This window comes from Streptomyces sp. NPDC057474 (assembly GCF_042802555.1).
GTDB lineage: Bacteria > Actinomycetota > Actinomycetes > Streptomycetales > Streptomycetaceae > Streptomyces.
On the sequence record NZ_JBHVDX010000038.1, the window covers coordinates 8552 to 56141 of the forward strand.

At 71.0% G+C, this 47590-nt stretch carries 54 protein-coding genes and 2 pseudogenes; 25 read left to right on the forward strand and 31 right to left on the reverse strand.

Translation table 11 applies throughout. From position 1 onward, the window contains the following. Positions 1–114: 114 nt before the first annotated feature. The gene (locus ACFU53_RS13900; RefSeq protein ID WP_383990561.1) at positions 115–717 is read right to left on the reverse strand and encodes a ClpP family protease; all 603 of its coding nucleotides are present in this window, start codon (positions 715–717) and stop codon (positions 115–117) included. Then, on the reverse strand, positions 717–1373 hold the full coding sequence (locus ACFU53_RS13905; protein ID WP_383990564.1) for an ATP-dependent Clp protease proteolytic subunit: 657 nt from the start codon (positions 1371–1373) through the stop codon (positions 717–719). Before ACFU53_RS13905 ends, ACFU53_RS13900 begins: the two co-directional genes overlap by 1 nt. A 220-nt stretch (positions 1374–1593) precedes the next feature. On the opposite strand from ACFU53_RS13905, the gene ACFU53_RS13910 reads away from it, so the two are divergent. Beyond that, positions 1594–2073, forward strand: coding sequence for a VOC family protein (locus ACFU53_RS13910; RefSeq protein ID WP_383990567.1), 480 nt, complete (start codon positions 1594–1596; stop codon positions 2071–2073). Between the two features lie 168 nt (positions 2074–2241). Next, positions 2242–3237, forward strand: coding sequence for a TerC family protein (locus ACFU53_RS13915; protein ID WP_383990570.1), 996 nt, complete (start codon positions 2242–2244; stop codon positions 3235–3237). Here the strand turns inward: ACFU53_RS13915 and ACFU53_RS13920 are convergent. The 3 genes from ACFU53_RS13920 to ACFU53_RS13930 form a co-directional block, all read right to left on the reverse strand. Continuing rightward, complete coding sequence (locus tag ACFU53_RS13920) at positions 3234–4166, reverse strand: SGNH/GDSL hydrolase family protein (protein ID WP_383990573.1); 933 nt, start codon at positions 4164–4166, stop codon at positions 3234–3236. The genes ACFU53_RS13915 and ACFU53_RS13920 overlap by 4 nt on opposite strands. 134 nt (positions 4167–4300) lie before the next feature. Next, positions 4301–4978 carry a DUF3105 domain-containing protein gene (locus ACFU53_RS13925; protein WP_383990576.1) on the reverse strand — a complete coding sequence of 226 codons (678 nt, stop codon included), beginning with the start codon at positions 4976–4978 and terminating at the stop codon, positions 4301–4303. An 86-nt stretch (positions 4979–5064) separates the two neighbouring features. Continuing rightward, positions 5065–5484: a DUF6153 family protein gene (locus ACFU53_RS13930; protein WP_383990579.1), complete on the reverse strand. Its 420-nt coding sequence runs from the start codon at positions 5482–5484 to the stop codon at positions 5065–5067. Positions 5485–5680: 196 nt separating this feature from the next. Between ACFU53_RS13930 and ACFU53_RS13935 the strand changes: the two genes are divergently transcribed. Next, positions 5681–6490, forward strand: coding sequence for a VOC family protein (locus ACFU53_RS13935; RefSeq protein ID WP_383990582.1), 810 nt, complete (start codon positions 5681–5683; stop codon positions 6488–6490). Between the two features lie 62 nt (positions 6491–6552). Next, a complete protein-coding gene (locus tag ACFU53_RS13940; protein ID WP_383990585.1) occupies positions 6553–7281 on the forward strand; it encodes a ribonuclease H in 729 nt (242 codons plus the stop codon). A gap of 34 nt (positions 7282–7315) precedes the next feature. Here ACFU53_RS13940 and ACFU53_RS13945 read toward each other — a convergent pair whose 3' ends face one another. The 3 genes from ACFU53_RS13945 to ACFU53_RS13955 all read right to left on the reverse strand — a co-directional run bounded on the left by ACFU53_RS13945 (position 7316) and on the right by ACFU53_RS13955 (position 9113). Beyond that, positions 7316–7768 carry an SRPBCC family protein gene (locus tag ACFU53_RS13945; RefSeq protein ID WP_383990588.1) on the reverse strand — a complete coding sequence of 151 codons (453 nt, stop codon included), beginning with the start codon at positions 7766–7768 and terminating at the stop codon, positions 7316–7318. Positions 7769–7863: 95 nt separating this feature from the next. Continuing rightward, entirely contained in the window at positions 7864–8694 is an 831-nt protein-coding gene (locus tag ACFU53_RS13950) for a tyrosinase family protein (protein ID WP_383990591.1), read from the reverse strand. A 44-nt stretch (positions 8695–8738) separates the two neighbouring features. Further along, complete coding sequence (locus tag ACFU53_RS13955; protein WP_383990594.1) at positions 8739–9113, reverse strand: tyrosinase cofactor; 375 nt, start codon at positions 9111–9113, stop codon at positions 8739–8741. Between the two features lie 336 nt (positions 9114–9449). Here ACFU53_RS13955 and ACFU53_RS13960 point away from each other — a divergent pair, with 336 nt between their 5' ends. Continuing rightward, positions 9450–10661, forward strand: coding sequence for an FAD-dependent monooxygenase (locus ACFU53_RS13960; protein ID WP_383990597.1), 1212 nt, complete (start codon positions 9450–9452; stop codon positions 10659–10661). Positions 10662–10689: 28 nt separating this feature from the next. On the opposite strand, the gene ACFU53_RS13965 is transcribed toward ACFU53_RS13960, so the two are convergent. Together ACFU53_RS13965 and ACFU53_RS13970 are read right to left on the reverse strand one after the other, a co-directional pair. Beyond that, positions 10690–11316, reverse strand: coding sequence for an alpha-ketoglutarate-dependent dioxygenase AlkB (locus ACFU53_RS13965; protein ID WP_383990600.1), 627 nt, complete (start codon positions 11314–11316; stop codon positions 10690–10692). Positions 11317–11406: 90 nt separating this feature from the next. Beyond that, the gene (locus tag ACFU53_RS13970) at positions 11407–12084 is read right to left on the reverse strand and encodes an AIM24 family protein (protein ID WP_383990603.1); all 678 of its coding nucleotides are present in this window, start codon (positions 12082–12084) and stop codon (positions 11407–11409) included. Between the two features lie 103 nt (positions 12085–12187). Between ACFU53_RS13970 and ACFU53_RS13975 the strand changes: the two genes are divergently transcribed. After that, positions 12188–12859: an NUDIX domain-containing protein gene (locus ACFU53_RS13975; protein ID WP_383990605.1), complete on the forward strand. Its 672-nt coding sequence runs from the start codon at positions 12188–12190 to the stop codon at positions 12857–12859. 18 nt (positions 12860–12877) lie between these two features. Here the strand turns inward: ACFU53_RS13975 and ACFU53_RS13980 are convergent, their stop codons facing one another. After that, the gene (locus ACFU53_RS13980; RefSeq protein WP_383990608.1) at positions 12878–13789 is read right to left on the reverse strand and encodes a LysR family transcriptional regulator ArgP; all 912 of its coding nucleotides are present in this window, start codon (positions 13787–13789) and stop codon (positions 12878–12880) included. Between the two features lie 78 nt (positions 13790–13867). On the opposite strand from ACFU53_RS13980, the gene ACFU53_RS13985 reads away from it, so the two are divergent. The 3 genes from ACFU53_RS13985 (at position 13868) to ACFU53_RS13995 (ending at position 16974) form a co-directional block, all read left to right on the forward strand. Further along, positions 13868–14473: a LysE/ArgO family amino acid transporter gene (locus tag ACFU53_RS13985; RefSeq protein ID WP_383990707.1), complete on the forward strand. Its 606-nt coding sequence runs from the start codon at positions 13868–13870 to the stop codon at positions 14471–14473. Between the two features lie 165 nt (positions 14474–14638). Beyond that, positions 14639–15940: an MFS transporter gene (locus ACFU53_RS13990; RefSeq protein WP_383990611.1), complete on the forward strand. Its 1302-nt coding sequence runs from the start codon at positions 14639–14641 to the stop codon at positions 15938–15940. Positions 15941–16005: 65 nt separating this feature from the next. Then, a complete protein-coding gene (locus ACFU53_RS13995; RefSeq protein WP_383990614.1) occupies positions 16006–16974 on the forward strand; it encodes an aldo/keto reductase in 969 nt (322 codons plus the stop codon). A gap of 103 nt (positions 16975–17077) precedes the next feature. Here the strand turns inward: ACFU53_RS13995 and ACFU53_RS14000 are convergent, their stop codons facing one another. After that, on the reverse strand, positions 17078–17578 hold the full coding sequence (locus ACFU53_RS14000; RefSeq protein WP_383990618.1) for a hypothetical protein: 501 nt from the start codon (positions 17576–17578) through the stop codon (positions 17078–17080). A gap of 105 nt (positions 17579–17683) precedes the next feature. Beyond that, positions 17684–18211 carry a MarR family winged helix-turn-helix transcriptional regulator gene (locus ACFU53_RS14005; protein ID WP_383990620.1) on the reverse strand — a complete coding sequence of 176 codons (528 nt, stop codon included), beginning with the start codon at positions 18209–18211 and terminating at the stop codon, positions 17684–17686. Between the two features lie 40 nt (positions 18212–18251). Between ACFU53_RS14005 and ACFU53_RS14010 the strand changes: the two genes are divergently transcribed. Beyond that, entirely contained in the window at positions 18252–19190 is a 939-nt protein-coding gene (locus ACFU53_RS14010; protein ID WP_383990623.1) for an EamA family transporter, read from the forward strand. Here the strand turns inward: ACFU53_RS14010 and ACFU53_RS14015 are convergent. Next, positions 19175–19627, reverse strand: coding sequence for a DUF6193 family natural product biosynthesis protein (locus ACFU53_RS14015; RefSeq protein WP_383990628.1), 453 nt, complete (start codon positions 19625–19627; stop codon positions 19175–19177). The two genes, ACFU53_RS14010 and ACFU53_RS14015, sit on opposite strands and share 16 nt — an antisense overlap. Positions 19628–20155: 528 nt before the next feature. On the opposite strand from ACFU53_RS14015, the gene mraY reads away from it, so the two are divergent. Beyond that, positions 20156–21223, forward strand: coding sequence for a phospho-N-acetylmuramoyl-pentapeptide-transferase (gene mraY, locus ACFU53_RS14020; RefSeq protein WP_383990631.1), 1068 nt, complete (start codon positions 20156–20158; stop codon positions 21221–21223). 18 nt (positions 21224–21241) lie between these two features. On the opposite strand, the pseudogene ACFU53_RS14025 reads toward mraY, so the two are convergent. The 4 genes and pseudogenes from ACFU53_RS14025 to ACFU53_RS14040 all read right to left on the reverse strand — a co-directional run. Further along, a pseudogene (locus ACFU53_RS14025) lies at positions 21242–21460 on the reverse strand (Rid family hydrolase); the annotation flags it as partial. A 52-nt stretch (positions 21461–21512) separates the two neighbouring features. Beyond that, a complete protein-coding gene (locus tag ACFU53_RS14030; protein ID WP_383990634.1) occupies positions 21513–22049 on the reverse strand; it encodes a GNAT family N-acetyltransferase in 537 nt (178 codons plus the stop codon). 218 nt (positions 22050–22267) lie between these two features. After that, positions 22268–22807: a DUF6624 domain-containing protein gene (locus ACFU53_RS14035; RefSeq protein ID WP_383990637.1), complete on the reverse strand. Its 540-nt coding sequence runs from the start codon at positions 22805–22807 to the stop codon at positions 22268–22270. A gap of 14 nt (positions 22808–22821) precedes the next feature. Continuing rightward, positions 22822–23115 (reverse strand): ATP-binding protein, encoded by a 294-nt coding sequence (locus ACFU53_RS14040; RefSeq protein WP_383990640.1) that lies wholly within the window; start codon positions 23113–23115, stop codon positions 22822–22824. Between the two features lie 358 nt (positions 23116–23473). Here ACFU53_RS14040 and ACFU53_RS14045 point away from each other — a divergent pair, with 358 nt between their 5' ends. Continuing rightward, entirely contained in the window at positions 23474–23881 is a 408-nt protein-coding gene (locus tag ACFU53_RS14045; protein WP_383990643.1) for an SDR family oxidoreductase, read from the forward strand. A gap of 13 nt (positions 23882–23894) precedes the next feature. On the opposite strand, the gene ACFU53_RS14050 is transcribed toward ACFU53_RS14045, so the two are convergent. Beyond that, entirely contained in the window at positions 23895–25307 is a 1413-nt protein-coding gene (locus ACFU53_RS14050) for a hypothetical protein (protein ID WP_383990646.1), read from the reverse strand. Positions 25308–25610: 303 nt separating this feature from the next. Here ACFU53_RS14050 and ACFU53_RS14055 point away from each other — a divergent pair, with 303 nt between their 5' ends. From ACFU53_RS14055 to ACFU53_RS14075, 5 genes are all read left to right on the forward strand, one after another. Further along, a complete protein-coding gene (locus tag ACFU53_RS14055) occupies positions 25611–26432 on the forward strand; it encodes a helix-turn-helix domain-containing protein (protein WP_383990710.1) in 822 nt (273 codons plus the stop codon). 3 nt (positions 26433–26435) lie between these two features. Continuing rightward, positions 26436–26687, forward strand: coding sequence for a DUF397 domain-containing protein (locus tag ACFU53_RS14060; RefSeq protein ID WP_383990649.1), 252 nt, complete (start codon positions 26436–26438; stop codon positions 26685–26687). A 309-nt stretch (positions 26688–26996) separates the two neighbouring features. Further along, positions 26997–27491 (forward strand): hypothetical protein, encoded by a 495-nt coding sequence (locus ACFU53_RS14065; RefSeq protein ID WP_383990652.1) that lies wholly within the window; start codon positions 26997–26999, stop codon positions 27489–27491. A gap of 34 nt (positions 27492–27525) precedes the next feature. Next, positions 27526–28335: an SAM-dependent methyltransferase gene (locus tag ACFU53_RS14070; RefSeq protein WP_383990655.1), complete on the forward strand. Its 810-nt coding sequence runs from the start codon at positions 27526–27528 to the stop codon at positions 28333–28335. 89 nt (positions 28336–28424) lie between these two features. After that, the gene (locus ACFU53_RS14075) at positions 28425–28850 is read left to right on the forward strand and encodes a MarR family winged helix-turn-helix transcriptional regulator (RefSeq protein ID WP_383990658.1); all 426 of its coding nucleotides are present in this window, start codon (positions 28425–28427) and stop codon (positions 28848–28850) included. Here the strand turns inward: ACFU53_RS14075 and ACFU53_RS14080 are convergent. From ACFU53_RS14080 to ACFU53_RS14105, 6 genes are all read right to left on the reverse strand, one after another. Further along, positions 28843–30588, reverse strand: a complete 1746-nt coding sequence (locus ACFU53_RS14080; protein ID WP_383990661.1) for a PP2C family protein-serine/threonine phosphatase — start codon at positions 30586–30588, stop codon at positions 28843–28845. The genes ACFU53_RS14075 and ACFU53_RS14080 overlap by 8 nt on opposite strands. Beyond that, complete coding sequence (locus ACFU53_RS14085; protein ID WP_383990663.1) at positions 30585–31655, reverse strand: SpoIIE family protein phosphatase; 1071 nt, start codon at positions 31653–31655, stop codon at positions 30585–30587. The genes ACFU53_RS14080 and ACFU53_RS14085 overlap by 4 nt, the downstream gene beginning before the upstream one ends. Beyond that, complete coding sequence (locus tag ACFU53_RS14090) at positions 31655–32095, reverse strand: anti-sigma regulatory factor (RefSeq protein ID WP_383990713.1); 441 nt, start codon at positions 32093–32095, stop codon at positions 31655–31657. Before ACFU53_RS14090 ends, ACFU53_RS14085 begins: the two co-directional genes overlap by 1 nt. Beyond that, positions 32095–32535, reverse strand: coding sequence for an STAS domain-containing protein (locus ACFU53_RS14095; RefSeq protein WP_383990666.1), 441 nt, complete (start codon positions 32533–32535; stop codon positions 32095–32097). The genes ACFU53_RS14090 and ACFU53_RS14095 overlap by 1 nt, the downstream gene beginning before the upstream one ends. Further along, positions 32532–33431 carry an STAS domain-containing protein gene (locus ACFU53_RS14100; RefSeq protein ID WP_383990669.1) on the reverse strand — a complete coding sequence of 300 codons (900 nt, stop codon included), beginning with the start codon at positions 33429–33431 and terminating at the stop codon, positions 32532–32534. Before ACFU53_RS14100 ends, ACFU53_RS14095 begins: the two co-directional genes overlap by 4 nt. Before the next feature lie 80 nt (positions 33432–33511). Next, a complete protein-coding gene (locus ACFU53_RS14105) occupies positions 33512–34696 on the reverse strand; it encodes a PP2C family protein-serine/threonine phosphatase (protein WP_383990672.1) in 1185 nt (394 codons plus the stop codon). Positions 34697–34852: 156 nt separating this feature from the next. Here ACFU53_RS14105 and ACFU53_RS14110 point away from each other — a divergent pair, with 156 nt between their 5' ends. Then, positions 34853–35329, forward strand: coding sequence for a MarR family winged helix-turn-helix transcriptional regulator (locus ACFU53_RS14110; protein WP_383990675.1), 477 nt, complete (start codon positions 34853–34855; stop codon positions 35327–35329). A gap of 178 nt (positions 35330–35507) precedes the next feature. On the opposite strand, the gene ACFU53_RS14115 is transcribed toward ACFU53_RS14110, so the two are convergent. Together ACFU53_RS14115 and ACFU53_RS14120 are read right to left on the reverse strand one after the other, a co-directional pair. Next, entirely contained in the window at positions 35508–35912 is a 405-nt protein-coding gene (locus ACFU53_RS14115; protein ID WP_383990678.1) for an STAS domain-containing protein, read from the reverse strand. Positions 35913–36028: 116 nt separating this feature from the next. Beyond that, the gene (locus ACFU53_RS14120) at positions 36029–36856 is read right to left on the reverse strand and encodes an RNA polymerase sigma factor SigF (protein WP_383990680.1); all 828 of its coding nucleotides are present in this window, start codon (positions 36854–36856) and stop codon (positions 36029–36031) included. Between the two features lie 385 nt (positions 36857–37241). Between ACFU53_RS14120 and ACFU53_RS14125 the strand changes: the two genes are divergently transcribed. The 3 genes from ACFU53_RS14125 to ACFU53_RS14135 are packed head-to-tail and all read left to right on the forward strand — an operon-like array spanning position 37242 to position 38951. Further along, positions 37242–38081 carry a SigB/SigF/SigG family RNA polymerase sigma factor gene (locus tag ACFU53_RS14125; RefSeq protein ID WP_383990683.1) on the forward strand — a complete coding sequence of 280 codons (840 nt, stop codon included), beginning with the start codon at positions 37242–37244 and terminating at the stop codon, positions 38079–38081. A gap of 60 nt (positions 38082–38141) precedes the next feature. After that, positions 38142–38444: a DUF5133 domain-containing protein gene (locus ACFU53_RS14130; protein ID WP_383990686.1), complete on the forward strand. Its 303-nt coding sequence runs from the start codon at positions 38142–38144 to the stop codon at positions 38442–38444. Positions 38445–38492: 48 nt separating this feature from the next. Further along, positions 38493–38951 (forward strand): ATP-binding protein, encoded by a 459-nt coding sequence (locus tag ACFU53_RS14135; protein WP_383990689.1) that lies wholly within the window; start codon positions 38493–38495, stop codon positions 38949–38951. 4 nt (positions 38952–38955) lie between these two features. Here ACFU53_RS14135 and ACFU53_RS14140 read toward each other — a convergent pair whose 3' ends face one another. The 3 genes from ACFU53_RS14140 to ACFU53_RS14150 all read right to left on the reverse strand — a co-directional run bounded on the left by ACFU53_RS14140 (position 38956) and on the right by ACFU53_RS14150 (position 42736). Next, a complete protein-coding gene (locus tag ACFU53_RS14140; RefSeq protein ID WP_383990692.1) occupies positions 38956–39390 on the reverse strand; it encodes an ATP-binding protein in 435 nt (144 codons plus the stop codon). 164 nt (positions 39391–39554) lie between these two features. Beyond that, positions 39555–41282: a SpoIIE family protein phosphatase gene (locus tag ACFU53_RS14145; protein ID WP_383990693.1), complete on the reverse strand. Its 1728-nt coding sequence runs from the start codon at positions 41280–41282 to the stop codon at positions 39555–39557. Between the two features lie 365 nt (positions 41283–41647). Beyond that, positions 41648–42736, reverse strand: coding sequence for a glutamate--cysteine ligase (locus tag ACFU53_RS14150; protein WP_383990696.1), 1089 nt, complete (start codon positions 42734–42736; stop codon positions 41648–41650). Positions 42737–42918: 182 nt separating this feature from the next. Between ACFU53_RS14150 and ACFU53_RS14155 the strand changes: the two genes are divergently transcribed. The 3 genes and pseudogenes from ACFU53_RS14155 to ACFU53_RS14165 all read left to right on the forward strand — a co-directional run. Then, positions 42919–43152, forward strand: a complete 234-nt coding sequence (locus ACFU53_RS14155; protein WP_383990699.1) for a hypothetical protein — start codon at positions 42919–42921, stop codon at positions 43150–43152. A gap of 303 nt (positions 43153–43455) precedes the next feature. Further along, positions 43456–44886, forward strand: coding sequence for a rifampin monooxygenase (rox, locus tag ACFU53_RS14160; protein ID WP_383990716.1), 1431 nt, complete (start codon positions 43456–43458; stop codon positions 44884–44886). 146 nt (positions 44887–45032) lie between these two features. Further along, a pseudogene (locus ACFU53_RS14165) lies at positions 45033–45401 on the forward strand (aquaporin family protein); the annotation flags it as partial. 166 nt (positions 45402–45567) lie between these two features. Here the strand turns inward: ACFU53_RS14165 and ACFU53_RS14170 are convergent. Next, positions 45568–46353 carry a sulfite exporter TauE/SafE family protein gene (locus ACFU53_RS14170; RefSeq protein ID WP_383990701.1) on the reverse strand — a complete coding sequence of 262 codons (786 nt, stop codon included), beginning with the start codon at positions 46351–46353 and terminating at the stop codon, positions 45568–45570. 449 nt (positions 46354–46802) lie between these two features. Between ACFU53_RS14170 and ACFU53_RS14175 the strand changes: the two genes are divergently transcribed. Beyond that, positions 46803–47549: an SAM-dependent methyltransferase gene (locus ACFU53_RS14175; RefSeq protein ID WP_383990704.1), complete on the forward strand. Its 747-nt coding sequence runs from the start codon at positions 46803–46805 to the stop codon at positions 47547–47549. Positions 47550–47590 lie beyond the last annotated feature (41 nt).

Here is a 47590-nt window from a genome sequence, read left to right on the forward strand (position 1 = left end):
GCCGGCCCCCCCCCCCCCCACAACCGGTTGGGGCCTCGCCCCGTTGCCGGGGGGCCCCCCGCGCCCCCGGCGGGGGCCCGGGGCTGTGTCGATATGCGGCTCCCCAGGCGAGCCTCAGACCCCCACCAAACGCCGATTCAACACCTCGTCCGCCAGCCCGTACGCCACCGCCTCCTCCGCCGTGAACACCTTGTCCCGATCCATGTCGGCCCGCAGATCCACCACATCGCGCCGTGTATGCCGCGCGAGAACCTTCTCGACCTGCGCCCGGATCCGCACCATCTCCTTGGCCTGAAGGGCGAGATCGGAGACCGTGCCCTGACGGCCACCACTCGCCGGCTGCCCCAGCAGCACCCGCGCATGCTCCAGCACGAACCGCCGCCCGGGATCGCCACCCGCCAGCAGCACCGCAGCCGTCGAGGCCGCCTGCCCCACACAGAACGTCGAGATCGGCGCCCGCACGTACGACATCGTGTCGTAGATCGCCATCAGCGAAGTGAACGATCCCCCGGGTGAGTTGAGGTAGATCGCGATCTCGCTCTCCGGCGCCGACGCCTCCAGATGGAGGAGCTGCGCGATGACGACGTTGGCCACCCCGTCGTCGATCTCCGTGCCGAGGAAGATGATCCGCTCGGACAGCAGCCGGCTGAACACGTCGTACGACCGCTCGCCCTGCGGGGTCCGCTCGACCACGTTCGGAATGGTGTAGGTCCCCATCACTGCAGCCCCATCCGTCGCCGCGAAGAGGCCGGCCGTACGTCGTCGAGCGACTCGACGACCCGGTCGACCATCCCGTACTCCTTGGCCTGCTCGGCCGTGAACCAGCGGTCGCGGTCGCCGTCCCGGGAGATCGCCTCCTCGGTCTGGCCGGTGTGCTCCGCGGTGATCCGCTCGATGGCCTTCTTGGTGAACTCCAGGTTCTCCGCCTGGATCTCGATGTCGGCGGTGGTGCCGCCGATGCCCGCCGACGGCTGGTGCATCATGATCCGCGCGTTGGGCAGTGCGAACCGCTTGCCGTGCGTGCCCACGCTCAGCAGGAACTGGCCCATGCTCGCCGCGAAGCCCATCGCCAGCGTCGACACGTCGTTCGGGATCAGTCGCATCGTGTCGTAGATGGCGAGGCCCGCGGTCACCGAGCCGCCCGGGCTGTTGATGTACAGACTGATGTCGGTGCGCGGGTCCTCCGCCGACAGCACCAGTAACTGGGCGCAGACCCGGTTCGCGGAGACCTCGTCGACCTGGGTGCCGAGGAAGACGATCCGCTGCGCGAGGAGTTGCGCGGCGAGATGGTCGTCGAAGCGTGACGGCGGCGTGTCACCCTCCTCGGCGCGCGGGGCGAGCGTCGGGGCCCGGCCGGTGATCAGTGGAGCCACGGTTCCTCCCTGTGGATGGACGCGGCCGCGGTGACCGCTGCCTCCACTCTCCCCAGCAACCGCCCCCCACCTGGCCTTTCTCTGCCCACGGCAGATTCGCCGACAGCAGAGCGCCCACTCCCCGCCCCGTTCGCCGCAACACATGCCCGCGCCACCGATGAGTTTCCGGACCAGGATCGGTCGACACAGATGACGACACACCCTGCCGGAGGAGGCGCACATGTCCAGCGACGGATTCACCACCTGCCTGTGGTTCGACGGCCAGGCCGAGGAGGCGGCCGCCCACTACGTCTCGATCTTCAAGAACTCCCGGCTCGGCCGGGTCACCCACTACGGCGAGGGCGCGCCGCAGCCGGCCGGCTCCGTGCTCACCGTGGACTTCGTGGCCAACGGCCAGCAGTTCGTCGCGCTGAACGGCGGCCCGCAGTTCAAGTTCACCGAGGCCATCTCCTTCCAGATCCTCTGCGCCGACCAGGCCGAGATCGACTACTACTGGAACAGCCTCACCGAGGGCGGCGAGCCCGGCCCCTGCGGCTGGCTCAAAGACCGGTTCGGACTGTCCTGGCAGGTCGTCCCCAGCGAACTCATCGAGATGATCAACGACTCCGACCCGCAGAAGGCGTCCCGCGCGACCGCGGCGATGATGGCGATGGGGAAACTGGACCTCGCCGCTCTGCAGAAGGCGTACGCGGGCGAGTAGGCGAGCAGTCGACTTCCGAAATCCCCTCATCCTGGTGGGCGGTCCCGACCACAGGCCCGCCCACCAGGGAACATGCCGGGATTTCGGCAATTCTTTACCTGCTCCGGGTAGCGGTCGCAAAGGACGCCGGTGAGGCTTTCCTGTGCACCGCCTGTACCCGGAGGAACCTTGAACGTCTCCCTGACCGCCTGGCTGCTCACGATCGTCGCCCTGTGCGTACTGGTCGCCGTCGACTTCTTCATCGGCCGCAAACCCCACGATGTGTCGATCAAGGAGGCCGGCATCTGGTCGGCCGTCTGGGTCACCCTGGCGATCGCGTTCGGCCTGGCTGTGCTGGCCGTCGGCGGGGGCAGGCCCGGGGGAGAGTTCTTCGCGGGTTTCATCACCGAGAAGTCCCTGAGCGTCGACAACCTCTTCGTCTTCGTCCTGATCATGGCGAAGTTCGCCGTGCCCTCGCAGTACCAGCAGCGCGTCCTGATGGTCGGCGTCCTCATGGCGCTGGTGCTCCGCGCGATCTTCATCGCGGCCGGCGCGGCGATCATCTCCAGCTTCTCCTGGGTCTTCTACATCTTCGGCGCGTTCCTGATCTACACCGCCTGGAAGCTGGTCGAGGACGCCCGCAAGGGGAGCCACGAGGAGGAGTACGAGGAGAACAAGCTCCTCCAAGCCGTGGAGAAACGATTCGGCGTGGCGGATCGGTACCACGGCACCAAGCTGTGGATCGAGGAGAACGGCAAGCGCGTCATGACGCCGATGCTCGTCGTGATGCTCGCGATCGGCTCCACCGACGTCCTCTTCGCCCTCGACTCCATCCCCGCGATCTACGGCCTCACCCAGGACCCGTACATCGTCTTCACCGCCAACGCCTTCGCCCTGATGGGCCTGCGTCAGCTGTACTTCCTCATCGGCGGCCTCCTGAAGAAGCTCGTCCACCTCTCCTACGGCCTGTCGATCATCCTCGGGTTCATCGGCGTCAAGCTGGTGCTGCACGCCCTGCACGAGTCCGGCGTCCACGTACCGGAGATCTCCATCCCCTTCTCCCTCGGCTTCATCGTCCTGGTCCTGGCCGTGACGACCGCGACGAGCCTGTGGGCGTCGAAGAAGCAGCGGGAGGAGGAAGCGACGGGTGCGGGAGACGACGAGCACACGGCGCAGCGGGTCTAGGAAGTCTCGTCGGCGATCGCCCGGGTGATCTCCCGGGCGATCCGCGTGATGCCCGGCGAGAGCACCGGGCACGGCTTCGGCTTGGACGTCGTGGGGGCCAGGCAGAAGTGCAGGTAGTCCTTGTCGTGGTGGAGGGCGGTGCGGGCTTGGCCGGGCTGGGTGCAGTAGCCGTCGTGCTCGCGTTCGTACGCGGTGCACGGTAGGTACTGGGCCCAGGTGTAGCGGTCGGAGGCCGGACTCACGGCCTTGCCGGCGTCGGCGACGAGGTCGCCGGAGGCCTTGGCCTGTTTCTCGTACAGGGCGTTCACCCGGCGGACCCGGTCCGGGGTCATCGGGTCCGGGCCCTGCAGCACCCAGACGATCGTCGGCCGGTGTTCGCCACCCGCGTTCGCGATCTGGTCGGTGAGCTGCTCGGCGGCGGCCGTGTACCGCTGGAAGTACTGCGTGCGGGCCTTGCCGTAGGTGACGCCGTCCATGCAGGGCGTGTAGTCCCAGGCGTTCCCCCAGAACTGCAGGACGACGTAGTCCGGGCTCAGCCGCCGCACCAGCGCGGCCGCCTTGTCCTGCGGCGGGACGAGCGACCGGTCGGCCGTGCCCTCCAGGTAGTCGCACAGGGTGGTGCCCGAGTACGGGGCGCTCGTGTAGCCGGCGTCGAGGTCGTCCTCCAAGAACTTGCCGAGGACCTTCTGGTTCTCCATGGCGAGCGAGTCCCCGAGATAGAGCACCTTGGGCGCAGGCTTCGCCGTGTCGGTGTCGGTGTCGGTGTCGGGAGCGGCCGTGGCGGCCCGCTGACGCGTGGTCGGTGACGCGTCCGGCGCCGCGGCCGACGGCGGTGCCTCGTCCGGCGCGGACTCCGGATCCCCGCACGCGCCGAGCAGCAGCGCGGCGAGCACCGCCCCCGCCACTCCCACGATCCACGGCTTGCGCATACGGCGACTCCCGCCCCGGGCATCGAAACGGCTCCCCAGGCAAGCACAGCCCGGGGCAGGGCGGAAGACCCGTGTCGGCCACGAGGGCGCCCGGTCCGGCCGGACGCCCCACGCGGTCAGGCCACGCGGTCAGGTCACGGGGTCATGCCGCCGGTGCACGCGGCACCCGGCTCGGGCGTCTGCTCGCCCTGCACATACTTGTCGAGGAACTTCTGCACGCGCGGGTCGGACGCCTTGTCCACCTTCAGCTGGTGCTCCCAGGCGCTCAGCACGATGGGTGAGGACTGGTCCTCGTAGGGGCTCATGAAGGTGTACGTCGTCTTGTTCACGAGATCGGTCAGCGACTCGACGTCCGCCTTGGCCGCCTTGTCGTTGTAAGTGACCCAGACGGCGCCGTGCTCCAGCGCGTGCACCGCGTTCTCGTTCGGCACGGCCTTGGTGTACACCTGCTTGTCGCAGTTGACCCAGACCTGGTTGTGGTCGCCGCCCACCGGCGGGCTCATCTTGTAGTCGACGGGCTCGGCGACGTGGTTCTGGGTGAGCTTCGACCAGCTCTGCACGCCGTCGACCGGCGCGGCCTTCGCCTCCTCCTTCTGCTGGGCGGAGTCGATCAGGTACCAGCCGCCGCCGCCGAGCCCGGCGAGGATCACGGTGGTGACGCCGAGCGTGAGCATGCGCATGCGCCGCTCACGGGTCTGCTCCGCCTTGCGTATCTCCTCGACGCGGGCGCGCCGCGCCGCCTCCCTGGCCTTGGGGCTGTTGTTCTTGCCCTTCGGGCCGTTGTTGTTGGCCTTCGCCTTGGATGAAGCCATGGGATGTCCTTCTCCCCACCGTGCCCCGCACGGGCATGGCGGTTCTGCGAGTCGTCTGGGATCTGTCGCGCGGGTCGGTGGCCGGCCTAGACGCGGAGCAACTGCAGTTCGTGGAGATCGGGAGGGCGGGCCCGCCCCGGCTCCCGGGAGCCGTCGAGCGCGACCAGGGCCGGAGCCGGCGCGGGCTGCCAGGGCGCGGCCGTGTGATCGGCGCCGGGCAACGGCACATGGCCCAACACGGCGGCCGGGTCGGGGGCGTGGCAGTCGTGCTCGCCGGGACTGTGCTCACAGGGGTCGCGCTCCACATGACCCGCCTGGGCGGCCGAGCGCTCCTCCACCGGCCCCGCCGACACCGAATGCGGACGCTGCGCCGGAGCCTCACCGGGAGGCGAGCCCGCGCAGAACAACAGGAACGTGGTCAGGGCCAAGGAGACCACGAGCGTCAGGCGCGCCGACCGGGCCCGGGCGCACGGCAGCGCCGTGCGTCTGAAGGGTCGGCCGGACATGGAGGCACCTCACGAGTCGAGGCGAACGGAAGTGCGAGCGCCGCTGAAATTATCAGACGACGCACAGCCGTGGTCCCGTCCCAAGGATCTCATGCCTGTTTCACGCGGTCCGTCCCGTTCGGCGCGCGTCCCGGACCGGTCCTGGCTAGCGTGAGAGCCGGGGAAACGACCTGTCGAACCGAGGAGAGTGGCACTCATGGCCGCGCATCCCGAGGGAACGCCCTGTTGGGCCGACGCGATGTTCAGCGACGTCGAGGGGGCGAAGAGTTTCTACGGCGACGTCCTGGGCTGGACGTTCGGCGAGTCGTCCTCCGAGTACGGCAACTACACACAGGCGTACGCGGACGGCAAGGCGGTGGCCGCGGTCGTCCCGCCGATGCCCGGGCAGGAGGGCCAGTCCGCCTGGTGTCTGTACTTCGCCTCGTCGGACGTGAACGCCACCGCCACGAAGATCCGTGACAATGGCGGCGACGTGCTGATGGAACCGATGCAGGTCGGCGAGTTCGGCTCCATGCTGCTGGCCCGCTCCCCGGACGGCGTCGTCTTCGGCGTCTGGCAGGCCGGCGTCCACGAGGGCTTCGAGGCCATGGGTGTGCCCGGCGCGTACGTGTGGGCCGAGATCTTCACCCGCGAGCCCGAGAAGTCCGACACGTTCTTCCCGGCCGTCTTCTCGTTCCGGGCCAAGCAGATGGACGACCCCGAGAACCCCCAGATGGACTTCCGGGTCTTCGACCTGGGGCAGAACCCGCTCCTCGGCCGGATGCGGATGACCGCGGAAGACTTCCCGCCCGAGGTGCCCTCGTACATCAACGTGTACTTCACCGTCCCCGACTGCGACGACGCGGTCGCCAGGGCCACCAAGCTGGGCGGCGTCCTGCGCTTCGGCCCGATGGACACGCCCTTCGGTCGCTTCGCCGCGCTCAGCGACCCGCAGGGCGCTTCGTTCTCGGTCATCGACGTCACCAACACGCAGGGCGAGATGCCCGCGCTCTCGGACGTCGACTGAGCGCACATGGCGATGTGCGCGGGGCGTGGGACCTGTGGACGGTCCACGCCCCCGCGCATGGCATGATCGAGCGCATGCCGGAACGTGTAGTGGGCGCCTGTGACGGAGCGTCCAAGGGAAACCCGGGACCAGCGGGCTGGGCCTGGGTGGTCGCCGAGGACGATGAGATCCCTTCGCGTTGGGAGGCCGGCCCGCTGGGCAGGGCCACCAACAACATCGCCGAACTCACCGCGCTGGAGCGGCTGTTGGCGGCCACCGACCCGGCTGTCCCGATCGAGATCCGGATGGACTCCCAGTACGCGATGAAGGCGGTCACCACCTGGCTGCCCGGCTGGAAGCGCAACGGCTGGCGCACGGCCGCCGGCAAGCCGGTCGCCAACCAGGAACTCGTGGTCCGTATCGACGAGTTGCTCGCCGGCCGTTCCGTGGAGTTCCGCTACGTCCCCGCCCACCAGGTCGACGGCGACCGCCTCAACGACTTCGCCGACCGCGCGGCGAGCCAGGCGGCCATCGTTCAGGAACCCGCCGGCACCGAGCTGGGCTCCCCGGAACCGCCGGCCGCGCCCGACACGGTCCCGGCCCGCCGCAGTACGGCGAAGAAGTCCGCGAAGTCGGGCCGGCCCGGCGGCCGAACCGGCTCGTCCTCCTCCTCGGCCCGCACCATCAAGGCGAAGTTCCCCGGCCGCTGCCTGTGCGGCCGCCCGTACGCCGCCGGTGAGCCCATCGCCAAGAACGACCAGGGCTGGGGCCACCCGGAGTGCCGTACGGCGGCGACGGCCGGAGCCGAGTAGCCGGCGGGCGGGACGGTAGGGGAGGGCGCGGGCGTCACAGGACGGCGCCGCGCCACTCCCCGGTCTCCCGGCCGCGCTCCTCGATGAACTTCTTGAAGCGCTCCAGGTCACCCTTGGTCTGCCGCTTCACGACCCCCAGCTTGTCGGCCACCTTGTCGGCGGTGCCCTCGGGCTGGAACTCCATCTGGAGCATCACCTTCGTGCGCTCCTCGGAGAGGTGGTGAAAGGTGACGACGCCGGCCTGCCGGGCCCCACCGGCGACGGTCGTCCACGCGACCCGCTCGTCCGGGATCTGCTCGGTGATCTCCGCGTCGAACTCCCTGTGTACGCCGTCCACCTTGGTCACCCAGTGCGTGAGCGTGTCCGAACGCTGCTCGATCCGCTCGACCCCGCTCATGAACTCGGGGAACGTCTCGAACTGCGTCCACTGGTTGTAGGCGGTCCGCACGGGGACCTGGACCTCGATGGACTCCTCGATCTGGGTCATCGGTCGCCTCCTCACATAGCTTGCGTCTCGGTCGCGGCCGAGTCGCCTCGGCCGCGTCCGACGCGGGTACCCAGGTCTCCCGCGGATCAACGTGGTCAGGCCGCGTCGAACGTGTAGTGCGCCGTGTGGTCCAGCAGCGCCGCCGGGCTCGTGTCGTTCCACGGCTTCATGGTCTCGTTCAGATCGACCACGTTCGGCGTCCCGGCGGCCGGCACGTACGCCGAGCCCGGGTGCAGGCGCTGCCAGTCGGCCCACAGCTTGTCGACGAACGCGTGGTGCAGCCAGAAGACCGGGTCGTTGGGGGAGACCCCGGTGCCCATCTGGCCGCCCACCCAGACGTGCACCCGGTTGTGGAGGTTCACGCCCCGCCAGCCCTCCAGGTGATTGCGGAAACCGTCCGAGGCGCTGTTCCAGGGCGCCATGTCGTACGTGGACATCGCGAGCACGGAGTTCACCTCGGCCCGGGTCGGCAACTGCCGCACCGCGCCACCGAGGGACCGCCGCAGATAGGTGCGGCCGTCGATGCGCACGTTGATCGGCCAGTTCCCGGTGGACGCCGCGAACGGTCCGTCCGTCACCCGCCCGTCGCGGTTGCGCCCGGTGCCGCCGAGGAAGTCCGGTGCCCACAGCGACGAGCGTGCCGTGCGGTCGGCAGTCCAGTCCCAGTAGGGCAGCGCGACGGTCGGGTCCACGGACTGCAGGGCCCGCTCGAACTCCAGCAGGAATCTGCGGTGCCACGGCAGGAAGGACGGCGAACGGTGGCCCGTACGTTCGCCGTTGTCGGTGTCGGTGTCGCCGAGGATGAACGCGTTGTGCGTCGTGACGAACTCGTCGTAGCGACCGGAGCGCTTCAGCGCGATCAGCGCGTCGACGAAGCGCCGCTTCTCGTCGGCGGTCAGGATCGCCTGGTCCTTGCGTATGGTCATGGCTCTGCGGCTCCTTGCGGTGGTTCCGGTGGTACGGGTGCGGGTCAGTTGAAGGGGACGAGACGGGCGCCCTGCAGTTCGTCGACCGCGGCGCGGGCGGCGGCGCGCGGGGTCGGCACGGGGGAGTAGTGGCTGACGACGCTGATCCAGCTGCCGTCGGCGTTGCGCATCACATGCAGCTCGGCCCCGTCGACGAACACGGCGTACCCGGCGCCGTGATGGTGACCGCCGCCGTCGGTCGCGTGCCCCTGTATCCGGCGACCCCGGTAGACCTCGTCGAAGGCGTCGGGCCCGCCGTGCCCGTCGTGTCCACCGGGGTCGTCGTGGTCCTCCGCGACCGCGGTGGTGAGCGGGGCGCCGAAGGTCACGGCGAGGGCGGCCGCGGCGCCGAGGGCGTGGCGACGGGTGATGTCGGGCATGCGGAACTCTCCTGGGGAGGGGGATTGATGGCTTGTCATGCCTATCGACCCGGTGGGGAACCGGAGAAATCCCAGGAAGTCGGTTGGCTGCGATCCGGACAATTAACCAAATGTCGTGCAAGGTTGAACAAAGATGATCTTGCTGTGGCGAGCCTTCGGGCGGGGGTGGAGGGGGATATTCCGTTCGACCGTCCGGGTGTCGCCGGTGATCTTGTGGTGTCGACGCGAATCGAGTGGCCGGGGTCACGCGGGCAAAGTGACGCGAACCCGGGCCACTCCCGCGCTGCTACTCTTTGTGGTCAATTGATCACTTTACGCAGCGAAATAGGAGTGTGCGTGAAGATCGCGTGCGTCGGCGGCGGACCCGCAAGCCTGTACTTCTCGATCCTGATGAAGCGGCAGGACCCGTCCCACGACATCACCGTCCATGAACGGAACCCGGCCGGATCGACGTACGGCTGGGGCGTGACCTACTGGTCCGAACTACTGGACAAGCTCCGCGAGAAGGACCCCGAGACGGCCCTCGCCATCAGCGAGAACTCCGTCAACTGGAACAGCGGAGTGGCCCACGTCCGCGACCGTACGACGGTCCAGCCCGGCGACGAGGGCTTCGGTATCGGCCGGCGCCGCTTGCTCGAACTGCTCGCCGAACGGGCGCGGTCCCTCGGTGTCCGGGTGGAGTACGAGCACGAGATCATGGCCGACGACCTGCCGGACGCCGATCTCGTCGTCGCGGGCGACGGAGTCAACAGCGCGGTGCGCGGGCGGTACGCCGACCACTTCGGCAGCGACATCGCGTTCGGTCGCAACGCCTACATCTGGCTCGGCACCAGCAAGGTCTTCGACTCCTTCACCTTCTCCTTCCAGGAGACCGACCACGGCTGGATCTGGGCCTACGCCTACGCGTTCAGCGACGAGCAGAGCACGTGTGTCATCGAGTGCTCCCCGCGGACGCTGAGCGGCCTGGGCCTGGGCCGGCTGGGCGAGGCGGACGGGCTGGCCCTGCTGGAGAAGCTCTTCGCCGACATCCTGGACGGCCACCCGCTCCTGGGCCGGGCCCAGGACGACGGCACCGCCCAGTGGCTCAACTTCCGCACCCTGACCAACCGCGCCTGGCACCACGGCAACCTCGTCCTGCTCGGCGACGCCGCCCACACCACGCACTACTCCATCGGCGCCGGCACCACCCTCGCCCTGGAGGACGCCATCTGTCTGGCCGAAGCCCTCGGCGCCCACCCGGACACGGAGGCCGCGCTCGCCGCGTACGAGCGGCGCCGCAAGGCCGAACTCCTCCGGCTGCAGAGCGCGGCGCGCCACAGCGCCCAGTGGTACGAGAACATCCAGCGGTACATCGACCTGCCCCCGGAGCAGATGTTCGCGCTCCTCGGCCAGCGGCACTCCCCGCTGCTGCCGTATGTGCCGCCGCAGCTCTACTACCGCCTCGACCGCGCGGCCGGCCGCCTGGAGGCGCTGCGCCGCTTCAAGCGGTGGCTGGGCCCGAAGCTGGCCCGGTCGTCGCAGTCGCGTGCCCTCGCCGGCCGGAAGTAGCCGGGAAGCAGCGGGCCTCTGGGAGCCGCTATCGCACGCCCTGTGGCCGGAACTGGATGCTGATGCGCGGCCCCACCGCCCGCGTCGACTTGGGAATCGCGTGGTCCCAGGTGCGCTGGCAGGAGCCGCCCATCACGATCAGATCGCCGTGGCCGAGCGGGAAGCGCAGCGTCTCCCCGTCGCCGTGCGGGCGCAGGGCCAGATCGCGCGGGTCGCCCACGGACAGGATGGCCACCATCGTGTCCTCCCGGGCGCCCCGCCCGATCCGGTCGCCGTGCCAGGCCACGCTGTCCCGGCCGTCGCGGTAGTAGCAGAGCCCCGCCGTGGCGAACGGTTCACCCAGCTCGGAACCGTACTGCGCGGAGAGCGCCGCCCGGGCCTCGTCCAGTACGGGGTGCGGGAGGGCGTCCTCGCCGCCGTAGAAGGCGAGCAGCCGGGGTACGTCCACGACCTGCTCGTACATCTGCCGTCGCTCCGCCTTCCAGGGCACCTCCTCGGCGAGCCGCGTGAACAGCGCGTCGGCACCGCCGAGCCATCCGGGCAGCAGATCGACCCAGGCCCCGGCGCCCAGCTCCCGTCGGCGCAGCCCGTCGAGGGGGCCGAGGCGAAGGTCGTCGGACTGGTCGAAGAGGGAGCCTTGGAAGTGCGTGGCCATGCATCCAGCGTACCGCCGGATTCGAAAGTCTGTTCGTTCCGGCGGTTCCGGCGGCTGCTGGTGGCGCGGGCTCCCTCGTCGCCCGTCGTCTCAGTGCTGCTGAGCCTTCTGCGGCGTCAGCTCGCTCGGCCGTACGACCACGAAGCCCTCGCCCTCCAGCTTCAGCTGCACGGCCTCCCCGGAGCCGCCGCGCATCATCGAGCCGAAGGACTGGGAGCGGTGCAGCGAGGTGTTCAGGTGGGCCGTCCAGCCCACGACCGCGTCCGTGTCGACGAACACGGGCAGCTGCGGCGAGACCGGGATGACCAGCGGATTCCCGTCGCAGACGAGACCGAGCCTCCCCTGCCCCGTGAAGACGCTGTTGAACAGCCCGCCGCCGGTCATGCCGGCGCCCTTCACGGTCTTGATCTCGTACGACAGCGAGGCGTCGAAGCAGAGCACGTTGCGGCCGTTGACGGTGAACACGTCGCCCGGCTCGATGTCGACGATGAAACAGTTCTGCGCCTCGTGCGCGAACCAGGCCTCGCCCTGACCGCGCACCGCCATCAGCGGCAGCCCCTCCCCGGTGACCGCGCGCTTGAGCATGCCGCCCATGCCCTGGCCCTTGCGTTCGAACTGCAGGTTCCCGCGGTAGGCGATCATCGCGCCCTGCCGCGCGAGCATCTCGCCGTTGACGGCGTACTTGATGGACTTGGCGTTCTGCACGCTCATCCCCGGCGCGTACGCCGGCTGGACCATGTTCTCGTTCGAGAAAAGATCGCTCTTCATACGGGCATGCTGTCCCGGACTGCCCGGTTCCGCCAAGCGACGCGCGCGGTACGCGAATTGAGGCGCCTGGCAACGTCTCGATCGGAATGGTAAAAGCGGACACATGACCAACAAGACCGTCGGCGTCGACCTCCCGGACCGCCGGGGCCGCACCGGGCTCGACCGCACCGGCCGGGATCTCACCGGCAACCCGCGCGTCAGGGTGCGGGACGTGAAACTGCTGTCCAGCCACTGGTACGTGGAACGCACCACGACCTTCGACTTCCAACACGCCGACGGCACATGGAGCACCCAGGAGCGCGAGACACACGACCGGGGCAACGGCGCCACCGTCCTCCTCTACGACGCCGAACGCGAAACCGTCCTGCTCACCCGGCAGTTCCGCTACCCGGTGTACGTCAACGGCCACCCCGACGGGATGCTCGTCGAGACACCGGGCGGCCTCCTCGACGAGGAGGACGAGCACCCCGAGGTCGCCGTGCGGCGCGAGGTCATCGAGGAGACCGGCCACACCATCGGCGAGATCCAGCACGTCTTCGACATCTACATGAGCCCCGGCTCGGTCACCGAACGCGTCAGCTTCTACGCCGCCTCGTACGGCCCGTCGACCCGCACCCACGAGGGCGGCGGACTCGACGAGGAGGGCGAGGACATCGAGCTCGTCGAGCTGCCCTTCCGTCGGGCCCTGGAGATGATCCGCAGCGGTGAGATCGCCGACGCCAAGACCATCATGCTGCTCCAATGGGCGGCGCTGGAGGGGCCGTTCAAGGGCTGACCCGCCGCCACGCGGCCGTCAGACGCTTTCGAGCGCCTCGGCGGCCTCGGCGGCGACCGCCTCAGCCACGGCTGTCAGCGCGGGGGAGTCGAGCTTCCACTGCTGCCAGAACAGCGGGGCGTCCATGGTCCGCTCCGGCGCCAGATTGACGAGCCGTCCGGCGTCGAGCAGCCGCCCGGCCTGCGCGGCGGGCACCATCCCCCAGCCCATCCCGGCGGCCACGGCGTCGGCGAAGCCCTCCGAAGTCGGCACGTAATGCCGTCGCGCACCGGAGGGACGGCCTCGCGTCAGCCGACGGACGAAGGCGTTCTGGAAGTCGTCCCGCCGGTCGAAGAACACGACCGGCGCGTCGACTATCACGTCCTTCAGCGGCACGTCCGATCCGACGCCGAGCCACCGCTCCGCGAAGGCGGGAGCGGCGCAGGGCACATACCGCATGCGGCCGAGCGGCCGGACCGAGCAGCCGGCCACGGCGTCCGGTGCCGAGGTGACCGCGGCCATCACCAGCCCCTCGCGGAGCAGCCGGGCCGTGTGCTGCTCGTCCTCGCGGAGCAACTCGTAACAGGGGCGCAGTTCCTCGGGCACCCGGGTGAGGGCGGGCAGGAACCAGGTGGCCAGCGAATCGGCGTTCACCGCGATCGACACGCGCGTGGTCTCCCCGGCACCCGTCATGCCGAGCGCGGCGTGCGCGTCGTGTTCGAGGCGGGCCAGCTGGCGCGCGAACCGGACGACCACCTCGCCCGACTCGGTCGGCCGCACCGGCTTCTCACGGATCAGCAGGACCCGGCCGACCCGCTGCTCCAGCGCCTTGACCCGCTGGCTGACTGCCGACGGCGTCACGTGCAGGGCACCGGCCGCCGCGTCGAACGTGCCCTCGTCCACCACCGTGAGCAGGGTGCGCACCAGATCGAGCGGAAGCTGAGACATCACAATCACTAATGATACGTAAGAATCTTTAGCTGTACGCAGGGCGGAGTATTTCCTAGCGTCGTGGGTGTGTTCAGCGAAATGACCGCCCTCGCCGCCGGATTCGGCACCGGCCTCTCCCTCATCGTCGCCATCGGCGCCCAGAACGCCTTCGTCCTGCGCCAGGGACTGCACCGTGACGCCGTGCTCCCGGTCGTGGCCATCTGTGCCCTCTCCGACGCGCTGCTGATCGCGCTGGGGGTCGCCGGGGTCGGTGCGGTGGTCGTCGCCTGGCCCGGCGCGCTGAGGGCGGTCGCCCTGGTCGGCGGCGGCTTCCTCCTGGTCTACGGCGCCCTGGCGGCCCGCCGCGTCCTGCGGCCCGGCGACGACGCGCTGCGGACGGAGAGCGGGTCGGCGGGCTCGCGGCGCCGGGCCGTCCTCACCTGTCTGGCGCTGACCTGGCTCAACCCGCACGTCTACCTGGACACCGTGTTCCTGCTCGGCTCCATCGCCTCCGACCGCGGCCCCCTGCGCTGGACCTTCGGCCTCGGCGCCATCCTCGCCAGCCTGTGCTGGTTCGCCGCCCTCGGCTTCGGCGCCCGGCTGCTCAGCCGCTTCCTGGCCCGCCCGTCGGCCTGGCGGGTCCTCGACGGTCTGGTCGCGGTGACGATGCTCGTGCTCGGCGGGATGCTGATCGCCGGAGCATGAGCCCCGGCGTGCGCAGGTGAGTCCAAGGCATGCGCGGGTGTGGCGACAGCATGCGCGGGTGCGGCGACAGCATGTGAGACGGCTGCGACATCGCCTGTCCCGGCGATGGCGATCTCCGCGATAGTGGTGCCCGTATCGAAAGATGTATCGAGCATCAGGATGCCCGTGGACACCACCAAGAGCAGCGCAGGCGACGACACCGCACCGGAGGACGACTCGCCGACGCCACCTGGCCGGGGTCGGCGCCGCTGGGCGATGGACACCCGCCCGCTGCGCCGCCCCGCCTACCGGCGCCTGTGGTCCTCGACCATCGTCACGGCGGTCGGCAGCCAGCTGACCGCCGTCGCCGTGCCCAAGCAGATCTACGACATCACCGGCTCCTCAGCCTGGGTCGGCTACGCGAGCCTCGCCGGCCTGCTGCCCCTGGTGGTCTTCGCGCTGTGGGGCGGCGCGGTCGCCGACAGCGTGGACCGCCGCACCCTGCTGCTCGTCACCAACACCGGCATCGCCGTCACCTCGGTGTTGTTCTGGGTCCAGGCCGTCACCGGCCTCGAATCCGTCTGGACGCTGATGGCCCTGCTCGCCCTCCAGCAGGCGTTCTTCGGCCTCAACTCACCCGCCCGCAACGCCTCCGTGGCCCGTCTCGTCCCCGCCGACGAACTGGCGGCGGCGGCCGCCCTCGGCTCGACCGTGATGCAACTCGGCCTGGTGGCCGGGCCGTTGCTCGCCGGCGCCCTCATCCCGGTCATCGGCCTGGCCGAGCTGTACCTGATCGACGCGCTGGCCCTCTGCATCACCCTCCGGGCGGTCCACAAGCTGCCCTCCCTGCCTCCGCTGGACACCGCGACGACCAAGCGGGCCGGCTGGCGGGAGGTCCTCGCGGGCTTCCGCTACATCGCCCTGCACAAGGTGCTCCTGCTGTCCTTCCTCGCCGACATCATCGCGATGGTCCTGGGCATGCCCCGCGCCCTCTTCCCGCAGCTGGCCGACACCACGTACGCGCCCTACGGCGAAGGCCTCGCCCTCGGCCTGCTGTTCGCCGCCATCCCCATCGGCGCCGTCGCCGGGGGCCTGATGTCGGGCACCTTCTCCCGTTCCCACCGGCACGGTTTCATGGTCATCGCGGCCGTCATGGCCTGGGGCGCGGCCATCACGGGCTTCGGACTGAGCACCAGTCTGTGGTTCGCCGTGCTGTTCCTCGCCGCCGCGGGTGTCGCGGACATGGTCTCCATGATCTTCCGCGGGGCCATCCTGCTGTCCGCCGCCACCGACGAGATGCGCGGCCGGATGCAGGGCGTCTTCACCGTGGTCGTCGCCGGCGGCCCCCGCCTCGCCGACGCCCTGCACGGCACCGCCGGCGCGGCCTTCGGCGCCCGTACGGCCGTCGTCGGCGGCGGCCTGCTCGTCATCGCCGCGATGCTGCTCCTCGCGACGGTGACACCGGCACTGCGGCGGTACCGGATCTGACCGATCGACACTCCGCTCTTCCGTACGCTGGTCAGCGGCACACCCCACAGGCAGGAGTCGCAACGATGCAGTACGTGAAGCTCGGCTCGACGGGTCTGGACGTGTCCCGGATCTGTGTGGGATGCATGAGTTTCGGCCTCCCCGACCGAGGCACGCACGAGTGGACCCTCGACGAGGAGGCGTCACGCCCACTGATCCGGCAGGCGCTGGACGCCGGGATCAACTTCTTCGACACGGCGAACGTCTACTCCGACGGCACCAGCGAGGAGATCGTCGGGCGCGCGCTCGCGGAGTTCGCGCGGCGCGAGGAGATCGTCGTCGCGACCAAGGTGAACGGCGCCATGCACCAGGGCCCCAACGCCTGGGGCCTGTCCCGCAAGGCGATCATGACGGAGATCGACGACAGCCTGCGGCGCCTCGGCACCGACTACGTCGACCTCTACCAGATCCACCGCTTCGACCCGAACACCCCGGTCGAGGAGACGATGGAGGCCCTGCACGATGTGGTGAAGGCGGGCAAGGCCCGCTACATCGGGGCGAGTTCGATGTACGCCTGGCAGTTCGCCAAGATGCAGCACACCGCCCGACTGAACGGCTGGACGCGGTTCGTGTCCATGCAGAACCACTACAACCTCCTCTACCGCGAGGAGGAGCGCGAGATGCTCCCGCTGTGCGAGGACCAGAGCGTCGCCACCCTGCCCTGGAGCCCGCTCGCCCGGGGCCGTCTCACCCGTGACTGGGAGACCGTCACCGCACGCACCGAGACCGACAACTTCGGCAGGACGCTCTACCAGGAGGGCGACCGCGAGATCGTCGACGCCGTCACCCGTATCGCCGGCGAGCGCGCGGTGCCCCGGGCCCGGGTCGCCCTCGCCTGGCTGCTGAGCCGTCCCACCGTGACCGCCCCCATCGTCGGCGCCACCAAGCCCCACCACCTCGACGACGCCGTGGCCTCCCTCGACATCACCCTCACGGAGAAGGAGACCGAAGAGCTGGAACGGCCCTACACGCCCCGGGCGATCAGCGGCCACTGAGCCGGGCGACGCCCGGCTTCGCTCGGCCGGCGCCCGCGCGCCGGACGCCCGTGCCGGGAAGCGGGTGACCCCGTGCCGGACGCCCGCGTCGGTGGCGCGGGCGTCACAGGCGGGCGTACTCCAGGCGCACGGTGGTGGCGAGGCGGGCCAGGGCCTCCTCGGCGCCCTCGCGGTCGGTCTTGTCGAGGAGGGCGAGGGCGTCGGCGGCGGCCACGCGGACCCGCTGGGGCACCTCGTCGAGGGCGGCCATCCGATAGGCGATGGTGCGGCGGGCCGCGCGCTCCTCGGGGCTGACGCCGTTCGGCCCGGTACGGGGGAAAACGGCGGCCTCGTAGGCGGTCACATGGATGAGCACGCCGTGCGCGATGCCCTCGGCGTAGCCCCGCTGCCCGGCCTGCCGCTGGGCCATGGCGAAGTGCGCCATGGCCCGCCGCCGCACGATGAGCGAGCCCACCATGCCGACGAGCCCGGCGCACACGGCCGCCCCCAGGGCGACGAGACCACCGCCGATCAGCGCGCCGATCAGGGCGCCGCCCGCCATCAGCAGGCAGGTCAGCCCGGTGGTGAGCATCAGCAGGGCGCGCGCGGGAGTGAAGGAGGCCATGACGTGCAGTGTCTCAGCCCTGGCTGGGTGTCTGAGCGGTGGGCCGGAGGGGAAGGGGACGACGCGGGCCGTGCCGGACGGTCGGTCGGCGCCCGTGGTGGCGGGTCACTCGCCGCCGGAGGGCCCCGGATGTTCCATGCGGGACAGCCATGTCGTGAGCACCGTTTCGAGTGACTCGGCCTCGGCCGACGTCAGCAGATCCAGGAGACGGCGCTCGTTGCGCATGTGCTCGGTGAACGCCTCGTCGATCAGCTCCCGTCCCGGCCGGGTGAGGGCGACGATCCGGCCGCGCTGGTCGTCCTCGGCGCGGCGGCGGGTGACGAGCCCGGCCCGCTCCAGCCGGTCGATCCGCTTCGTCATCGCGCCGGTGGTGACCATGGTGTGCGCGGCGAGCTCGCCGGGCGCCCGTTCGAAGGGGGCACCGGCACGGCGCAGCGTGGCGAGCACGTCGAACTCTCCCTCGCTGAGCCCGTAGCGGCCGTAGACGAGACACAGTTCCTCGGTGAGCCGGTCCGCCAGGCGGTGCAGCCGGCCGATCACCCCTTGCGGGGTGACGTCGAGGTCGGGCCTCTCACGGCGCCAGTCGGCCTGGATGCGGGCCACCCGGTCCGGTGATGGTTGACGGTCCTCCATGACCACCATGATAGCTTCCCGGGAAGTTATATTGTCTTCCATGGAAGCCAATATGCGATGGGTGGCGCTGACCGCGATCGCGCCGGTGGCCTGGGGTGCGAACTACTTCGTCACCCACGAGTACCTGCCGGCGGACAGTCCGCTGTACGGGGCCGCCTTTCGGGCGCTCCCCGCCGGCCTCGTCCTGCTCGCCCTGTGCCGACGGCTGCCGCGCGGCGTCTGGTGGGGGAGGTCCGCGCTGCTCGGGCTGCTCAACGTGAGCGTGTTCTTCGTGCTCGTCTACGCCGCCTCCCAGCTGCTGCCGACGAGCGTCGCCTCGACCGTCATGGCGGCCGCCCCGCTGACGATGATGCTCATCGCCTGGCCCCTGGTCTCCGAACGGCCCGGCCGCGCGCACCTGGCCGGCGCCGCGATCGGGCTCGGCGGAGTCTGTCTCATGCTCCTCTCGGGGGCGGCGGGCGCCGGCGTCCCCGGAATCCTCGCCTCGGCCGCCGCCGTGCTCGTCTCGTCCTTCGGCCACATCCTGACCAAGCGCTGGAACGCCGGGACCGACGTACTCGCCTCCACCGCCTGGCAACTCACCGCCGGAGGCCTGATACTCCTCCCGGTCGCAGCGGCGGTGGAGGGACTGCCGCCCGCGCTCTCCCCGCAGGCGCTCCTCGCCTTCGCCTACGTCGCCCTGATCGCCACGGCGCTCGCCTTCGTCGTCTGGTTCACCGGCCTGCGCCATCTGCCCGCCGGCACCGTGGGCCTGATCGGCCTCCTCAACCCCGTCACGGGCGTACTCCTGGGCACGGCCGTCGCCGGGGAGACGCTGACGGGCCGCCAACTGTGCGGGCTGGTCCTGGTCCTGACCGGTGTCGTCCTGGGCCGCCCCGGCCGGGCGGACCGACGTGGCGGCGACCGGCCGGGACCGGAGCCCGCTTCGGCGACCGACCCGCGCGAGAGTCCTCGGAGTTCGCCTCAGTCCCTGACGTGATCCTCTCCGAGCGTGATCGGGCCGAGGCCGGGCGGCAGGTGACGTACGGCTGTCGCCACCGCCACCGCCACCGCCACCGCCACCGCCACCGCCTCCGCCATCGCCACCGCCTCCGGCGCCGTGGTCGTTCGCGCGAGGACGGATTCGCCCAAGAAGTCCGTGCTCACCGTGTACCGGTCGACGTCATGCGCGAGCAGGCACGGCCCGACGACGGTCAGGCGGCGGCGGGTGGTGGCCGAGAAGCGCAGCGTCCAGTGGCCGGTGAAGGGATAGAGGACCCGCAGCGCCGGCTCGGCGTACGCCGCCTCGACCAGCGCGCGAGAGGCGCCCCCGGGATCCTGCACCGTGCGCGCCTCGGTGGGCAGATGCTGCCACTCGGACTCTGCCAGTCGTACCGGATCGTCGTCCGGCACCTCGAGGCGGCCGGTCAGCTCCACGAACGGTGCCGCCCGACGAAATGTCGCCCAACGCCGGCCCGTCGTGCCACGCCTGCGCGGCTCTGGCGACCTGCGCCAGATCGTCGGTATCGCCCTCGACGAGTGCCATGCTCCGGGACGACTCCTCACCGCGGAGCGACGACCGCCGTTCGGACACCATGAGCTGACGAACAGCGGGTTGCGGTGCGGGAGCGTGCTCTCGACAGCGGCATGCATCAAGGGGTCGGAGGCCGAGGACGCGTCAGGTGCGGAGAAGAAGCCCTCTCCCACGGCCGTTCGGGGCGCGGCGGCGAGGCTGCCCTGAGCCGCGACGCCGGGATTCGGAACAGCTGGATCGGGGCGTGTGACCATGACCGGTCATTGTGCAGCAGGCGCGGGGTGGTGCACGGCCGCCCTTCCCTGTTCCGTCGCAACTACCCGCCGCCGTACGAAGATCAGGTGTCTGCATAGGGTGGGGCCTGTGAGAACCAGCGACACCGGTGAGGCCGTCGCGTACCAGAGCGCGACCGAGGGGGAGACCGCCGTCCGATGAACCAGATCCTGTTTGCCGGGGCCATCGGCCTGTTTCTGACGCTGATCGGCACACCGCTGCTGATCAAGCTGCTGGCCCGGAAGGGCTACGGGCAGTACATCCGTGACGACGGCCCACGCGGCCACGCCGGGAAGCGCGGCACCCCCACGATGGGCGGCATCGCCTTCATCCTGGCCACCCTCGTCGCCTACGCCTCGACCAAGGTCATCACCGGTGAGAGCCCGACGTACCCCGGTTTCCTGGTGTTGTTCCTGATGGCGGGCATGGGGGTGGTCGGGTTCCTCGACGACTACATCAAGATCGTGAAGCGGCGTTCGCTGGGACTGCGGGCCGGGGCGAAGATGGCCGGTCAGCTGATCGTCGGCATCGTGTTCGCCCTTCTCGCCATCCGGTTCGCGGACGACCGCGGCCAGACGCCGGCCTCCCTGAAGCTGTCGTTCGTCACCGACTTCGGCTGGACCATCGGGCCGGTCCTGTTCGTCGTATGGGCCCTGTTCATGATCCTGGCCATGTCGAACGGGGTGAACCTGACCGACGGTCTGGACGGCCTCGCCACCGGCGCGTCGGTCATGGTCTTCGGCGGCTACACCTTCATCGGCCTGTGGCAGTTCCAGAACTCGTGCGCCAACGCCATGGAACTCACCGACCCCGCCTCCTGCATAGAGGTACGCGATCCGCTCGACCTCGCCGTCATCGCCGCCGCGTTGATGGGCGCCTGCTTCGGGTTCCTCTGGTGGAACACCTCGCCCGCCAAGATCTTCATGGGCGACACCGGGTCCCTAGCTCTCGGCGGTGCGCTCGCCGGCCTTGCCATCTGCTCCCGCACCGAACTGCTCCTCGCCATCCTCGGCGGGCTCTTCGTCCTGATCACCCTGTCGGTGGTCATCCAGGTCGGCTCGTTCAAACTGACCGGCAAGCGTGTCTTCCGAATGGCCCCGCTCCAGCACCACTTCGAACTCAAGGGCTGGTCCGAAGTCCTCGTCGTGGTCCGCTTCTGGACCATCCAGGGCATATGCGTGATCGCCGGCCTCGGTCTGTTCTACGCGGGGTGGGCCGCGGGCTGAGTCGGACGAGCGTCGGGTTCAGGTGGTGGCCTGTCGGGCGTACACCTCGATCTCGATCTTCATACGGGGGTCGGCCAGGCCGCGCATGAGCATCGTGGCGGCCGGTCGCACCTCCTCGAAGGCGGGGCGCAGGACCGGCCGGCAGGGCTCGAAGTCGTCGCGGTCGGGCAGCAGGCACCGCACCGGCACCACATCGGCGAAGGTGCACTCCGCCTCGGCCGGCGCGGCCTCGATATTCAGTCGGCCGGGTCCTGGCGCGGAGAATGCCCGGTGCGCCGAGCCCTCCGCGCTAAGAGGCGCTCGACGCCAGCCGGAACACCACGTTCCGCCGCAACGGCCCCTCCGGCACGCCGGGGTCGTCGAAGTCGTCGGAGGGGTCTCGGGTCATGCCGAGGCGGCGCATCACCGCCTGGGAGCGGAGGTTGGTGGCGGTGGTCACCGCGAGGATCTCGGGGAGACGGAGGTGTTCGAAGCCGAAGTCCACGACCACTCGCGCGGCCTCTGTTGCGTAAGCGTGGCCCCACGCCGTACGCGCCGGTCGCCGGCCCGCCTCCACTCCGGAGAACGGCATGTCCTCGTCCACCGGGTCCAGCCCGGTGAATCCGATGAACTCGCCCGTGGCGCGCACCTCCACGGCCCACCAGCCCCAGCCCCGCCGGTCGAGGTCGGCCTGGAAGCGGGCGGCGGACGCCTCGCTCTGTTCGCTCGTGAGGACACCCGGAAAGCACTCCCGCACCTCCGGATCGGCGTTCAGGGCCGCCCAGGGGGCGAGGTCGGACTCCTGCCAGTCGCGCAGGAGGAGACGATCGGTTCGCAGTTCGGACATCGCGCCAACCTGACGCGATCATGGAACGGGAGCGATCGAATATCCGGGCCGGACAAGGCAGTTGCCGCTACGGGCCGTCGGCGCCAGAGGGGTCGGTGTCGCCGGTCGTGGGGGGAAGAGTCGTTGGACGGCGGTGACGACGGCGGCTTCGGCGCCCGCTACACCGAGGCCCACGTGCCCACCTGGATCTGACGCGACCAGGGCCGGCGCCGCCTCGCCTAGAGCCCGCCACTCGCTCCCAACCCGCACCGCACCGCCCGTAGATGTTCGGCCAGTGGGCCGAGGCCCACGTCGTGACGGCGTTCGTCGACGGTCTCGGGGTGGCGGATGGGGTACGGGAAGAGGGTGCCGGGATTGATGCGGGTGCCGTAGAACTGGGGCTGGTTCAGGGCGACGGCGCAGTGGTCGGCGATATAGGCGTGGTGCACGGCGGGGCAGCGGCCGTCCGCGACGGCCTCGGCGATCAGGTCGCGGCAGGTGAGCTGGAAGCCGAGGTCGGGGGAGTGCAGGAGGATCATCAGGGCCGCCGTGGAGGCGGGCTCGCCGACCGACTCCGCGGTGGGCCAGCCGTGGCGGGCGACGATCGCGCGGAGGGCGTCCCCGTTTCCGGCGTGGCACTCGGCGATGCGGCCGCGGGCCTGCGCGGTGGGCGCGGAACGGGCCTCGTGGGCCAGCCGCCGCTCGTCCTCGGCCCTGCGGATCAGCTCGGCGGCGATGACGCGCTTGCGGGGCGGCGCGGGGCCGGACGCGGGTTCCATGGCCGGGGCGCCCTTCACATCGGCTCCCGGACGGCGAGCGAGAACCACACCTTCTTGCCCACCTCACCCGGTTCCGGCGGATCGGTGCCCCAGTCGTCGGCCGACGCGGCGACGATGAACAGCCCGCGGCCCGACTCGGCGGTCGGGCCCCCGGTTCGTGGCCGGCGCGGAGCGGGCGAGGGGTCGGCGAGCGTCACGCGCAGTTCGCGCACGGCGCATTCGAGGGCGACGGCGACGGTGCCGACGGGATCGGCACCCGCGTGCCGGGCGTCGTGGGTGCTGTGGGTGCCGTGCGGGACTTTCACCACACCCCCTGGGTGCGCCGCCACCGTGCGCCCCACCCCGGCGGCGCACGCGGGGTGCGCGGGCACCTGCAGCTGGAGGAGACGGGATCTCCTGAGTGGGATCAAGGCAGCCTCACCGCGTCCGGGGAGCGGTCCACCCCGCCGGAGGGGGCGTCATGGACGCTCCACCCGGGGTCGTGCGCTGCTGCGGCAGGGTTTCGTCGGCGGGGCGCGCCGACACTGACTGCCGTCATCGGGTTCCTCCCGGTCCTTGAGGGTGCTGTTGTCGAAGACAACAGCACCGGCCACACAAAACACCAGGTGGTGGAGGGGTTGTGCGGTTGCGGGCGGGTAGTGGCGCGCGCTGTACAGGTTCCCCACCATGGTGAACGTCGACGAGAACCCGCTCCTTCGCGAGCGGTACTCCTCCGCCGGCCGGCCCGGCATGCGCGCCAAGAGGGTTGTGGTCGCCGGGGCAGCCGGGGTCTGGGCGCGGACGTCGTACGGCTCCCTCGCCGAGAGGGAGCTGGGCCCGGACCACATCCGCGTCAACGCCGTGTCACCGGGCTCGATGCTGATCCCCGGACGCCGCTGGGACCGTATGCGCCGGGAGGATCCGCAGGCGTACGACGCCTTCGTCGGGGCGGAACTGCCGTCCGGTGCCCCCGTCACTCCGCACGAGGTGGCACGCACGGTGGTGTTCCTGCTCTCCGACTGGGCGGCCGGAGTCTCCGGCGCCCATCTGACCGTGGACCGGGCCCAGAACGTGCCCTCGCCGGACGGCTATTGAGGCGCGCCCACCGTCAGGCGGCCGCCCCCAGCACCACCCGCGACCGGCGTTCGAAGTCCTGTACGAGGGGCTCGTGGCGTCGGGACGCCAGCCGGCCCCGGAAGTCGCGGAGGGCCTGGATGGACCGTTCGCTGTGCACACTGCTGAGCGCTTCGAGCGCGTCGGTGGCCGTGGCGATGGCCTCGTCGAGGCGGTTCTGCTGGAGATGGGCCGTCGCGAGGACGGACCGGCTGATGGCCTGGCGTCGGCGGCGGTCGGCGTGGGCGCGCACCGACTCGCCCGCCGTGTGCTCGGCCTGCGCGGCGAGGCCCAGGTCGCGGAAGCAGACGGCGGATTCGGCCTGGAGGTAGTGGTGGTCGAGGAACCGCACCCAGGGCGACTCCTGGGCGGCGCCCCGGCTCGCGTCGAGCTGCTTCTCGGCGGCGCGCAGGGCCTCGGCGGTCTCGCGGGGCCGGCCCAGTGCCGCGTGCCCCCGGGCGGACATGGCGTGCAGCCGCATCAGGCCGAGGGGGCTGCCCGAGTCCCTGGCGGTGGCGACCCCGGCCCGGGCCAGGGCCACGCCCTCGTCGGGGCGGCCCAGGTTGGTGGCCAGATGGGACAGCCCGGCCAGGATCTGCCCGCCCAGCACATGGTCGCGGCCCTCCGCGCAGAGCCGGAGCCCCTGCGTCATGTACCGCTGGGCCAGGCCGTACTCCCCGGCGTCGTACGAACTCCAGCCCGCCATGGCGGCCAGCCGGGCGGCGGCGGCGAACAGCTCGCGCCGGTGGTGCGGCGGCATGCCGCGCTGCTGGAGCAGTGGGATGACCTCGGTGGTGAGGTACTGCACGATGCTCGTACGGATACCGCCGCCCCCGTAGTGGTTGTCCATCTCGTCGAACATGCGGAGCATCGCGTGGACCTGCTCCACCGGCCCGCCGCCCGGCACCGGCGCGAGCCTGGGGGCGTCCCGGCTCTCCACCAGCCACAGCAGCCAGGCCCGCTGAGGGTTCGTCAGCGCGCCCGGCACGAACGGCACCGAACCGAGCAGACTGCGCCGCGAGATGTCGGTGGAGCCCAGCTCGGCCAGGGTGTGCAGGGTCTCCGCCACGTTCTCGACGTACATCAACGCCCGCCCCGTCACCGGTCGTCCGCGATCGAGCGGGAAACCGAGGTCGGCCGGAGCGAGCGCGCGGCCCAGCCGCTCGCCGAGAACCGCAGCGATCAACTCCGGTGTGTTTCCCCGCGGTTGCTGGCCCTGGAGCCAGCGGGTGACGGAGGCCTTGTCGTAGTTGGTCTCCGTACCTTGGCAGCGGCCCAGGTCATTGACCCGGAGAGCGAGGGACGCGTACGAGCAGCCCGCCTCCTTCAGGGCTGCCGCCAGCGGCTTGTTGGGCCCGCCCGTCCCCTTGACCGGGTTCCTTGGTAATCCGTTCGTCACGGCGGCCATCCAGGTGTCGCATCGTGTCGGCGCGCGGCTTGACCCCTGCCCGCCGTGGCGCCAACTCCTGGGCGGGCCGGAGGAGTTCGAGGGACGCTGTCCGCGATGTACGGCAGGTCGCTCGATCACTATGGTGGCCGAACAACTCAGCCCGCAACCTGCGTTCTGATAATTTCAGAACGAACGGCAAAGACCTGTCCGTGTCAACGGATCGCGTGGCACACTGCACGCTGTGAATCCCGCCCCGGGAGGTTGCACGTGAGTGAGACCCGCTCAGGAGGGAGTGCTCCTGCGGCGCCCACGGTCCTGCGCATGGTCCTCGGCAAACGGCTCCGGCAGCTGCGGGAGCAGGCCGGAGTCTCCTTCGACGACGCCGCCCGCGCCATCGAGGTCACCGCCCTGACCGTCCGCCGCATGGAGAAGGCCGAGGTCGGTCTCCGTATCCCTTATGTGAAGGAGCTGCTACGCACCTACGGGGTCACCGGCACCGAGATCGAGGGCTTCCTGGCCCTCGCCCGCGAGGCCAACCAGCCCGGCTGGTGGCACAAGTTCCGTGACGTGCTGCCCGAGTGGTTCAGCGCGTACGTGAGCCTGGAGAGCGAAGCCGCCGTCATCCGCCTCTACGAACCCCAGTACGTCCCCGGCCTGTTGCAGACCCACGACTATGCCGCCGCGCTGATGCGTGTCGGCTTCCCGAACGCGAGCCCCGAGGACGTCGACCGCCGCGTCGCGCTGCGCCTCAGGCGACAGGACCTGCTGGTCAAACCCGAGGCGCCGGCCGTCTGGGCCATCCTCGACGAGACCGTGCTGCGCCGGCCGGTGGGCGGCCCCGAGGTGATGCGGGCCCAGATCGACCGGCTCGTGGAGGCGACGGAACGGCCCAAGGTCAGGATCCAGATCATGCGGTTCGCGGCCGGACCCCACCCCGGGGCGTACGGCCCGTTCCACTACTTCCGTTTCGGCTTCTCCGAACTCCCCGACATCGTCTACACCGAGGGCCTCGCGGGCGCCCAGTACGTCGACCAGCCCGTGGACGTCGTGACCTACCTGGAGGTGCTGGACCGGATGTCCGTGCAGGCGGAACCGGTGGCTCGGACCAGGGACATCCTGGCGGCACTACGCAAGGAGTTGTGACAGATGGCAAGGACACCGGACGGCCCCGTCCACAGCGGCATGCCCGCTCCCGAACTCGGTGCCGAGGGCTGGCGCAAGCCCTGGAGCGGCACCAACGGCGGTTCCTGCGTCGAGGCCAAGCGCCTGCCCGACGGCAGCGTCGCCTTCCGTCAGTCCACCGACCCGGACGGCCCCGCCCTCGTCTACTCACGGGAGGAGATGGTGGCGTTCCTGGCGGGCGCCAAGGCAGGCGAGGCCGACTTCCTCATCGCCTGACGGCCACCCGGTCGCGCCCGCTCCGCCTCACCCGACGGCGCCCGGCCGCTCTGCTCCGCTTCGCCCGGCGGCCCTTCGGCCGCCTCGCGGATCACTACGCCCGCACAACCGGACAACCCGCACACGCACTCCCGTCACCTCCCGGCCGCGCACAGACTTGGGGTCACCACCCGACCGCGCCTGGGCTCGCGAGGTCGACACCCGCCGCGCACCACCCGAAGGGAGCGGCATGCGTACGCCGCCTCGTGTCCCGGGTCGAGCCATGCCGCCCGCCGGGCACGCCTGCCGGGCCGCTCCCGGGGGGCGGGGATGACCCCGCCGCCCGCACTCACCCGGTACCGGACCCTGATCATCGAGGGGCACCAAGGGCCCGGCCGGAACCGCCTGGTCGCCGAGCTGGCCCACCTGGGCTTCGAGGTCCGGCACATGCCGCCCGCCCTCCACCACCTGGACCCGGCCCTGCCCTACCGCGAACTCCTCGCCGGCCCCGGCCGACTGGCCGTCGACGGGAATCTCATCGCGGAACTCGTCCACGGGCCGCTGCGCCGGGGCCGCTCCCGGGTCACCTGGATCGAGGCCCTGGACCTCGCCGACGCCGTGGCCGAACGCGACGGAGCCATGCTCCACCTGACCACGTCCGAGGCCACGGAGGCCGCCACCGCCTACGCCCGCGCCTTCCGCACCCTCGCCCAGCACGTACCCGTGGTGACCCTCGACGTCGGCGAGCCGGGCCGTCCCATCCGTGCCCCCGTCTCTCATCCGTCCCAACTCTGGCGCAACGCACGGCAGTTGACGATAGGTTAGCGACGACCACGCGATGTGAGGCAGGAGAGTTCCCATGGCAGACGGCCACCCCACTCCCGATCAGGAAGCCCTGTCGAAGATCGACACCACGGTGCCGCACTCGGCCCGCATCTGGAACTACTGGATGGGCGGCAAGGACAACTACGAGGTCGACCGCGAGGCGGGCGACGCCTACCGCGAGATCGCCCCCAACATCGAGACGATGGCCCGTGCCTCCCGCGTCTACCTCATCCGCACGGTCACCTTCGTGGCCCGCGAGCGCGGAATCCGCCAGTTCCTGGACATCGGCACCGGCCTTCCGACGTACGACAACACCCATCAGGTCGCCCAGAAGGTCGCCCCGGAGTCCCGCATCGTCTACGTCGACAACGACCCGCTGGTACTGCGGCACGCGCAGGCGCTGCTCACCAGCACCCCCGAAGGGGGCACCGACTACGTCGACGCCGACCTGCACGACCCGGACACCATCCTCGAAGCGGCCGGGAAGATCCTCGACTTCAGTAAGCCGGTGGCCCTGATGCTGATGGGCATCCTCGGCCACATCCAGGACTACGAGGAGGCCAAGGACATCGTCCGCCGCCTCCAGGCCGCCCTGCCGCCGGGCAGCTACTTCGTCCACTACGACAGCACGGACACCGACGCCGAACTCAAGCGAGCCCAGGACGGCTACGACGACACCGGCGCGGTCCCGTACGTCCTGCGCAGCCCCCGGCAGCTGCACGCCTATTACGAGGGCCTGGAGCTGCTGGAGCCCGGCATCGTGTCCTGCCCGCTGTGGCGCCCGGAACCGGGCACGGACCCGGAGCCGACGGACGTGTACGGGGGCGTGGCCTACAAGGCGTAGCAACACCGGCCCGGCGCGGGCGCATTGGGCGACGCGGGAGCACGCCGTGACGGCCGTGTACTCCTGGGTACTTCGGGTAGGCCCCCCGCATGACCGGCCCCGCCGACTTCGACCGGCAGGTTCTCGACGCGGTGGAGAGCCTGGTGCCGCTCTGGTTCTCGGCCGTCGAGGACGTCACCCCTCGGCTGTCCCCGAGACAGATCCTGGCGCTCCGGGCGGTGCGCCGGGGCCCCGAGCTGAACCTGACAGCCCTGGCGGAGCAGCTCGGTGTCGGGCTGCCCACGGCCAGTCGGCTCTGTGACCGACTCGAAGCGGCCGGCCTGCTCCAGCGGTGCGTACGGGTCGACGACCGGCGCGAGGTGCGTCTGGTGGTGACAGAGCGCGGACACGGGTTCCTCGGTGCCGTCACCGAGCGCCTGTCGGCACGTCTCGGCGACGCCCTGGCGGCGATGCCACCGGCGGAACGTGCGCGTGTCGAGCAGGTGCTGCGCGCTCTGGGGGCACCCGTCAGGTGAGCTGCGCCGTGACGCGCCCCGCGTCGCTGTGCACATGGCAGAGCAGCAGGCAGACGTCGTCCTCGTGCTCGTCGTCCAGCAAGGGGTGGAGGAGCTGGTCGGCCGATTCCTCGAGGTCGTCGTCGAGCGTGGCGGGCGGGAGCGCTCCGAGCGTGGTGGCCAACTGTTCGATGCCCGGGTCGATGCCCTGGGCCCGGCGTTCCACCAGTCCGTCCGTGTAGAGCGCCAGGGTCGAGCCGGCCGGCAACGGGACGGTGTGGTCGGCGATCTCCTGGCGGAGGGGGATGCCGAGCATCGCGCCGGGCTTGGCGTCCAGGATCCGCACCTGCCCGTCGGGCGCGCGCAGCACCGGCGGCGGATGTCCCGCGGCGGCCCAGGTGAGGGTGGGCTCCTGCGGATGGAACCGGGCGATGACGGCGGTGGCGTACAGGTCGGGCTGCAGATGGTGCAGGAACAGATGGAGATGGGTGAGGAGCTGGCCGGGGGTCTTTCCTTCCACCGCGTAGGCGCGCAGCGCGGTCCGCAACTGGCTCATCATCACCGCGGCGTGCAGACCGTGCCCGGTGACGTCGCCGATCACCGTGATCAGGCTGCCGTCGGGCTGGCGGAAGGCGTCGTACCAGTCGCCGCCGATGTTCAGGCCCCGGGTGGCCGGCAGATAGCGCGCGGCCAGTCGGAGTCCCGGGGTGGTGGGCAACTCGGTGAGCAGGGCGCGTTGCAGGGTCTCGGCGATGTCGCGGTTGTGCTCGAAGCGCCGGGCGTTCTCCAGGGCGACACCGGCCCGCCGGGCCAGCTCGATCAGCATGAAGGCGTCGTCGGCGTCCCAGCGCTCGTCGTCGGGCGGTGACAGCGTCAGCACGCCCAGGGGCGCGCGCCGGGTCATCAGGGGTACACACAGCAGCGGCCGGGTGGGGTCGAGCGCCGAGGGCGGCTGGTCGTCGACTCCGGGCAGTCCGCCGGGGTGGTCGGCGGCGTACTGGGGCCGCCCGCGGCGGGCCGCGACGACGGCGGCGGCCGGACGCGGGCCGCCGCGGGCCACGTCGTCCTCCCCGTCGAACAGCCATACGTCGGCGGTGCGGGCGTACCGGGGCACCAGGAGGGTGGGCAGCAGCCGCACGATCGCGTCGGGGTTGAGGGACGCGGTCAGGGCGGCGCTGGCGTCGGCGAGGAAGGTGAGCCGACCGCGCGCGTTCTCGGCCTCCCTGCGCGCCTTCTGCTCGGCGGCGAAGAGTTCGCGCTGCGCGACACCGGCCGCGTCCAGCTCGGCGTGCAGGGCCAGGACACCCTGGTTGGTCTGGTGCAGCTCCTCGCGATGGAACGCGACCAGCGCCTCCTGCTCGTCGAGCTTCTCCAGCAGCAGCGCGGCGTCCTCGTCGGCCCCGAACAGGGCTTCCGCGAACGTCACCGGATCACCGGCCACATGCTCGCTGTCCGGCAGCCGCGCTTCTTCCGAGCAGGTGACCGTCAGCCGCCACGGCTGCCGGAACTCCCCCGGCCGCCGGTTCGCCGACGTCACTTCGACCAGGAACCGGCTGCCGCCGGGCCGCGCCGTGGTGGCCCGCGCGGTCAGCAGCCACGCGCCTCCCTTGGTGAGGCACTGCCGCAGCTGCGCGGTGAGCACGGACACCAGCCGGGCCCGGTCGGTCGGGGCGACCCCGTACGAGGTGGCCAGCCGCGCGGTGGCGATACGGGCCCGCGCGGCGTCGGTGACGGAACTGACATGCCAGGTACGGGTCATGGGAGGCGGTCCGACGGGGAGGGGCTCAGTACGGCGACGGTGGTGTCGTCGCGTACCGGCCGGGCGGGGCTGCTCGCGTCGCGCACGATCACGGCGGCGATCACAGCGGGGTCGAGGGAGGGGCTGTGGGCGGCGGGGCCCGGACTCCAGCGGCTGGGCAGGCCGTCGCTGTGCAGCACGAGAAGGCAGTCGTCCCCCCAGGCCACCTCGTGCTGCGGGAGACGGGCGGCCCGGTGGGCGCCGACTATGCCGGGCCGCGACAGCAACGGTTGCCAGTTCGCGCCGGTGCGCAGCCGCGCCCCGATGTTGCCGATGCCGGCGAACAGCAACTGTCCTGCGGCGACGTCGAGTTGGGCGACGGCGACGGCCGCGCCCCGGGTGTCACGCAGCGCGCCCTCCAGCCGCCGCAGCAGCTGTGCGGGAGGCAGTTCGGGTGCGCGGTACAGCTGCTCCACGGCCGCCGAGGAGGCACGGGCCGCCGCCAGGCCGTGGCCCAGGCCGTCGGCCAGCATCATCGTGGTGAGGTCGCCCGTCCGGACCCAGGCCCAGGCGTCGCCGGAGAAGTCCGCGCCGGCGAAGGGGATGTTGACGCCTCCGGCGCGCACGGCCGGGGCGGGGGAGGGGGCCGGGCCGCCCCGGCGTCCGGGCCGGGCGCCGAGCCGCGCCAGGGCGATGGTGCCCCGGCCGACCGTGCTGTGCAGGTCGAAGTCGTCGGCGACCCGGCGGCAGGTGCCGAGGCCCGCGCCGAGCGAGGACGTCGTCGAGAAACCGTCACGCAGCGCGCCCGCCACGTCACGCATGCCCGGCCCGTGGTCGATCGCCACGATCTGCACCATGGGGGCCGCGCCGTCCGCCCGCTCCGGCGCGGGGCGGGACACGACGTCCAGCAGTATCAGCCCGCCACCGGCGTGCTTGAGCAGATTGGTCGCCAGCTCGGTGGCCACCAGCGCGCAACCGGCGGCGCGGCCCTCGTCCAGCCCGGCCCGCGCCGCCGCGGCCTCGGCGGCCACCCGGGCGTCCCGCACCCGGGTCGAGTCGTGCACCGGAACCTCCCAGACGCGCGGCATCACCGCTCCTCGCGCGGGCGCGGCGCACCCGACATCCAGGACGTCACCGTGACCGTGGTGCCCGAGCCGGGGCGGCTGTCGATCGCGAACTCGTGGACCAGCCGCCGGGCGCCGCCCAGCCCCATCCCCAGGCCCTCGCCGGAGGTGTAGCCGTCGAGGAGGGCCTGGTCGAGGTCCGCGATGCCGGGCCCCTCGTCGCTGAACGCCAGGCGCAGACCCCGTGCGCCGCCCCTGTCCACCGGAGCGCACTCCATCTGGCCCCCGCCGCCGTGGACCAGGGTGTTGCGGGCCAGCTCGCTGGCCGCGGTGACGAGTTTGGTCTGCTCGACCAGACCGAAGCCGAGCTGGGCGGCCGCCTGCCGCACATGCTGACGTACCCACACCAGATCGAGGTCCGAGTGGATCGGCAGGCAGGCGGAGATGCCGCCGGCGGTCTGCATCACGGACTCTCCTGGCGGGCGTGCCCTCGGCGGGGGAAGGTCGGGTCCGGTTCGCCGAGGAGGCGCAGCGCGTCCTCGGTGCTGAGCGCGGTACGCAGTCCCGGCAGGGTCAGACCCAGCTCCACCAGCGTGATCGCCACGGCCGGGCGCATGCCCGCCACCACCGTCGCGGCGGCGAGCAGACTCGTCTGGGCGGCGATGTCGCCGAGCACCCGGCCCAGGAACGAGTCGACCATCTCCACACCGGAGAGGTCGATGACGACACCCGTGGCGCCGCTGCGCGCGACCGTGTCGCTGATGTCCTGCTGGAGCTGCTCCGCCGCGCCGTCGTGCAGATCGCCCTGGAGCGACACCAGGAGGACGCTGCCGAGCTTGAGCACGGGTACGGGTGCCCCGTACGAGGACGGTCCGCCGTACGCGGCGAAGAGATCGCCGCTCACCTGTGCCCCGAACCGGCGCCGTCGCGGGACACGATGTCCGTGCCCAGCTTCCCCAACGCGTAGGCCAGGGCGTCCGCGAGGCTCGTGCGGGTGAGCACCGAGCTGAGGTCGATGCCCAGATGGACGATGGTCTGCGCGATCGGCGGCCGGATGCCGGAGACGATGCACTCGGCTCCCATCAGCCGCGCCGCCGCCACGGTCTTCATGAGGTGCTGGGCCACCAGGGAGTCGACGGTCGGGACCCCGGTGATGTCCAGGATGGCGAACCGAGCGTGCTGCTCGACGATCGAGTCGAGGAGCCGCTCCATCACCACCTGGCTGCGCGCGCTGTCCAGCGTGCCGATCAGAGGGACGGCGACAACCCCCTCCCACAGGCTGATCACCGGCGTGGCGACCTCCATCAGCTGCAGCCGCTGGCGGTGGATGAGCTCCTCGCCCTCGCTGAGCGCCGTCTCCAGCACCACCAGACGCAGGGTGCCCATCAGGACCGTCAGGGTCGTGGTGCACTCACGCAGGTGCGTGGCCGGCGCGGCGGCGAACTCGGCGACGAGCAGCTCGGTGACGGACGGCCGCAGCGCGTCCACCTCGGCGGAGATCTGCGTGACGCTGGAACCGGCCCGCGCCCGGGAGGCGGCCGTCCGCGCGAGCTGCTCGCGAACGACGTGGAAGCCGCCGGACTCCGCGTCCTCGACGCTGTCCGAGGCGGCCACGGCGGCGAGCGCGTCCACCACGGCTCGGCCCGCCTCCACCGCCTCGTCGCGGGAGTGGGTGAAAACGGTACGGAACAGTGCGGCGTCGGCCCATCGCTGAGCGATCTGTTCCTGGCGGTTGCGCAGGAAGTCCGCCACCTCCTGCGCCGGTGTCACCTGCTGGCCTGCCGTGTCCTGTTCCGGCACGGGTGTCTCCTCACATGCTGGCGCGCCTCCCCGCTTCGGGAAACGACTGGTGGGCTTCGGGAAACGACTGGTGGGCGATTTCATCGGTGGGGCCGGCCGGCCTCCCCTCGGCCGAACCAGTCGAGACAGACCACGAGTGCGTCGTCGTCCGCCATGGGCGTGCCGCGATGATCTGAGAGCTCCCTGAGCACCGCGCCGGGGACATCGGCGGGGGGCAGCAGACGTGTGGCGTTGACCGCCCGGGCCAGCGCCCGTTCCCCGTACGTCTCCCCACCGGGCGTGGCGACGGAGTACACCCCGTCGCTCACGAAGACGAGCCGGTCGCCCGGTTCGATCGTCAACTCCTGGGCGATGTAGTCCGTTTCCTCGAACATGCCCAGCGGCAGCTGCGCGTCGAGGGCGACCGAGCCGACGGTCCGGTCGCGCAGCAACAGCATCCGCGGGGAGCCCGCGTCGACGACCTGCAGGCGCCCGGTGGCCAGGTCCAGATCCAGCAGGAGCACCGACAGATGGAGGGCTCCGCCGTACTGGGCGTGGACGGCCTGGTCGGCGAGGGCCGCCTGGTCGGCGATGGGGATGCCGGCCCGGCGGGCGTTGCGCAGCGCGTTGATCCCCAGATTGGTCAGCAGGGAGGCCTCGATGCCCTCGCCCATGCCGTTGGTGATGTACAGCATCAGGTGGTCGGCGTCGGCGGACCAGTCGAAGTTGTCGCCGAAGATGGCGTAGGCGGGCTCCAGCTGGCCGCCGAGCGCGTACTCGGGGCACGTGGAGGAACGGCCCGGCAGCAGCTGCCACTGCATCTCCGCCGCCAGGGTCAGACGGCTGGAGCGCCGCGCCCGGACAAAGAGATCGGTGTCCCGCTCCGCGACGACCAGCTCGTGTCCCAGAACCTGGGCGAGCTCTGCCAGTTCGGCGAGGCACTCGTCGGCGTGCGCGGCCGACGGCAGAGTCAGGCGCAGCACGCCCAGCCGGTCACCGCGCACGGTGACCGGCAGATGCACCCGCACCCGCCCGTCGGCGTGCTTCTCCACGTACGGCTCCTGCGCCCCGAACGCCCGGCCGGTCGGACCGCCGTGCATCGGCAGGGGCTCCGGCGGGTTCGGGTGCGTGGCAACGGGCCGCAGCGCGGTGAGTGAGTAGTCGGCCAGATAGAGCTCGACGTCCCACGCCGACCAGTCGTCGCTCAGTACGTCGCGGACCGCGTCCACCAGGTGGTGCGGAGCAGCGGAGCGAAGCGCTCGTTCGGCTGCCACGAATCTGTTCACGATGTCGGATACGCCATTCTTTCCACAGCGACGGCGCGGCTCCCGCGCTGCCGCGGACGCCGTCCGTCGGTACTTGAGCAGAGGTAACTGGGGTTATGCGTGCTTTGTGTGCCCTGGCGGGCTGACAGTGTTCGAGAAGCCTGCAAGAGTGGGCGCGTGACTTCCTCCGCCTCGCAGCCGCGGCCGGACGAGGTGGCGCGAGTGACCTCCGAGGCGGCCGAGCTGCTGGAGGTCCTGTGGGGGCGCGCCTCGACGGCGCCGGTGTCCGCCTCCCAGATCCGCGTGCTGTTCATCCTGGAGCACAGCGACGGCATCAATCTGCGGATGCTCGCCGACGCCCTCGGCTCCACGCCACCCTCCACCAGCCGGCTGTGCGACCGCCTGGAAGCGGTGGGCTTCGTCGAGCGCCACGCCAGTACGGCCAGCAGACGCGAGCTGTGTCTGCGGCTCAGCCGACGCGGACGGTCCTTCCTGGTGGACGTGCGTGCCCGCCGTGAACGTGCCCTGCGGTCCGTGCTGGAGCAGATGCCGGCCGGGAAGCGGACCGTGCTGCTGGAGGGGCTGGAGGCGTTCTGCGCCGCCGCTGCGGCACAGATCCACGAGGGCGACGCCACCGACGCCCGGAGCGCCTGACCGCCGCGGACCCGATCCCGGTCCGACAGCCTCATCCCAACCCTTCCCACGCTCTGGCCCCGGCTCACTCTGTTGCTTCCGGCCATAGTTGTCAAACGACAACTGTTGGCCGTGCAAGCGCCCCGCCGCGCCGACGGATTACGCCAAGTGGCGCTGCCGGTCGGCGCGTTGGCAACGGCTATTTCTCCGCCGGAGGTTCGTCCGGGTGCCGGGCGACCTGCCCGGAGTCCACGGCGGCCAGTGCCTCGTCCACGCTGTCCACCGTGGCCACGGTGAGGCTGACGCCGGTGAGATCGAGTATCCGCCGCACGGCCGGCGCCGGGGCGATGACGTACACGCCGCCCGGGATCCGCCGCACCTCCTGATACGTCCGCAGGATGATGTTCATGCCGGACGAGTCCATGAACGGGACGGCCGACACGTCCAACAGGAAATGCCGTCGGCCGTGGCGCAGTTGGTTCGCCAGGTGATGTTGCAGCTCGGTCGCCGTGTCGATGTCCAGTTCCCCCTCGATCGTGAGCAGCACGGCGTCGTCCCGAGGCAGATCGACCTTGATGGACAGGGGATTCTGGGCAACGGACACGAGAGCCTCCACAGGCGCTACCGATCGGGACGGGTGCCCGATTCACGGATTCGACGCATCGCCCGGCGATGCGCCCGTGCGCATACCCGCGAATCGTCCCTACACACGGGCCCCGATCAGGCGACTCCGGGTTCCAGCAGCCCCGCGCGCAGCCGCTTGATGATGCGGCTGATCAGCCGGGACACATGCATCTGGGACACCCCGAGCTGCTCGGCGATCTGCGACTGGGTCTGTTCCTCCACGAACCGCAGATGAAGGATGCGCCGCTCACGGTCGTCGAGCTCGGCGATCAGCGGCGCCAACGAGTGGAAGTCCTCGACGAGTTCCAGCGACGGGTCCTCCTCGCCGATGAGGTCGCCCAGCACGGCGTCGCCGTCCTCGCCGCCGTCGGAGGTGAGCGCCGCGTCGAGCGAGGAGGTGTTGTAGCCGTTGGACGCCTTGCGCGCCTCGACGACCTCCTGCTCGGACAGGGACATCAGCTCGGACAGCTCACGCGTCGTCGGCATCCGGCCCAGCCGGGACTGCAGCTCGTCCGTCGCGCGGGCCAGCTCCACCCGCGCCTCCTGCAGCCGTCGCGGCACATGCACCGCCCAGCTTGTGTCCCGGAAGAACCGCTTGATCTCGCCGACGATGTACGGCACGGCGAACGTGGTGAACTCCACCTCCCGGGACAGATCGAACCGGTCGATGGCCTTGATCAGCCCGATGGTCCCGACCTGGACGATGTCCTCCAGGGAGTCCTCACGGCCGCGGAAGCGCGAGGCCGCGTACCGCACGAGCGACAGGTTCATCTCGATGAGCGTGTTGCGCACGTACTGATACGTGTGCGTGCCCTCGTCCAACATGGCCAGCCGGTCGAAGAACTGCCGCGACATCTCCCGCGCGTCCTTCGGCCTGACCTGCGACGGGTCCTCGATCAGGGGCAGGCCCACCCCGTCGGTCATGACCCTCCCCCGTGCCGTGGCCGTTGTACGTGCCGTCACGGCTGCCATGCTGTCCACCCCTCTCGCCTGAAGCCTTGCTGCCACCCCACGCTTGCCCCGCTATCCGCGACTCAGTCCAACTCGGCCGCGAAAGGGACCGTGTTGCTCCCCACTCTGGCCGGAAGTCGCCGCCACCCCCGACGGCGGGGGGACCACCGGGGCTGGCGATCCGTCACGACGAATGCCCGCATCGTCGTTTGTCCACGGAATCGCGGGGCAAGCGGAGTTCCACGCCTCCGGATCGGAGGCACGCCGGCGGGAGCGGTCTTCCGCGCACGGGCCTTGGTCGCCCACCCACCGTTCCCCGCCGCAAGTCCCTGAAAGCGTCGTTCAGGAGCGATTTCCCATGCTGGTCAATGTGTCCGCAAACGGCTCAGGCACGTCCGTTCGTCCCGGAACCCCCGACAGGAGGACGCACGACGACGCCCCCGACACCGCCACCGCCTTCGCCCGGCTCACGGCGATGGACGCGGGACCCGAACGCGACCACGTACGAGACGAACTCGTCCGGGCCTGGCTGCCCATGGCGCACCGCATCGCCGGGCGCTTCCGCAACCGCGGCGAGTCGCTGGAGGACCTGCGCCAGGTCGCCGCGATGGGCCTGGTCAAGGCGGTGGACCGCTACGAACCCGAGCGGGGGGCGTTCGAGAGCTACGCCGTGCCCACCATCACCGGCGAGATCAAGAGGCACTTCCGCGACCGGATGTGGACGCTCCGCGTCCCGCGGCGGGTCCAGGACCTCCGCAACAAGGTACGTGTGGCGCGCCGCGAACTCAGCCAGACCTCCGGTGGCGCCGCCGAGCCCTCGGTCGCCGACATCGCCGCCCTCGCGGGGCTCACGGAGGAAGAGGTCAACGCCGGGATGGAGGCGCTCGACAGCTTCAGCGCCCTGTCGCTGGACGCCGAGATGTCCTCCGGCGACGACGGCTACAGCCTCGCCGACACCCTCGGCGCGCCCGACACCGCGTACGACGTCGTCGTGGACCGGGAGGCGGTCAAGCAAGGGCTGCGCCGACTGCCCGAACGCGAGCGCGCCATCCTCTACATGCGCTTCTTCGAGGACATGACGCAGAACCGCATCGCCGACCGCCTCGGCATCTCCCAGATGCACGTCTCCCGCCTCATCAGCCGCAGCTGCGCCCGCGTCCGCGAGGAGGCCCTCGGCCGGACCACGCCGTCTCCCTGAGCCTCTGCCGCCTCATCCCTCCGCCACCTGTCGTCGTCAGATCATCCAGGAGCGAAACAGATGCTGATGCCCCATCCCGCGACCCTGCGCAGGCTCGTCGAGGAGTACGAGTCACTCGTGGCCCATGAGGGCGAGCAGAACGATCCCCAGACCGCTCGCCGCGCGCAGGACCTGGCGTACACGTTGTGCGTGTCCACGGGCACCCGCGACCTTCGCCAGGCCCTGGAAACGGCACGCGGGCAGCTCGCCGCCGCGCAGGCGACCGCGACCGCGGAGCTGTGCGGGAACCGCGTGGGACTCCCCGCGGAACTCGACAGCCATGGTCCGGGCGCGAGCGGGTATGCGGCGCTTCATGAACAGTGATGAGCCGAGCTGTCCCGAGTCGTCGACCCCGCACACACCATGATGCCGATGGAACGCCACCCGCTCGTGAACCACGACACCGCTCCCGTGGAGGGACCTTCCGCCCGGGCGGTGTGGCCGCCGGTGGCCATCACCACCGCCGCGGCGGCCCGCCGCTACGTGCGGGCGTTCGTGGGGGAGCGGTGGCGTTCCTCGGACGGGCCGCCGACCGAGCAGTCGATGATCGATCTCATTCTCGTCGTCTCCGAACTGGTCACGAACGCACTCCGGCACGGTGGCGGCGTCGCCGGCTTCGACGTCGCCCTCACGCCTGAGGGCGTGCGGCTGAGCGTGCGGGACTACAGCGCCGCCGTGCCCGTGGGCCTCCACGGGCCCGGCGTGCTGCCCCGCGCCCACGAGGGCAACGGATACGGATGGCCGCTGATCAACCGGCTGTCCAGCGCGGTCGACGTCGAGCGCCGCGCGGCCGGCGGCAAGACGATCAACGTGTCGGTGCCGCTGGCCTGACGCTTCACCAGGGCAGGAAGACGTGAACGTCCTTGCCGTGGTCGTGTACCACCACGCTCACCTCGTCGCACAGCGTGTGGATCAGATACCAGCCGATGCCGCCGCCGCCCTTGCTGGGACTGAAGGGGCGCGGCGCGGGCGATGTCGTGCTCGTGTCTCCCAGCGTCACATGGACCCCGTCGAGAGTGCGACGCATCGTCAGCTCGAAGCGCCCCGGAGCGTACTGCACCGCGTTGGCGGCCAGCTCCGTGACCACCAGCAGGATGTCGTCCCAGTGCTCGACGGCCGCCGGCGGTGAGGTGCGCGCGAGGGCGCCCAGGAACCCCTCGGCGGCCGCACGGGCCCCCGTCACGTCGCCGAGCGCTCCGTCGAAGGCGGCGTGGCTGTCGTAAATCTCCTCGGCAGGCAGTTTGTCGTCCCTACGTGGCTCTGTTGCCATCTCGTCTTCCCCGGCTCGGCTGCTTGAGGCGGACGCGATGTCGCGTTCTCCTCCGTCGCTCGTGTTTCCCGCGCGGAGAGCGGCTACGCGTGCGAAAGCGTAGGGATGTGTGGGGTATTGGAGAAGAGAGTGTTCCTCCGGGGCCCCCGCCCGGTGTCGGCGCTCTACCGGTCACCGGGCTCACCGCCCCCGGCCGGCGTCCGGATGACCAGCAGGGCGACGTCGTCGTCGTTGTCGACGGGACGGGCGCGCTCCAGGAGCAGGTCGCAGAACACATGCAGGGGCCGGTGGGCGAGCGCCGCCGCGTGCTGGCGCAGCCGGGCCAGGCCCCGGTCGAGGGTGTGCCCCGGCGACTCGATCAGACCGTCCGTGTACAGCACGAGCGTGGACAGCGGCGGGAGCGGGGTGAGCGTGTCGGTGCGCGCCCGTATCAGGCCCGTGCCGAGCAGATGGTCGTGCTCCTCGTCCAGGAACCGGGACCGGCCGTCATGGGTGATCAGCAGGGGCGGCGGATGACCGGCGTTGGTCCACCGCAGCGCCCACTCCTCGTCGCTCCGCTCGACCCGGCCGAAGATCAGGGTCGCCATGGACGCCTCGGCCACGTTCACCACGGCCTGGTCCAGCCGCTCCACGATCGAGCTCGGCGGTTCCTCCAGGGCCCAGGCGTACGCCCGGAGCATGTTGCGGACCTGTGCCATCCCCGCTGCCGCGTCGATGTTGTGCCCGACGACGTCCCCGATGGCCACGGCCGTGGACCCGTCGGGGAGCGAGAACACGTCGTACCAGTCGCCGCCGACCTGCGAGGACTCCGACGCCGACTCATAACGCGCGGCCATCCGCAGCCCCGGCACCTCCGGCATCTGGGGCAGCAGATGGCGCTGCATGGTCTCCGCGATGTGCCGCTGACGCTGGTACAGCCGTGCGTTCTCCAGCGCCAGCCCGGCCCGGCGGGCGATGTCCTCCAACAGGGACAGCTCGGCATCGGCGAAGGTCCCCGGCCGGTCGCTGAGGCCCAGCGTGAGGGCGCCGAGCACCGCGCGCGGCCCGCGGATGGGCGCGATCGCCGCCGAGCGCAGACCCGTCTCCTGGAACAGCTTCTGCTGTGCGACCGCGATCCCCGAATCGGGTGGCCCCTGGTAGGTCTCGGGCCCGGCCAGCGCCGACGCCGCGCCGCGCAAGGCCCGGGACAGCGGCATGAAGGACTCCTCGTGCACCGGCGGCAGCGGGCCCTCCAACTCCTCGCGCCGCACCACGACGCCGTCGCGGTGGGTCGCCACCGTGGTCCGCCAGACGTCGTCGCTCTCGGTGATCAGGTCCACGATCGCCCAGTCCGCCAGCCGTGGCACCACCAGCCGGACCAGGCGCGCGACCGCCTCGTCGGAGTCCAGGGTGGAGGTCAGCCGGGTCGTCGTCTCGGCGAGCAGCGCCAGCCGGTCGAGCTGCGACAGCGTCGGCGAGTCGGCGGCCGGGGTCACACTGTTCCCCGGGTCGCTCTCGTAGAAGAGGACCGCCGCGCCGGTCGCGCCGTCGTCGAGCCGGCACGGTGTGACCAGCCAGGTCACCGGCAGCAGCGTGGCGTCTCCACGCCGGAACCACTCGCTGTCCCCGCCGCCCGTACGGCCGCTGAGGAACGCCTGCATCATCGAGCACGACGCTCGGGGCATCGTCTGCCCGAGGTGGTCGCGGTGCAGCAGGTCGTGGGCGTCGCGGCCGACGAGTTCGCCGGCCGTGCGGTCGAGAAGGGCCTCCGTCCGGGCGTTCACCGAGACGATGGCACCGTTGTCGTCCACCACGTACATGCCGGCGTGCAGGAGATCGGGCAGACCGTCCGGTGACCGCACAGCCGGGCCGGGCGGCTGCCGTTCGATGTGATCCGGACTCCACGCGCTCATGTTCGGGCTCCTCCGACTCCGGTCGCGGACGGGACTGTCGCATGCGCCGGGGGACGGATCCGCCGCACGTGCTGCACGCATTACCCCGTCCCCGACGACCTACGCGCAAAAGCCTCCGACCGCAGGTGGGAGTATGTCTCACGCCCTGCGGCCCGCCGCGCGCCGCGCACGAACGGCGACGCGTCGGGCACAGCCCGCGTCCTACGCGCGCGCCGCCGCATTCACGCCGCCGCATTCACGCCGCCGCCTTCAGGCCTGCCGACTCAGGCTGCGGACTCAGGCCTGCAGAGTAAGCCCCACCGGTCTCACGCCCGGCAGAGTAAGCCTCACCGGTCTCACGCCCAGCGGCGTGAGCCCCGCCGGTCTCAGGCCTGAGTGTGCCGTACGCACGCCGTGACCACCTCGCGCAGGCTCCCCGTCCGCTCCATCACCTCGCGCTGTACCCGGGCCCCGTTGCCGCGCCCCATCAGCTCGGCGACGGCGTCGCGGGCCCGCTCGGCGTCACCGTTGTCCACGAGGGCCTCCTCGACATGGTCGAGCAGTGCGCCGATCACCTCGACGGCGGGCCGGGGCCGCATCGTCACGGGGTCCAGGAGGTTCTCCGACGTACCGGAGCGGGCGGCCCGCCAGGTGGCCAGGCGCAGCAGTCCCGCGCTGTGCCCGAGGGGCTCCAGGCCGGCCCGCCACTCGCGCGCCGCGGTCTCCACGAGCCCCCGGGCGAGGGCCGCGACGAGGACCGCGGTGTCGGGGTGCAGACAGACGTCCGCGACCCGGATCTCGACGGTCGGATACCGCTGGGACAGGCGCGCGTCGAAGTAGATCATGCCCTCGTCGCGGACGACCCCCGTGGCGATCAAGTTCGTGACGCACTGGTGATACCGCTCCGCCGAGCCGAAGACGTCCGCCGGCCCGGCCATCGGCCACATGTCCCACACCTGGCTGCGGTAGCTGGAGTACTGGCTGTCCCGGCCCTGCCAGAAGGGCGAGTTCGCGCTCAGGGCCGTCAGGACGGACAGCCACGGCCGCATACGGTCCAGGACGGCGACACCCTCGTCGTCGGACTCGACGGACACATGCACATGGCAGCCGCAGACGAGCTGCACCTGCGTGGGCAGGCCGAACTCCCGCGCCATCCACAGATACCTGCTGTTCATGGTGATCGTCGGGCTCACCGGCAACGGCGACGTGGCCAGCGCCACGACCGCGCTGCCGAGCCCCTCGGCATGGCGCGCCGCGTCCTTGCGACAGCGGATGATCTCGGCCCCCAGGTCGGCCATCGACGACTGCGGGTGGGTGGCGAACTCCACCTGCTCGTCGTGGAGCTCCTTCTCGAACACGTCCTGCCCCGCCCCCTCCTGCGCGGCCCGCGCGAGCACCGCGGCAGCCCGCGCCTGCGGCTCGCCGGTCTCGGGATCGACCAGGAGGAGTTCCTCTTCCACTCCGACGGTACGCACGTCATCTGGCCCTTCTGCGCTAGGTGGTGACAGCCGTGTGCCCTCGGACGACGCCGGGACACCTCACCGGGCGGCGGGCGAGCCGTGTCCGTGTACGCGGCGACGGTCCGGGTACCCGTGCGGCGCTTCGGGAGCCGTGCCGGGCAGGCGCGGCCCCAGTCCGCGACACGGAGGAGGAGAACGTGACCAGCACCACCGAGACCGGCCGCGTGACCGGTACCGCCGACAAGGACTACAACCTGATCTGGTACGTCGAGGCCTGCCTGAACAACGCGCTGCGCCTCGAGTCGTACATCCAGGACGCGGAGCGGGAGAAGGACACCGAGGTGGTCGAGCTGTTCCGCAAGGCGCAGGCCGACAGCCGGAAGGGCGCCGACTTCGGCAAGCAGCTCCTGCGCCGACGCCTGAGCGACTGACGGCCCGTCCCGGGCCGCCCGCGGTTCGGGAGAACATCGGACACTCCGTTCCCGGCACAGCGCCATTGTGGGCACGGTCGAGGCCGTCACGCGAACCGGCGGGAGAGGAAGCGCCGAGGAACGGGGTGTCCGGCCACACCGGCCGGAAAAGACACCGGAAAAGACACCGGAAAAGACAAGGGCAAGGAGGTCACTCACTCCTTGCCACTCTCAACGTATAGCGCACTGGGGGGCTTGCGGCAAGACCCCGCCCGTACCGCAGAATCGCCGACCTGAGCGAGAACTGCGTACATGGGGGTTGAGATGATGGACGTGATCGTCGTCGGCGGCGGGCCGACCGGGTTGATGCTGGCGAGCGAGCTGCGGCTGGCCGGAGTGCGAACGGTCGTGCTCGAGAAGTTGACCGAACCGACGGGCGAGTCCCGCGGGCAGGGCCTGCACGCGCGCAGTGTCGAGCTGATGGACCAGCGCGGTCTGCTGGACCGGTTCCTCGCGGTCAGCGAGAAGTTCCAGGTCGGCGGTCTCTTCGGCGGCATCATGAAACCCTGGCCGGACAGTCTGGACACGGCGCACGCGTACGGCGTTGCCACCCCGCAGCCGGTCACCGAGCGGCTGCTCCTCGAGCGCGCCGTCGAACTCGGCGCCGACATCCGGCGTGGCCGCGAACTGGTCGGGTTGAGTCAGGCCGACGGGGACGGCGTGACCGCAGAGCTGGCGGACGGCACGCACCTGCGTGCCCGCTATCTCGTCGGCTGCGACGGCGGCCGCAGTGTGGTGCGCAAGCTGCTCGGGGTCGGTTTTCCCGGCCGGCCCGCCACGGTCGAGACGCTGCTGGGCGACATGGGGGCGACCGCGGACCCGGCGACGGTGGCCGCCGTCGTCGAGGAAGTCCGCAAGACCCAACTGCGGTTCGGCGTCACCCCCCTCGGGGACGGGAACTACCGTGTGGTCGTACCCGCCGAGGGCGTCGCCGAGGACCGTACGACCGCGCCGACCCTCGATGAGTTCAAGCAGCAGCTGCGGGCCCATGCGGGCACCGACTTCGGTGTGCACTCACCTCGCTGGTTGTCCCGGTTCGGCGACGCCACCCGGCAGGCCGAGCGCTACCGGGTCGGCCGGGTGCTGCTGGCCGGCGACGCGGCGCACATCCACCCGCCGACCGGCGGGCAGGGGCTCAACCTCGGTGTGCAGGACGCGTTCAACCTCGGCTGGAAGCTGGCCGCCGCGGTCAACGGCTGGGCACCGGAGGGGCTGCTCGACAGCTACCACGCCGAACGGCACCCGGTGGGCGCCCGCGTGCTGGACAACACCCGCGCGCAGATCACGCTGCTGGGGACCGATCCGGGCGCCACCGCGCTGCGGGAACTGTTCTCGAAGCTGATGGACTTCGAGGAGGTGAACCGGTACGTGACCGGGATGATCACCGCGGTCGACGTCCGCTACGACTTCGGCGAGGGCCACGACCTGCTCGGCCGACGGATGCGGGACCTGCAGCTGAAGCGGGGCCGCCTGTACGAGCTGACGCACGAGGGCCGCGGCCTGTTGCTCGACCAGACCGGCCGGCTCTCGGTGGCGGGCTGGGCGGACCGGGTCGACCACGTCGTCGACGCCGCCGAGGACCTGGACGCGCCCGCGGTGCTGCTGCGCCCCGACGGCCACGTGGCATGGGCCGGCGAGGACCAGCGGGAACTGCTCGAGCGACTCCCACAGTGGTTCGGCGCCGCCGCGGGCTGAGCGCGGTCGTACGGGGGAGGCGCGGTCGCTCGGACGGTTGTCGGGACCGTTCCGCAGCGCGGAGGATGCTGCGATGACTTCGCCTCCCGCAGTACGCCCGTACCGCCCCGAGGACCACTACGCGCAGTTCCGGCCGTCCACCTCTCCTGTTCGCCGAGCCACTGATCAAGTGGTCCACCCACGACCGCTCCGCCGGGCATCTGCTGCTCGGCGAAGTCGTCGCGACGGCCGGTCTGACCCTGCTGATCTTCGGCCTCAACCGTACCGACCGTCTGCAGTTCGCCCCCGTGGCCGTCGCCCCTTACATCGGCGCCGCCTACTGGTTCGCGTCGCCCACGTCCTTCGCCAACCCGGCGGTGACCATCGGCCGCGCCTTCACCGACACCTTCACCGACACCTTCGCGGGCATCGCTCCCGGCTCGCCGGCGGGGTTCATCGGCGTACAACTTGTCGGCGGCGTGGTCGGGCTGGCGTTGGTCGCGCTCATCTTCATGCCCGGACGATCGGCCGAATGAGTCACAGGACGCAGGTGGTGGTGTTCGGCGGCGGGCCCGCGACGACGAGGTCCGACAGGTCCCAGCCGTAGGAGCGGGAGTCCGCGGGATCCTGCCCGGCACAGAGGCGGAGTCCGTGCGGAGTGCTGCTGCCCCGCTGTGGGGGTGGGCGGGGCCGCGGCCGGGTTCAGCTCAGTGTCTGGGCGGCGTACAAGGCTCCGAGGGTTGCGGCGAGGGTGCCGAGCAGGAGGCGTAGGGCTCGTTCGGGCAGGCGGGGCTGGAGGCGGGCGCCGAGGTAGCCGCCGATCAGTCCGCCGGTGCCGGAGGCGAGGCCGAGCCACCAGTCGGGGGCCACGTCTCCGGAGCTCACGCAGGACAGCAGCGTGTAGGCGGCGGCGCCGACCAGGGAGGTGGCGAAGGTGGCGGCGAGCGCTGCCGGGGCCACACGGGCGACGGGCAGGCCGCGTCCGGCGAGGATCGGGCCGAGGAGGGAACCGCCGCCGATGCCGTAGATGCCGCCGACCACTCCGACCACCAGAGCGAGGCCGGTCAGCGTGCGTGGCGGCAACTCGCCTGCGGGCGGCGGGTGGTGGTGGGCCGGGGCAAGGGCCCGTAGGCACAGCCACAGGCCGAGCGGCAGCAGCAGGGTGGCGATCAGGAGGCGGAAGACGTCGGGACCGGGGAGGGCGAAGACGCGGATGGCGGCGCCGAGGACGACACCCGGCAGGGTGCCCAGGACCAGGCGCCGGGTGAGATCGCCGCGCAGGGCTCCGTCGTGGCGGTAGCGCCACAGGGCGCCGGGGCCGGCGACGACGTTGTACAGCAGGTTCGTCGGGGTGACCGCCGGGTTGGGCACGCCGAAGACGCTCAGCTGGACCGGGAGGAGGAACACCGCGCCGGAGACGCCGACCGGGGCGGTCACGGTCGCGATCAGCAGGCCGGCGGCGAGCCCTGCCAGCACTGTCCAGTCCACCGTCGCCCTCCGCATCCCCCGCTTCCTAGATCGCCCGGCCAGTATCGGCGCCCCGGTGGGCAGCGGGGCGGTCTGCAACGAGATGTTCATGTGGTCCCGGGCTTTCGCCCGTCGAACGGTACACATGCCGGTCGAGTCGTCATCCGGAACTGCGCCGACAAGAGGGCCGAGTCTCGCTCCTCGTTCATGGGAGGTGCCGCTGGGGTGGTCGGCTCGGGCCACGGCCCGCGGGCGGCAGCACGGTCCCGGCCGTCGCGCGGCTGGTGCACGCGGATACAGCCGACCGAAATCGATGGACACCTGGGGCCAGATCGCTCTAGCCTCCCCACGGTCAAGGTCCACACGTTTTAGCGGGGTGCATCTGATGACGGTCCAGGCAACGTCGGTCAGCTACGGCCGACCGTCCTCCGTGAACGCCATGACCTCATCGAACGCAAGGATTCCCGCCAGTGGATCTTCCACGCTTCATCACCATCCAAGAGAGCAGTCACCGCATCCACAACCCGTTCACCAGTGACAAGCTCGCCACCCTGGGCCAGGCGCTGAACCTGGCACCCGGGACGCGCGCGCTCGATCTCGCGTGTGGATCGGGCGAGTTGCTGATCACCTGGGCTCGTGACCACGGCATCACCGGGACCGGGGTGGACATCAGCACGGTGTTCACCGCGCGTGCCCGCACCCGCGCCGCCGAGCTGGGTGTGGCCGACCGGGTCGACTTCATCCACGGCGATGCCGCCGGCCATGTCACCGACGAGCCGGTCGATCTCGCCGCGTGCATCGGCGCCACCTGGATCGGAGGCGGCCTGATCGGCACGGTCGAGTTGCTCGGCCGCAGTCTTCGGCCCGGCGGCCTGATGCTGATCGGCGAGCCGTTCTGGCGTCGGGAACCACCGAATCAGGAGGCCGTCGAAGCCTGTCACGCCGGCAGCAGGGCCGAGTTCGGGCTGCTTCCAGAGCTGATCGAGCAGTTCGCCGACCTCGGCTACGACCTCGTGGAAATGGTGCTGGCCGATCAGGACAGCTGGGACCGGTACCGGGCGGCACAGTGGTTCAATCTCCGCCGCTGGCTGGACCATAACCCCGACGACGAACTGGCCGCGGAGGTGCGGACCGAGCTGGCCACGACACCCGCCCGCTACGCGCGGTACGAGCGTGAGTACCTCGGCTGGGGAGTCTTCGCACTGATGGGCCGCTGACGGTCGATCAGTGCGGGTGCGGGCAGCATGCTGCCCGCACC

Coding starts and splice junctions, on each gene's coding strand:
- ACFU53_RS13955 (WP_383990594.1), bottom strand. CDS start 9,113: ATGCCCGACATCACCCGTCGCCACGCCCTCGGCGCCGCGGCCGCCCTC.
- ACFU53_RS13920 (WP_383990573.1), bottom strand. CDS start 4,166: ATGCGCAAGCCGTGGATCGTGGGAGTGGCGGGGGCGGTGCTCGCCGCG.
- ACFU53_RS14145 (WP_383990693.1), bottom strand. CDS start 41,282: ATGAGCGCGTGGAGTCCGGATCACATCGAACGGCAGCCGCCCGGCCCG.
- ACFU53_RS13910 (WP_383990567.1), top strand. CDS start 1,594: ATGTCCAGCGACGGATTCACCACCTGCCTGTGGTTCGACGGCCAGGCC.
- mraY (WP_383990631.1), top strand. CDS start 20,156: ATGAACCAGATCCTGTTTGCCGGGGCCATCGGCCTGTTTCTGACGCTG.
- ACFU53_RS14060 (WP_383990649.1), top strand. CDS start 26,436: ATGGCAAGGACACCGGACGGCCCCGTCCACAGCGGCATGCCCGCTCCC.
- ACFU53_RS14140 (WP_383990692.1), bottom strand. CDS start 39,390: ATGGCAACAGAGCCACGTAGGGACGACAAACTGCCTGCCGAGGAGATT.
- ACFU53_RS13940 (WP_383990585.1), top strand. CDS start 6,553: ATGATCGAGCGCATGCCGGAACGTGTAGTGGGCGCCTGTGACGGAGCG.
- ACFU53_RS14085 (WP_383990663.1), bottom strand. CDS start 31,655: ATGCCGCGCGTCTGGGAGGTTCCGGTGCACGACTCGACCCGGGTGCGG.
- ACFU53_RS14125 (WP_383990683.1), top strand. CDS start 37,242: ATGCTGGTCAATGTGTCCGCAAACGGCTCAGGCACGTCCGTTCGTCCC.
- ACFU53_RS14120 (WP_383990680.1), bottom strand. CDS start 36,856: ATGACCGACGGGGTGGGCCTGCCCCTGATCGAGGACCCGTCGCAGGTC.
- ACFU53_RS14070 (WP_383990655.1), top strand. CDS start 27,526: ATGGCAGACGGCCACCCCACTCCCGATCAGGAAGCCCTGTCGAAGATC.
- ACFU53_RS14035 (WP_383990637.1), bottom strand. CDS start 22,807: ATGGAACCCGCGTCCGGCCCCGCGCCGCCCCGCAAGCGCGTCATCGCC.
- ACFU53_RS13900 (WP_383990561.1), bottom strand. CDS start 717: ATGGGGACCTACACCATTCCGAACGTGGTCGAGCGGACCCCGCAGGGC.
- ACFU53_RS13970 (WP_383990603.1), bottom strand. CDS start 12,084: ATGAAGAGCGATCTTTTCTCGAACGAGAACATGGTCCAGCCGGCGTAC.
- ACFU53_RS14075 (WP_383990658.1), top strand. CDS start 28,425: ATGACCGGCCCCGCCGACTTCGACCGGCAGGTTCTCGACGCGGTGGAG.
- ACFU53_RS13965 (WP_383990600.1), bottom strand. CDS start 11,316: ATGGCCACGCACTTCCAAGGCTCCCTCTTCGACCAGTCCGACGACCTT.
- ACFU53_RS13945 (WP_383990588.1), bottom strand. CDS start 7,768: ATGACCCAGATCGAGGAGTCCATCGAGGTCCAGGTCCCCGTGCGGACC.
- ACFU53_RS14130 (WP_383990686.1), top strand. CDS start 38,142: ATGCTGATGCCCCATCCCGCGACCCTGCGCAGGCTCGTCGAGGAGTAC.
- ACFU53_RS14090 (WP_383990713.1), bottom strand. CDS start 32,095: ATGCAGACCGCCGGCGGCATCTCCGCCTGCCTGCCGATCCACTCGGAC.
- ACFU53_RS14030 (WP_383990634.1), bottom strand. CDS start 22,049: ATGTCCGAACTGCGAACCGATCGTCTCCTCCTGCGCGACTGGCAGGAG.
- ACFU53_RS14050 (WP_383990646.1), bottom strand. CDS start 25,307: ATGGCCGCCGTGACGAACGGATTACCAAGGAACCCGGTCAAGGGGACG.
- ACFU53_RS14055 (WP_383990710.1), top strand. CDS start 25,611: ATGGTCCTCGGCAAACGGCTCCGGCAGCTGCGGGAGCAGGCCGGAGTC.
- ACFU53_RS14005 (WP_383990620.1), bottom strand. CDS start 18,211: ATGGAGGACCGTCAACCATCACCGGACCGGGTGGCCCGCATCCAGGCC.
- ACFU53_RS13935 (WP_383990582.1), top strand. CDS start 5,681: ATGGCCGCGCATCCCGAGGGAACGCCCTGTTGGGCCGACGCGATGTTC.
- ACFU53_RS13930 (WP_383990579.1), bottom strand. CDS start 5,484: ATGTCCGGCCGACCCTTCAGACGCACGGCGCTGCCGTGCGCCCGGGCC.
- ACFU53_RS14045 (WP_383990643.1), top strand. CDS start 23,474: ATGGTGAACGTCGACGAGAACCCGCTCCTTCGCGAGCGGTACTCCTCC.
- rox (WP_383990716.1), top strand. CDS start 43,456: ATGATGGACGTGATCGTCGTCGGCGGCGGGCCGACCGGGTTGATGCTG.
- ACFU53_RS14065 (WP_383990652.1), top strand. CDS start 26,997: ATGACCCCGCCGCCCGCACTCACCCGGTACCGGACCCTGATCATCGAG.
- ACFU53_RS13995 (WP_383990614.1), top strand. CDS start 16,006: ATGCAGTACGTGAAGCTCGGCTCGACGGGTCTGGACGTGTCCCGGATC.
- ACFU53_RS14000 (WP_383990618.1), bottom strand. CDS start 17,578: ATGGCCTCCTTCACTCCCGCGCGCGCCCTGCTGATGCTCACCACCGGG.
- ACFU53_RS13975 (WP_383990605.1), top strand. CDS start 12,188: ATGACCAACAAGACCGTCGGCGTCGACCTCCCGGACCGCCGGGGCCGC.
- ACFU53_RS13925 (WP_383990576.1), bottom strand. CDS start 4,978: ATGGCTTCATCCAAGGCGAAGGCCAACAACAACGGCCCGAAGGGCAAG.
- ACFU53_RS14010 (WP_383990623.1), top strand. CDS start 18,252: ATGGAAGCCAATATGCGATGGGTGGCGCTGACCGCGATCGCGCCGGTG.
- ACFU53_RS13985 (WP_383990707.1), top strand. CDS start 13,868: ATGACCGCCCTCGCCGCCGGATTCGGCACCGGCCTCTCCCTCATCGTC.
- ACFU53_RS14135 (WP_383990689.1), top strand. CDS start 38,493: ATGGAACGCCACCCGCTCGTGAACCACGACACCGCTCCCGTGGAGGGA.
- ACFU53_RS13950 (WP_383990591.1), bottom strand. CDS start 8,694: ATGACCATACGCAAGGACCAGGCGATCCTGACCGCCGACGAGAAGCGG.
- ACFU53_RS14080 (WP_383990661.1), bottom strand. CDS start 30,588: ATGACCCGTACCTGGCATGTCAGTTCCGTCACCGACGCCGCGCGGGCC.